Here is a 56,608-nt window from a genome sequence, read left to right as displayed (position 1 = left end):
TTGCTGATCATGGCGTGAGTGACGCCGAACCTCGTGCCGATCGCGCCATTTGTCAGGACACCTTCATCGATTAGCCGCACGATCTCCGGCAGGGCTTCCGGCGCTATTTTGCAGTTCGGGTTGTCGAACCCGCCAAACGCCTTGTTGCGATGCCTTCCGCGCTTCGACTTGTCCGCCGAGTTTTCGGCCGGCGTTCCCCAGCGCAGATGATTTGGATTGCAGCATGGCGGATTGTCGCAGCTATGCAGCGCGTGAAGATCAGACCGCTGCAGATTGCTCGCCAGCAATAGGGCGACACGCGAAGCCGCTTTCACGCCCGACTCTGTGCGCACCTGCCAGTAACCGTAGCGGTCACGATAGCCCTGCCACTCCCAGCATTCATCCGGCCCGCGCACATCAACGCGATCCCAGAACCGGGCTTGGATAGATTCGTCCTGTCGGGTAGTCAGCAAATCAGCCATATCGAACCTCGTACGTTCGTTTGTGGTCAGGGCCGGAAGTGGATTGCCGTCCGCTTCTGGCCCGATTGAGTTAGCCAAATGGTCGCAGGATGCTTGGAATTGCGTGGCCGGAAATCGGCAGGTGCGCCAAACTAAGCCCTTGCGTGGACTTGAAACATACACCCCTGCAGGGCGCGCCACATTTTTCGGCACATTCCCGCAATATTTTGCAAAAAATCAGCCCATTTGGTTACCGGGCTTCCAAACCGCTGTTAAGGTCCGGTTCGTAAGTTTTCCCTGTCGATGGGGGAAACCATGCCGCACAGGTACACCAGATATGGCCCGCAATGCCGCACTTTGGCGACAGGCTGCGCCGCGCCTTGCGCGCAGGAGCCGTGCGCGCACCGAAGCGGCCGCGTGCGGCACGCCCCCATCCGTTTACCTTATCTGCTAAGCGCAACCTCCTCGCCAGCTTTCACGGCAGCCGCCTCCGCGCGGCCGCTGCGTCCGAGTTCCCCACCGGGGCGATCCGTCATGGGTCGCCCCAACCCGGGGGCAGCCCGTACGGTCGCCGGAACCCGGCTCGAAAGGGCGGCCGGGCGCCGACCAGGGACCATCGCCAACCTCATGCGCAAAGCCCGATGGAGCTAGCCTTGATGCACCATTTCCCCGCTCACCCGCAGCGCGACGTCCGCGAACGCCGCCTTCTGCGCGGCCATATGCAGACCGAACGCCTGCCGCTGTTCGATATCCTGATCCGCAACATCTCGGAACACGGCCTGTGCGCCTCGTGCCGCGACTTGCCGCCGGTTCCCGGCGAGATGGCCGAGATCCAGCTGCCGGACAACCGCACCGTCACCGCCACGGTTCGCTGGGTGAACGAGCAGGTGTTCGGCGTTGCGTTCGATACGCCGATCAGTCTCGCGCTGATGCTCCAAACGCTGCAACGCCTGCGCGAACTGGCTGAACGCAATGCCAGCTGGGAAGTTAAGTCGAAGCACCGGGTCAACACCAATCACCGCAATCAGGGGATTCTGCGCCGGGTCTGACGATACCACCGATTTGGATCACCATCCGGCCAACAAGTACAACCAAAGTGGTTGTTTCAATTTATCTGGCACCAATTGCCCCACTCTCGCTGCCGCAATGGCACCGTTCGAGATGGCAGCAACCGGCAATGCCAAGTAGGCAAGCTGGACTAGTGAACTTCTGCACAGGTCGATAAAATGGACGATAGAACAGCAGTTTATGTCATCGAAGACAGCGTTCACTTGCGCGCGGAAATCTCGCACAATCTGAACGCCCTGGGGATCCGCAGCGTCGTGTTCAACGATGTCGGCGAACTGCCCGCAAAGATCGATCGCCCGGTCATCTTCATGGTGCGGCATGAATCGCCCTGCCGCGTTCTGATCGACAAGTACCGCGCCGATCGTGCACCGGTTTCGGCAAAGATCGAATTCTCGTGCAATGCGGGGTTTGAAAAGGCGGTCGCCGCGATCCGCGATGGCTCTTCCGATTTCGTGGTCTGGCCCTCGGAGCCGGGCTTGCTCGATCGCGCCGTGTCGCGCGCCGAGGAAGACCTGCGCCGCAACCAGCCTGCACGGGTCATGGGCGGCCGCGCCAAGGAAAAGGTGTCGATGCTGACGACGCGCGAGCGCCAGGTGCTCAGCGATGTCATCAACGGCTGCACCACGGAGCGGATTGCCGTCAAGCTGGCGATCAGCCCGCGCACGGTCGACATTCACCGCCGCAACGTTCTTGCGAAGCTCAACGTGCGCAATACCGCGCAGGCGATCGTGATCGCGCTGAGCTCGGGTGAGTTTCATCCCGCGCAGGACGAATTCTCGCCAACCCATGCCTATGCTTGATCGCGTGTCGGGCGCTGTGGGGCGCAAGGTGGGGCGGTCAGTCTGCCGCACCCTCGGTCTCCACGCGCCGGGTCCCGTGATCAAGTCCAACGGCCTGTTCTTTTATGGCCGCTGCAAATTCTGCGCACGCATCATCACCCGCACCGGCCCGGCCTCATGGCGCGCAGCACGGGCGGTGGACGAGGTTTACCTCGGTGAAATGCGTGACGTCAGCACCTGATACCTTCGGGTCGCAACCGGAAAGGTTCCGAGGGTTTGTGCGCAATCGTCCCCAAGTGTTGCGTGCCAATAACAGAAGAGCGGCGCCCGGCCATGCCAAGTGGCCGGGCAGACATGTCTCCGTGATCGATCTGACGCCGGACACTGCCCTTGCCAAAGGATATCCGGCACGGTGCCTCCGCTGCTGCGGATGGTATCCGTTCAGGTCATGACCTTGGTCCGGGACAGGCGAGTTCCCAGCCTGTCCCGGCCCTGTCAGCAAGTTTCCGTTAACACTTGCCTCAGGTTTGCGATGCAATACCGGGAGAGGTATTAGTACTTGTCCGGGGGCTGCATCGGGGGGCGTAGCGCTTCGGTCGGGGTTGATCCGGGGCCGAAAAAGGGCAGCCAGCCGCACATGCGGCAAAAGGGGCGTGGGGGATTTCGAAAATGCGCGTCGATGCGCGGGTCTGGCCATTGATAGCCGCGATCTTTGCAGCCTTGCTGGTATTGGTAGACTTGCGTGCTGCCTTCCATTGGCCGGCCCTTGGTATCAGTGCAGTCGGATTTGCCCTGCTTGTCTGGGCTGTCGGATATCTCTTGCTGGTCCGCATGACCCTGCTCGCCCATCTCGACGTCGCCCGCATTGCCGCCAATTCGATCGACCAGATCATCTGGATCGAACGCTATCCTTCGGGCGAAACCGCATTCGCCACCATGAAGTACGAGCAGATCTGGGGGCAGGACGACATCACGCTGTTCCAGGCGGCGGAAACACGGCTTGAAAAGGTCCATGCCGCCGATCGCCAGCGTGTCCGCCGGGAGATCCGCGCCGGGCAGGCCGGGCTAGAGACCTTCCGAACCGAATTCCGCATGCTCACGGCGCAAGGGGCAGAGCGGATCATGAACGTCCAGTTCTATCCGCATGATATCAAGGAAGGCCGCACCGGTTACTGGATCGGCTTTGCCACCGACGTGACCGAGGACCGGCGCAATCACCAGAGCATGCTGCGCAATCGCCGTGCGCTGCGTGCACTCGCACAAGTCAACGCCGCGATTTCGCGCGCCCAGTCGCGCTCCGACCTGCACCGGCTAGTCTGCCAGAGCCTGACCGCCGACGACAGCTATGCGGCGGCGTGGATCGGTCTGCGCGAATTCGGACCGGACGCGCGGATCCGTGTCACCGCCCATGCGGCAAACCATGCGGACTACATCACCGCGCTCGACATCCGCCCCCATCATCCCGTCTTCGGCCTTGGTCCGACAGCGCGTGCCGTGCGCGAAGGCCGGGTCTGCGTCTCGCAATCGGTGGCCGATAATCCCGATCTTGCACCATGGCGCGAGGCAGCACTCAGCCGGGGGTTCGAGGCCATCGCCGCTTTCCCGCTGCTGCGCGACGGCCGTGCGTTCGGCTCGCTCACGCTCTATTCCACCGAGTCGGGCGCCTTTGCCGACGACGAGATCCGCATCCTTGAGGAAATGAGCGTCAGCCTGGCTCAAGGCATCATCATGATCGAGGCCAAGGCCGAGCTGCTCAACAGTCGGAAGATGGAACTGATCGGGCAGATTTCGGGGGAACTTTCACACGATTTCAATAATATACTTGGTATCATCGCGAACCATGCGGAAATCGGCGGGCGCGAGGCGGAGAGCGATGCGGCGCGCGACCGCTTTGCCCTGATCGCCCAGGCCTCGCTGCGCGGGGTCGATATCACCCGCTCGCTGCTCGGCATCGCCCGCCATCCGCGCGGCATTCCCGAACATGCCGACGTCAACACCCTCACCACGCGCCTCATCGCGCTGATCCGCGCCGCCGTTGGCCCGGGGATCGACGTGCAAGTCCAGCTTGCGGACAGCGCGCTGCTGGTCGAAGTCGATCCGGCGGGCTTCAACAATGCGCTCGTCAATCTCGCCATCAATGCGCGTGATGCCATGGGTGATCAGGGCGTCCTCACCGTGCGCACCTGGTGCAGCAACGCCGACGCCGGCTGCCCATCCCGCGCCGAACTGCCTGCGGGACTGCGCAGCGGGCCCCTGGTCATCGTCGAGGTGAGCGACACCGGGTTGGGCATGACAGAGGACGTGCGCGAGCGGGCGTTCGAACCGTTCTTCTCGACCAAGGGGCCCGCACAAGGCACCGGCCTTGGCCTTGCCGCCGTGCTCGGCTTTGCCGCCCATCATGGCGGAACTGCCCGGGTGCTGAGCAGCAGCTCCGCCGGTACCACGATCCAGATCCTGTTGCCGGCCAGCCAAAGCGGGGTCGATGCAGGAAACACAAGGGTCATCGCTGCCCCGCCGCCGCCACGCCCCTCCGGTCTCAGCATTCTCGTTGTTGACAACGAGCCCGATCTGCTCAGCGGCATCCTCGAGACGCTGCGTATCGCCGGCCATGCCGGGACGGGCTGCGCCACATCCGGCGAGACGCTCGCCACTCTTGCGCGGCAAAAGTTCGACGTGCTGCTCTGCGATCTCCTTCTCGGCAATGGGGAAGACGGCGCCGTTCTTGCCCGCGAGGCAGCCCGGCGCGATCCGGACATGCGGGTGATCGTGATGTCGGGCAATGCCGCCCGCCACGCGGGGGGCGAACTCGATTGGCCGCTGCTCGAAAAGCCGTTTTCAGTCGATATGCTGATTGCACAGCTCACCAGCGCCCGGACCGAGCAGGCTGCGCACCTGAAAGTCGGCTAGTTCCGGGGAATCCCCGCCAGCCCGCCTTAGGTTGCTGCCAGTGTCTTGGAGAGAAGTCTGAGGTCGATCGGCTTGCGGAGCATGTGCCAATGCGGCTGCAGCTGGCTTTCGTCGGGCAGGTAGCCGCTCATCAGGATGATCCCCATCCCGGGATGGCGCGCCTCGACCTCGTTCGCCAGTTCGACGCCGCTGCGCTCTGGCATCACGACATCGGTCAGCAGGATGTCGAATTGATCCGCATGCAGCGCGTCCATGGCCTCTGCAGCATTGGAGGCTGGCGTTGCGGCATAGCCTTCCAGGCGCAGGATCTCGATCATGGCATCGAGTGCGTGGATCTCGTCCTCGACCACGAGCACGCGCCTGTTGGCGCCGGTGTGCGGCTCGGCCCGGCGGGGCAGCGGAGCGACGGCCAGTTCGGGTTCCTCCGAAAGGTCGCTCACCGGCAGATGGATGCAGATGTCCGTGCCCACACCCGGCAGGGGAGCGATGCGGACATCGCCGCCCGCCGAACGCGCCCAGGTCCGCACCGAGCGCAGCGGAAAGTCCGGGCCGTCGTGCTGCACCGACATGGTCGGATCGAGCATCAGCCGCACGGTGTCCTCGTCGAAACCCGGTCCGTCGTGCAGGATCCTGATCACGATCCAGCGCTCGTCGGCGCTGGCGCCCATGGTCGGCAGTTTCTCGCTCGAACAATAGGTCGAGATCGTGATGGCTCCGCCTTCAACCATTGCGGCGCGGGCCTGGACGATCACGTTGGTCAGCATGGTGATAAGCTCGGTCCGGCCCGCCCGCACAGCCGCCTGCGCAGCACCGCCGATGAAATCGAGCGTGAAGTCCGCAGGCAGCGAAGCCGCGATAAACGCGAGGTTCGACCGGATCGTCTGGTCAACCGGGATCGGGGTGACCTCCACGTCGCGGTGGCCGGTCAGGCGTTCGAGCGAGAGCACCAGATCGCCGACATGGCGGGTCGCCGCCTCGATTGCCGCCCGGCTCGTCTCGGCATTGCCGGCCGAGCGCGCGAGGTTGGCGACATTGAGCCGGATGATCGAGAGGTAATTGGTCAGATCATGCACGATATAGCGCCCGAGACGCTGGGTGCGCTCGAGCAGATCCATTGCCTGGGACTGCGCCTTGGCCAGATCGATCGCGGCCTCGCGCGCCTCGGCCAGCAACGCCCGCTGCATCCCGATGAGCGTGAGCGCAGGGACCGATGCATCGATCTGCGAGAAGTCGGAAATGGTCAGCCCCTGACCTTCGATGATGAAGTCCTCGGGCACGATGTTGAGCGCGAGGAGGAACCCGCCATCCTCGGTCGAGAAGGTGATCCCCGCCAGACGGATGTTCTTGGTCCGGCAGAAGATTTCCAGCCGCTCGGGTGTGTCCGCCATTGCCGCGATCGCCTCGCAAAGGGCGGGTGCCTGTTCGTCATCGCGATCATGGCGCAGCGTGAACAGTTCGGCCAGCGCCGCACCGGGGACGACCGCGGTCTCTCGCGAGAGGAAGAACGGACCGGCAGCCACGACAAAGAAGCACCGGTCGACCTTGATAAAGGCCCGGAAGAGCGCCCCAAGCTGCGATTCACGGAGAGTGACGGCAGCCTTCATGACCGGTCAGTTCCTGTCGAGGTGAATGGCGAAGTCGATGGTATTGCCGGCCCGCGCCATCACTTCCACCGTGCCTTTCTCGTTCATCCGGTCCAGAAGCCCTTCCAGCAGGCCGATCACGAATGCCTCGAGCCCCGTCCGATCGGACCGGTAACGTACCCGCAGGTTCTGGCGCGTCTCGTCGAGCAGCGTGAACGAAGGGACCCGCGCATCGGGCATCGCGAGCACCACCGAACGATGCATACGGTCGAGATTGTTGATGAAGGTCACGATGTCCTGCCCGGTGAAATCCATGATCGGGCCGAACGAGCTGAGCTCGGCGAATTGCACCCAGTAGCGTCCGAACACCCGTAGCGCGTCATCGAACGAAAGCCCGAGCTTGTCCGCAGACGCCGCAATCAGCGCAATGGTCTTGGAATCGTCGTAGACACACAGGCTGATCAGGTCCGCCGGTCCCGTAGCGGTCTCGCGTTCGACCTTGGCCCAGGCGGCGGGGCCGAGCCGGTCGATCATCATCTGGCGAAGCGCGCGGTGCGCCATTCCGTACATGGGTGTTCGCTCCGTATCAGGCCGGGCGCGGCGCCAGCAGGTCTTCTTGCACCAACGTCGTCATATGCTCGGCAAGGGTGCCAACGCGCGCAATCTGCTCGTCGATCCGGTCGAGCTTCGCCATGAGGTAGGCGGCCTGCTCCGCGTTCAGGCCCGGGCACAGCGCAGAGCGAAGGTTGCCGGTGGCAAGGCCGATCACGTTGAGCGGCTGGCGCAGCTCGTGCAGGCATTCCTGAACCTTCGTCGTCACGTCGTCTGCCATGTGTTCCCCGCTTGGAATAGCCCTGAACCCAACGGGCTCACCCCTCATCCAAAACTAAGCATGAGTGGTAGCTTGGCGGTAGTCCTAGGCATTTACAGTGAGCCTATCGACACGGATCGGTGCCACATTGGCACCAATGTAACGTTGATTGATGCGTTTGCATTCGACATGCGCGGCTTTGGATACAATACAGTCCAAAGCGGATGTAATTTCCAGCAAGAAGTCTAAGTCACGTGAGAACATGAACGCCAAGGTCATTGCAGAGCGGGACAACGCACAAGCCCGCATTCTCGTCGTCGACGACGACCGCGCAACGGCCGAGGAGGTCGTGGAGGCCGCGCATCTCCTTGGGTATCACTCGAGTTATGCGCTCGATGCCGCATCAGCCCTGCGTGCGATTGCCGAGGACGAAAGCATCGGAATCGTGGTCACCGACGTGCAGATGCCGGGGATGACCGGGCTCTCGCTGCTTGATGAGTTGGCCTCGCGCTTCGCCTCGCAGCGGCCGCTGGTCACGCTGGTGATCACCGGCTTCGGCAGCATCGATGTCGCGGTGGCCGCCATGCGCAACGAGGCGGGCGATTTCCTCACCAAGCCTGTCTCGCGCGAGGATCTGGCCGCCGCGCTGCGCCGCGCCATGCGCAAATGGCTGCGCCTGTGCGGCGAACGCTCGCTCGCCGCGCTCAGCGCCAGCTTGCGCGGTCCGGTTGGCGACGCCGATCAGGCTTCGGCGGCCCCTGCCCCGCCCGCCCCGGTCGACGATGCCGAACTGCTCAAGATCACCCGCAAGCTGGTGCGCATGCGCGAACAGCGCGGGCAATTCCTCAATCCGGCGCTGTTCTCGGATCCGATGTGGGATATCCTGCTCGATCTGAGCTCGGCCCGGCTCGAAGGGAAGACCGTCCCCGTCTCCAGCGTGTGCCAGGCGGCCGGTGTGCCGATGAGCACGGCGCTGCGCCAGATCCGCAGCCTTGTCGACATGGGCCTGATCCGGCGCTGGTCCGATCCGCTCGACCGCCGCCGCGATCTCCTCGCCATCAACGACGAGGCGATGGACGCCATGCGCCAGTACCTGACCTATCTGAGAGATCGCGTCGGCGTCTGAAGCCCGGGCGGTGGTCGGGAAATGGTGCGCCCGGCGGGATTCGAACCCACGGCCCCCAGATTAGGAATCTGGTGCTCTATCCGGCTGAGCTACGGGCGCCACCGCGGTGCTCCTTACGCGGGGCTGCGCCGGCTGGCAATCAGTTGACCTCACCCGGCGGGACAATCGGCACCAGCACCGGCGCCACGGGCACGCCCTCCTCGATCAGGCCCTGCACTTCGGCCGGGCTCGCCTGCCCATGGATCAGTGCTGGGTCCTTCTCGCCGTAATGCATGGCACGCGCGTCCTCGGCGAAGTTCTTGCCGACCCAGGTCGAGGCCTTGAGCATTTCGCTCTGCGCCGCCGCGACCGCCTTCAGCATCGCGACCGCTTCGGGGGGCAGCGGGGCGGAGGCCACGGGCACATCGACCGGCGGCGCGGCCGGTACCGGCATGGACGCGGGCAGCTGGTTGCTCTTGCGCGAGAGGCGCGGCGCGGAAAGCGCCTTGTCCACTTCGGGCGCGCCGCAAACCGGACAGGTCACGAGCCCGCGCGCCTGCTGGCCGGCAAAGTCTTCGGAACTGGCGAACCACCCTTCGAACCGGTGCCCGCCCGCGCGGCATTCAAGATCAAAGACAATCATGTGATGGATTTAGGAATTGCCCGGCGATTGGCAAGACTGGGCACTTGTGCCCGCACCTCGGCAATGCGGGCAAGGTCGATCTCGGCAAAACCTAGCGCGCCGTGAGGCCCGCTTTCGCTGACCATGTCGAGCACCACCTCGCCCCAGGGGTCGACCACAAGGCTGTGGCCATAGGTCTCGCGCCCGTCCTCGTGCCGGCCGACTTGTGCGGCGGAGACGATGAAGGCGCTGGCTTCGACCGCGCGCGCCCGCTGCATCAGATGCCAGTGCGCGCGCCCCGTCGGCACGGTGAACGCGGCAGGAATGGCAATCGCATCGCAGCGCCGCCGCCCCAGTTCCTCGAACAGGGCCGGAAAGCGGATGTCATAACAGATCGCCAGCCCCAGCCGTCCGAGCGGGGTGCCCTCGACCGTCACCACCGCCTCGCCGGGCTGATAGGCGGCGGACTCGCGCCAGGTCTCGCCCGTTGCCAGGTCGACGTCGAACATGTGAATCTTGTCGTAGCGCGCGGCGATCTCGCCGGCAGGCGTGATCACGAAGGCGCGGTTGGCCCAGCGCGAACCGTCCTCGGCCTTGACCGCCAGACTGCCGATGTGGACCCAGATGCCGGCCTTCGCGGCGGCATTGCGGACCTCGGACAGCACCGGGCTTTCCGTCTCCGGCACCACGTGCCGGCTGCCGCGCGCCCGGTCGCGGTCGAGCAGGCCCGACATTTCGGGTGTGAACAGCATGGCGGCACCCGCGTCCGCTGCTTCCTGCGCCGCGCGGGCCATGGCGGCGGCATTGGCCGCCGGATCGATGCCGGTGGTCATCTGCAGCAGCGCGATGCGCCGCGTGTCAGCGTTCATGCCGCGAGCATGGGGTCGAGCTTGCCGGCCGCATCGAGCGCCGCCAGATCATCCGAACCACCGACGTGCTGGCCGTTGATGAAGATCTGCGGCACCGTGCTCACGCCGGGCGCGCGCGCAAGCATCTCGGCGCGCTTGGGCCCTCCCATGGTGATGTCGTACTCGGTCACGTCCACGCCCTTGCGCCCCAGCAGCGCCAGCGCGCGGCTGCAATAGGGGCAGCCCCACTTGGTGTAGATCTCGACAGATGCGGTTGGGGCAGCAGCTTCGCTCATGAGCACCTCTTGAAAACGCAATTTCGCTAACACACATGGTTGCTCGTGTCATGCGCCGCAAGGCGGGCGTGACCACACAGAAACGGCCGGACGCCACTTCGGGTCCGGCCGCCGAATGACAACCACTGTGCAGATTGCTCAAACACGAGGATTGCAGACATGGAACGTTTCGATTTCACCCCCTATCGCCGCTCGACTGTGGGCTTTGATCGCCTGTTCGACCTGCTCGAACGCCAGGCCCGCGCCAATGCCGGCGACAACTATCCCCCCTTCAACATCGAGCGCCGCGGCGATGACGAATACCGCATCACCCTCGCGGTAGCCGGGTTCAAGCCGCACGATCTCGACATCACCGCCCAGCAGAACCTGCTGGTCGTCAAGGGCCAGCGCACCGAAGCGCAGGACGGCCACTTCCTCCACGTCGGCATCGCCAACCGCGCCTTCGAGCGCCGCTTCGAACTCGCCGATTTCGTCCGCGTCGAGAGCGCCGATCTGGCTGACGGCCTCCTCATCATCGATCTGGTGCGCGAAGTGCCCGAGGCGATGAAGCCCAAGAAGGTGCTGATCGGCGGCAGCGATGCCAAACCGCTCACCGTCGTCGAGGGCGACACCAGCGCCGCAGCCTAACCGATCCCGGTATCTCCAGCGAACAGGGCGGTCCTTCACGGGCCGCCCTGTTTCGTATCAGCGCCGCTCCGAAATCACCCAGCGCCAGGGCGCAAGGCTGCGCGGCTTGCCGGCCACTCCATAGGTCTGTGCCTCGCCGGAGATATTGACCTCAACGCGCAGGTGGTCCCGGCCTGCGATCCGGCGGAACGCGAAGACCATGGGATTGCCGGTCTCGATGATCTCCAGATTGCCCGGCACATGCTCGCTCGAAAGCGCCGGATGCGCGTGTTTCAGCGCCAGCAGCGACTGGTAGAACGCCGCGCGCGGGAGCTTGCCCCACCGAATCGGGTCCTTGTCGAAGAACTTGAGCCGCTTATCGAGGCCTTCTTCTTGCCCGCTGTAGACCAGCGGCATCCCCGGCAAGGTCGCCGCCAGCACGGCCATGGCGTCCGAGCCGTCGCCGTAAAGCTCCCGGTCGGTGCCGTTCCACGAGTTTTCGTCGTGGTTGCTGGTGAAGGTCATGCGCATCGCGCCTGCCGGATAGCGGCGCGCGGGCGCTGTATAATGCTTCGCCAGATCGCGTGCGTCCGCCTTGCCCTTCGCCACGTCGATGAGGAGGTGGTAGAGCTTCCAGTCGTAAGACATGTCGAAGGCCCGCGCCTGCATCTCGGGCGTATCGGCCTCGGCCAGCAGGAACACCGGCTTCACCGCATCGAGCTCCCGGCGCGCCTGATCCCAGAATGCCACCGGCAGGGTCCACGCGACATCGCAGCGGAACCCGTCGATCCCTGTCTCTGTCAGCCAGAACTTCATCGCCGCGATCATCCCGTCGCGCACGGCCTGCTTGCTGTAGTCGAGCCCGATCACATCGGCCCAGACTTCCTCGTGATGATCGCTGAGGTCGGTGTAATGGTAGCCTTCCAGTTCGCCCGCCGCGCTGCGCTTGTACCAGTCGGGATGCTCGCGGGTCCACACGTGGTCCCAGCCCGTGTGGTTCGCCACCCAGTCGAGGATCACCTTGAAGCCCTGCCGGTGCGCCTCGGCCACAAGGTGCTTGAAATCGGCCATGTCGCCGTACTCGGGGTTCACCGCCAGATAGTCACTCACCGCATAATAGCTGCCGAGCGAGCCCTTGCGCTCCTGCTTCGCGATCGGATTGACCGGCATGATCCACAGCACGTCGACGCCCATCCGGCGCAGGCGCGGCAGATGTTTTTCGAAGGCGCGAAAGGTGCCTTCGGGCGTGTATTGCCGGATGTTGACCTCGTAGATCGTGGCCCGCTTCGACCAGGCCGGATGGCGGACCTCGCTCACCCCCTCGGTCAGCGGCAAGGCCTCGGCCGCATGGGCCAGACCGGGAAGCGCAAGCAGCGCGGCGAGCATGAGATGGCGGATCATGCCGCCATGGTTAGCGCGCCGTGCGCAGCCGGCCAGACGGCATTCGTATACGTTTACCAGGCTTCGGCGATATCAACCAGCGCTTCGCGGTCCAGCACCGTCACGCGCCCACCTTTCAGCGCGACGATCCCGCCGTCCGCCCAGGCAGAAAGCTGGCGGTTGATCTGCTCGCGCGACATGCCGGCGAAGTTGCCGAGTTCGCCCTGGCTCAGCGCGATCTTGAGGCGGGCTTCGCCCCCGGCCTCGCTGCCCTCCCCGCCCATCATCAGCCGCAGCAGGAAACGCGCAAGGCGGGGTCCGGAGGTATAGGCGCGGTCCGCCTCGATCACCGTGTTGTTCTGTCGCAGCCGCCGCGCCATCGCCTGCAGCAGTCGCATCGCCAGCCCCTGATGCTTGCCGACGATCTCGGAAAAGGCGGCGCGCGTCAGCCCCAGCGCCTCGACCGGCTCGATCGCCTCGACGCTCGCCGTGCGCTCCCCGCCATCCAGAAACGCGATCTCGCCCAGCACGGCGCCGCGCTCGGCATAGTCCAGCACGATCTCGCGGCCATTGGCAGCCACCATGCTGACGCGGGCGAGGCCCTTAAGCATGATCCACAGCGTATCGCCGGGATCGCCCTGCAGGATGATGGCGGTGCCCGGCTTGAAGCTGCGCACCGTGCCGCGCGCGGCAATGTCGGCCAATTCCTCGGGCGCGCAGCCTGCCAGCAGGCTGGAAGCGGTCAGCGTCTCGGCGAGTGTGGCGGCATCCATTTCCAGTCCCCCTCCCCGCGCCGACCGGTCAGACCAGGCGGGCCTGCTTCACCGCAGCGGTGATGAAGCTCCTGAACAGCGGATGCGGCTCGAACGGCCGGCTCTTGAGCTCGGGGTGGAACTGCACCCCGATGAACCACGGATGGTCTGGCCGCTCGACGATTTCCGGCAGCAGCCCGTCGGGCGACATGCCGGAGAACACGAGGCCGCCGCTCTCAAGCCGCTCGCGATAGGCAACGTTGACTTCGTAGCGGTGCCGGTGGCGCTCGCTGATCGCATCCGCCTCGTAGATCTGCGCGACATGGCTGTTGCCCGAAAGCTGCGCTTCGTAGGCGCCCAGCCGCATCGTGCCGCCCAGATCGCCGCCGGCGGCGCGAGTCTCCAGCCCCTCGGGCGTCATCCATTCGGTGATGATGCCCACCACCGGCTCTTCGGACGGACCGAACTCGGTCGAGCTCGCGCCCTTGATCCCGGCCAGATTCCGCGCGCCCTCGATGCAGGCCATCTGCATGCCGAGGCAGATGCCGAAGAACGGCACGCCGCGTTCGCGCGCAAAGCGCACGCTGGCGATCTTGCCTTCCGTCCCGCGCTCGCCAAATCCGCCCGGCACCAGAATGCCGTGCATCGGTTCCAGATGCGCCGCGATCTCGGCATCGTCCTTCTCGAAGATCTCAGCGTCGATCCAACGGATATTGACCTTCACGCGGTTGGCCATGCCGCCATGGACCAGCGCCTCGTTCAAGGACTTGTAGGCGTCTTGCAGGCCCACATACTTGCCCACGACGCCGATGGTCACTTCGCCTTCCGGGTTCTGGTGGCGGTCGACAATGTCGGTCCAGCGCGCGAGGTCCGGACCCGGGCTCGAAAGCCCGAAATGGCGCAACACTTCCGAATCGAGCCCCTCGCCGTGATACTGCAGCGGCACCGAATAGATGCTGCGCGCATCGAGCGCGGGGATCACCGCTTCCTTGCGCACGTTGCAGAAGAGCGCGATCTTGGCGCGCTCGTTCTCCGGCAGCGGCTTTTCGCAGCGGCACAGCAGGATATCGGGCTGGATGCCGAGCCCGGTCAGCTCGCGCACCGAATGCTGCGTCGGCTTGGTCTTCAGCTCGCCCGCCGCCGCGATATAGGGCACCAGCGTCACGTGGACGAAACAGGTCGCCTCGCGGCCCATCTCGTTGCGCAGCTGGCGGATCGCCTCGATGAACGGCAGGCTCTCGATATCGCCCACCGTGCCGCCGATCTCGCAGAGCACGAAATCGAGATCGTCGGTCTCGTCGCGCGCGAAGGCCTTGATCGCGTCGGTCACGTGCGGGATCACCTGCACCGTCGCGCCCAGGTAATCGCCGCGTCGCTCCTTGGCGATGATGTCGCGGTAGATGCGGCCCGAGGTGATGTTGTCCGATTGCCGCGCCGAAACGCCGGTGAAGCGTTCGTAGTGGCCAAGGTCGAGGTCCGTCTCCGCGCCATCGTCGGTCACGAAGACCTCGCCGTGCTGGTAGGGGCTCATCGTGCCCGGATCGACGTTCAGATAGGGGTCGAACTTGCGGATCCGCACCCGAAAGCCGCGCGCCTGCAACAGCGCCGCGAGGCTCGCTGCCATAAGCCCTTTGCCAAGCGAGGAGACCACGCCGCCGGTGATGAAAATGAACCGCGCCATGGGAGGTGGGCCTTACCGTCAGATGCTCACAATGCGCAAGGGTGCCGACCGGATTCGGACCGGCAATCCACAAGCGAAAGAACATGGACGAAAACAAACCGGCGCGGCCAGCCGCCGCAGGGCGGCCGGATGCACCGGGAACGGGTGCCGGACGAACCGGCGCTGGTGGATTACTGCTTGGCGCCGCCGGCGAGCGGATCCGCCGCGGCACCCTTGGCCGGTGCGGCCGAAGCGGGAGCTGCGGGCTGAGCCTGCGCCGGCCCTGCGGCGGGAACGCCCTGCACCGGAGCCGTCTGTCCCGGAGCCGTCTGGGCTGGCGCGAGCGGATCGGCCGGAAGCACCGGCGCGTTGCGATCAAGTGACGTATCGATCGTGCGATTCGAGGTCGTGCTGACCGCCAGCGCCGCCAGCACGATGCTGAGGCCGACGAACGCGGTCGCCAGCACGGTCGTCGCGCGGGTAAGGAAGTCCGCCGCGCCGCGCGCCGACATGAAGCCTGCCGGGCTGCCGCCGACGCCGAGACCGCCGCCTTCCGACTTCTGGATAAGGATCACACCGACCAGCGCGGCCGCAACCAGCGCCTGGATGACAGTGAGGAAGATGAAGAGAGACATTGCGTTCCGCCTGACAAGAATGAGGCGCATCTAGGGCGTGGCCGCGCCGCGCGCAAGGGCGCAGGCACCGGCCCGCCGGGCCCGCCGGGCCCGGCGCCTGCCGCCGCCGCCGATGCTCAGCCTTCCGGCTGCGCGGCCGCCGCCACGATCGGCAGGAAGGCATCGGCGGTCAGGCTCGCGCCGCCTACCAGCGCGCCGCCGACACCCGGCGCCGCCAGCAAGCTCGCCGCGTTCTCGCCGTTCACCGAACCGCCGTAGAGAATGCGGATCTTCTCCGCCTCCTCTCCAAAGATCGCGGCCAGCCGCACGCGCACGGCGACATGCATGGCGATCACGTCTTCCACCGCGGCGACCCGCCCGGTGCCGATCGCCCACACCGGTTCGTAGGCAACCGCAAGGCGGCTGGCGGCAACCGCCGCGCTCTCGCCCGCCGGAACCGAGCCCTCGATCTGCCGCGAAACCACAGCTTCGGCCGTGCCGGCATCGCGCTCCTCAAGCGTTTCGCCAACGCAGATGATCACGCCCAGCCCGGCCGCCAGCGCGGCTTCCGCCTTGGCGCGTACCAGCGCGTCGTCCTCGCCATGATCGCGGCGGCGCTCGCTGTGGCCCAGGATCACGAAATCCGCGCCAATATCGGCGAGCATCGCGGCAGAAACGTCACCCGTATGCGCGCCCTTGGCGGCGGTGTGGCAATCCTGCCCGCCGACGCCGATCGCGGTTACCGCTTCGCGCACGGAGCCCAGAAACGGAAACGGCGGCGCGAGGGCAATTTCGACATCGGGGTAGCGCTGCGCGGCGCGGTCGACCGCGCGCGCTTCGGAAAGCATGGCGCGGCTCCCGTTCATCTTCCAGTTGCCGACGATGTAGGGACGCTGGCTCATGAGACCCTGCATTTGTGCACGAGATGATTCCTCCTCATGCCGAGGCCGCTATCAAACCGGGGGCAGGTTTGCCAAGCGCGGCATCCGCAAAGTCGGTGATTAACTTCCGGGAGGGTTGCCCCCTTGGCAAATTGAATGGTTCGCCGCAGCGCGCGCCTTGCCGGTGCAGACCATTGCGGGAAACCGCTTTGCCCCCTAATGCGCCACGAGGATATTCTCCACCGTGTTCATTGCTAACGACAGGCCCCGATGCTCGGCTTCATCCGTTCCCTGACCAAGTCCCGTATCGGCGTTGCATTTGCGCTGGTGTTCCTCGGGCTTATCGCGCTCTCGTTCGCAGGCGCTGATCTTTCCGGTGCCAAGTTCGGCGGCAGCGGCAATGCCGACCGCGCGGTAACGGTAGGCTCGGCGCATATCGCCACGGCCGAAGTGCAGAAGGCCATGAGCAACGCGCTTGAAAACGCGCGCGAGCAAAGCCCCACTGCGACGATGAAGGAGTTCATTGCACAAGGGGCAATGGAGCAGGTGATCGACAGCCTGATCGACCGCGCCGCCGTGATGGAATGGGCAAGGCAGGGTTCGGTCGGCATGGCCGTCAGCAACCGCCTCATCGACAGCGAGATTTCGAAGATGCCGGCCTTCCAGGGGCCTGACGGCAAGTTCAGCCAGTCCGTCTACAAAGCGCTGCTCGGGCAGAAGGGCGTGTCCGAAACGCTGCTGCGCGACGATGTCGCCAAGGGGCTGATGGCGCGTGAGGTGCTGATCCCCGCAGGCGTCGGCGCAGCCATGCCGGAGAGCATGGTGATGCGCTACGCCGCCGTCCTCACCGAAACGCGCGAGGGCACGGTGCAGCTGATTCCCTCCGCCGCCTTCGCGCCAAAGACGCCGCCATCCGATGCCGATGTTGCCGCCTTCTACAAGGCCAACGCCGCCCGCTACCAGCGCCCTGAGCGCCGCACGATCCGTTACGCGGTGTTCGACGAAAGCGCGATCAAGGCGGTCGCCGCGCCGAGCGAGGCCGAAGTCGCCGCACGCTACAAGCTGGGCGCGGCCACTTATGCGCCGACCGAATCGCGCGCTTTCACACAGGTGATCGTGCCAACCGAGCCCGCCGCCAAGGCGCTCGCCGCCGAAATCGCGGGCGGCAAATCGATCGAGGCCGCAGCCGCTGCCAAAGGCCTCTCGGCCAGCAAGATCCCCGCCCTCACCCGCACCAAGCTCGAGAGCGATGCTTCTCCGGCGGTTGCCGCTGCGGTGTTTGCCGCCGCCAAGGGTACGCTTGCCGCACCGGCCAAGGGTGCGCTCGGCTGGCACGTGATCCGGCTCGACAGCGTGGTGCAGAACCCGGGCAAGACGCTCGACCAGGCGCGGGCAGAGATCGTCACCGCGATCACCGCCGAAAAGCGCAAGGCCGCGCTCGCCGATCTCTCGGCGAAGTTCGACGATGCTTTCGGTAGCGGCACCGGCCTTGCCGACGTCGCCAAGAGCGCCGGCCTCACCGTGATCACCACCGATCCCCTGCAGGCTGACGGCACCGTTCCGGGCCGCACCGATATCAAGCCGGGTCCCGATGTCGTCCCGCTGATCCAGTCCGCCTTCGCCATGGAACGCGAAGGCCAGCCGCAGGTTGCCGAGCTGAAGCAGGGCGAACGCTACGTCATCTACGACGTCGGCCAGATCACCCCGGCCGCACCGCCGCCGCTCGCCGAGATCAAGGACAAGGTCATGGCCGATCTCAACATCACGCGCGGCTTCGGCGCCGCCAAGGCCGCCAGCGAGAAGGTCATGGCCGCGCTCGCGAAGAAGGTACCGCTTGCCGAGGCGATCAAGGCTCTGGGCATCCCGCTGCCCGCGCCCGAGCAGGTCAACATGCCACGTCAGCAGCTCAATGCCATGCAGCCCAAGATCCCCTCGACGCTCCAGCTGATGTTCGAGATGGCGCAGGGCACGGCCAAGAAGCTCGAAGCCCCCGCCAAGGCCGGCTTCGTCGTCGTGGCGCTGAACAAGGTCACCCCCGGAACGATCAAGCCCGGCGATCCCTTCGCCGCCCGCGCCCGCGTCGAACTCGGCCAGCTGGCCGGCCGCGAATATGTCGACCAGCTGCGCGTGGCCGTGCGCGAGGCGGTCGGCGTGAAGCGCAACGAGGCGGCTATCGCAGCGCTGCGCACGCAGCTCTCCGGCGGCCAGTAAGGCCGTGGCGACGGCGTCGGACACGGCGGAGCCCGCGATCGCCGGCCTCCTGCCCGATGGCGGCAGCGCGGCCCGCGCCGCCCTCGCCGCCGGCCGCCCCGCGCTCGTCTGGCGCAAGCTCATCGCCGATACCGAAACCCCGGTCGGCGCCGCACTCAAGCTGATGCAGCCCGGCCGCGGCGATTTCCTGCTGGAATCGGTTGAAGGCGGCGAAGTGCGCGGGCGCTACAGCCTCCTCGGCCTCGATCCCGATCTCATATTTCGCGCCGAGGGCGGCGAGGCCGTCATCAACCGCCAGTGGCAGACCGACCGCGAGGCCTTTGCCCCCCATGGCGAACCCGCCCTCGCCGCGCTGCGCGCGCTGGTCGGCGAATGCCGCATCGATGTGCCCGAAGGCCTGCCCAAGTCGCTCGCCTGCCTCGTCGGCTATTTCGGCTACGAGACCATCGGCCTTGTCGAGAAGCTCCCGCGCGCCCCCGCCAGCGCGCTCGAACTGCCCGACATGCTCTTCGTGCGCCCCAGCGTCGTCCTCGTGTTCGACCGCCTGTCGGACGAACTCATCGCCGTCGCCCCCGTCTGGCCCGGTTCCGCAGCGCCCGAACGCCTCGTCGCCGCCGCGGCGGACCGCATCGACGCCGCCCTCGCGCGCCTCGCCGATCCCGTCCCCGCCGACCCGCGCCTCGAAGCCGCCGAACCGGCCGAGCGGACTGCCGTGATGGCACCCGAAGACTACGCCCGCATGGTCCTGCGCGCGAAGGACTACATCGAGGCGGGCGACATCTTCCAGGTCGTCCTTGCCCAGCGCTTCACCGTGCCCTTCCCGCTGCCCCCTGCCGCGCTCTACCGCTCGCTGCGCCGCATCAACCCCTCGCCGTTCCTCTATTTCCTCGATCTCCCCGGCTTCGCGCTCATCGGCTCGAGCCCCGAGATCCTCGTGCGCATCCGCGACGGCGAAGTGACCATCCGCCCCATCGCCGGCACCCGCCCCCGGGGCAAGACCGAAGCCGAGGACCGCGACAACGCGCAGAGCCTCCTCGCCGATCCCAAGGAGCGCGCCGAGCACCTCATGCTGCTCGATCTTGGCCGCAACGATGTCGGCCGCGTCGCCGCCGCCGGCACGGTCAAGGTCACTGAAAGCTACACCATCGAGCGCTACAGCCACGTCATGCACATCGTCTCGAACGTGGTCGGCAAGCTCGACACCACGCGGGCCGACAGCGTCGACGCGCTCTTCGCCGGCTTCCCCGCCGGCACCGTCAGCGGCGCCCCCAAGGTCCGCGCCTGCGAAGTGATCGCCGAACTCGAACCAGAAACGCGCGGGGCCTATGCTGGCGGCGTCGGCTATTTCGCCCCCGACGGCTCGGTCGACAGCTGCATCGTCCTGCGCACCGGCGTGCTCAAGGACGGCGTGCTCCACGTGCAGGCGGGCGCGGGCATCGTCGCCGACAGCAACCCCGAATACGAACAGCGCGAATGCGAAGCCAAGTCCGGCGCCTTGTTCGCCGCGGCGCGCGAGGCCCTGCGCGTCGCGTCCGAACCCCGCTTCGGCCAGTAAGGTTCCAAACCCTATGATCCTCGTCATCGACAACTACGACAGCTTCACCTGGAACCTCGTCCACTACCTCATGGAAATGGGCGCGAAGGTCGAAGTCGTGCGCAACGATGCGATGTCTGCCGGGCAGGCCATCTCTACCGGCGCGCAGGGGTTCCTGATCTCGCCCGGTCCCTGCACGCCCAACGAGGCGGGCATCAGCCTCGATCTCGTCGGCGCGGCGGCGGATGCGGGCGTGCCGCTGCTCGGCGTGTGCCTCGGCCACCAGTCGATCGGCCAGTATTTCGGCGGCCAGGTCGTGCGCGGCGGGCTGATGCACGGCAAGACTTCGCCCGTCACGCACGATGGCACCGGCCTGTTCGAGGGCCTCCCCTCGCCCTTCACTGCCACGCGCTATCACAGCCTCGTGGTCGAGAACGTGCCCGAAAGCCTCGTCGTCAACGCCACGTCAGATGATGGCCACGCCATGGGCTTCCGCCACGTCTCGCTCCCGATCCACGGCGTGCAGTTCCACCCCGAATCGATCGCGACCGAACATGGCCACGCCCTCCTCGCGAACTTCCTGAAGATGTGCGGGATCGCCGCGAAGTTGCCCACCCACCTCGCGGCATGACCACGCTTCCCGCAGTCACCGCCAGCCCGCTCGAGGAAGCCGAAGCCGAAGCCGCCTTCGCCGCGATCCTCGACGGTACTTTGCCGGACGAGGCCATCGCGCCCTTCCTCGTCGCGCTGGCGGAACGCGGCGAGACCGCCCCGGAAATCGCCGGCGCCGCCCGCGCCATGCGCGCCCGGATGATTCCGATTTCCGCACCCCCGAACGCCATCGACGTCTGCGGCACCGGCGGCGACGGCCACCACACGCTCAATGTCTCGACCGCCGTCAGCCTTGTCGTCGCGGCTTGCGGCGTCCCCGTCGCCAAGCACGGCAACCGCGCCGCCAGCAGCAAGGCCGGCGCGGCGGATACCCTCGAGGCCCTCGGCCTCAACCTCGATCGCGCCGCCGAAACCGCCGAACTGACCCTCGGCGACCTCGGCATCTGCTTCCTCTTCGCCCAGAAGCACCACCCGGCGCTCGGCCGGATCGCCCCCATCCGCAAAGCGCTCGGCCGTCGTACGATCTTCAACCTCATGGGCCCGCTGGCGAACCCCGCAGGCGTGCGTCGCCAGCTCGTCGGCATTGCCCGGCCCGCCTATGTGCCGATCTACGCCGAGGCCATCCGCCGCCTCGGCACCGATCACAGCCTCGTCGTCTCGGGCGACGAAGGCCTTGATGAACTCAGCCTCGCGGGCGGCAACGAACTCGCGCAAGTGCGGGACGGCAACGTGCTCATGCGCCGCGTGACGGCCGCCGATGCCGGTCTCGCCAGCGCCCCCGTCGATGCCCTGCGCGGCGGCGACCCCGCCACCAACGCCAAGGCCCTGCGCGCACTCCTGCAAGGCGAGCCCGGCCCCTACCGCGACGCCGTCCTCTTCAGCGCCGCCGCCGCGCTGATGGTCGCAGGCGAAGCCGCCGATTGGCACGAAGGCGTGGAGGAAGCCGCCGAAGCCATCGACAAAGGCCTTGCCAACGCGCTCCTCAACTGCTGGATCGCGGCGCTGAAATGACCGACACGCTCACCAGAATCTGCGACACCAAGCGCGAGGAAGTCGCCGCTCGCAAGGCCTCGGCCACGCTCGCCGATCTCGCCGCACGCGCCAGCGAGCAGACCGTCCCGCGCGGCTTCGAGGCCGCTCTGCGCGCAAAGGCCGAAACCGGTTTCTCGCTGATCGCCGAAATCAAGAAGGCCAGCCCCTCCAAGGGCCTGATCCGCGCCGACTTTGATCCCCCGGCCCACGCCCGCGCCTACGAACAAGGCGGCGCGACCTGCCTCTCGATCCTTACCGATGCGCCCTATTTCCAGGGCCACGAGGACTACCTCGTCGCCGCGCGCGCTGCCTGCACCCTGCCGGTGCTGCGCAAGGACTTCATGGTCGATCCCTGGCAATGCGCCGAAGCCCGCGCCATCGGGGCGGACGCGATCCTGATCATCGTCGCCGCGCTGGAAGATGGCCAGATGGCCGAGATCGAGGCCGCCGCGCGCGAACACGACATGGACGTCCTCGTCGAGGTGCACAACGAAGCCGAGATGGAGCGCGCTGCGCGCCTCCGCTCGCGCCTGATCGGCGTCAACAACCGCGATCTCAAGCGCTTCGTCACCGATCTCGGCACCACCGCGCGCCTCGCCCCGCTCTCGCCCGAAGGCGCGTTCCTCGTGGCAGAAAGCGGCATCAACAGTCATGCAGATGTGCTCTCGCTTGCAGCGTCCGGCGCCAAGGCCTTCCTCGTCGGGGAAAGCCTGATGCGCCATGCCGACGTGACGGCGGCCACCCGCGTTCTGCTCGGTGCCTGAGCAAGCCCTCAAGCTGTTCTTCGATGGCGGCTGCCGCCCCAACCCCGGCATGATGGAAACCGCGGTCGCGGCGCGGGGCCGGGTCTGGCATCGCCCCGCCATCGGCCAGGGCACCAACGATCATGCCGAATGGCAAGCCCTGCTCGATGCACTCGCTGTCGCCCGCGAGCTCGGTGCGACCGATATCGTCCTCCTTGGCGATTCTGCTTTTGTCGTTGCACAAGCCAGCGGTACGCTGAGAGCCGGCGCCGACTTCGCACCATTTCTCGCCAGTTACCGCGAACATAGCGCCCAGTTTGCCCGTGTCCGCATCCGCCGGATCAAGCGCGCGCAGAACCTCGCCGGCATCGCGCTGGCCAAGGCCTGGCCCCGCTGAGCGCTATCAGCATTGCCATCTGTCCTACACCGTCCGGTTATGGCATCACGGCCCAATGAAACCGCGCTTTTCCCTTGTCTCCCGGCCATTTGATCCCGCCATGCCACCGGCCCCGGAGTTTTCCCTCAGGACTGTGTCAACTGTGTCAACCTTGTTGGATTTGAGGGCATGAGCGAGCTGACCCATCTCGATGCCCAGGGCCGCGCCCGCATGGTCGATGTCGGCGGCAAGGCAGAGACGCAGCGCGTCGCTGTCGCGCTCGGCCGCATCCGCATGAACGCCGCCACCCTCGCCGCCCTGCGCGATGGCACCGCGCCCAAGGGCGATGTGCTCGCCGTCGCGCGCATTGCCGGGATCATGGCGGCCAAGCGCACGGCAGAGCTGATCCCGCTGTGTCACCCGCTCGCGCTCGATGCCGTCAGCGTCGAGTTCGCCTTCGTGGGCGACGGCGTCGAAGCCCGCGCCACGGCCTCGCTCACCGGCCGCACCGGCGTGGAAATGGAAGCGCTCACCGCCGTCTCGGTCGCGCTGCTTACCGTCTACGACATGGCCAAGGCCATCGACAAAGGCATGGTCATCTCGGAGATCCGCCTCGTCGAAAAGCGCGGCGGCAAATCGGGCGATTGGCGCGCACCTTGAACAACCAGACCCCCGCACGCCCGAACCCGCCCCTCCCGCTCGAGGAAGCGCAGCGCCGCCTGATGGCGATAGCCCCCGTGCTGCCGATCGAACACCGCGCCACCGCCGATTGCCTCGGCTTCCCGCTCGCCGAACCGCTGACCGCGCTGCGCACCCAGCCCGCCGCCGATGTCTCCGCGATGGACGGCTATGCCCTGCGCGCTGCCGATCTCCCCGGCCCCTGGCGCGTGATCGGGGAAAGCGCCGCCGGCCGCCCCTTTGCCGGCGTGGTCGGCCCGGGCGAGGCCGCGCGCATCAGCACCGGTGCGCTCGTGCCCGCCGGTGCGGACATGGTCCTGATCCAGGAAGACGCCGCGCGCGAAGGCGACCGCCTGACCCTCACCGGCACGCCGCCCGAGCCGCCGCATCGTCATATCCGCCCTGCCGGCATGGATTTCCGCCGCGGCGATATGCTGATGGCCCCCGGCACACGGATCGGGCCGGCGCAGATCGCGCTCGCCCTCACTGCCGGCCATGCCCACCTGCCAGTCCGCCGCCAACTCCACCTCGCAGTGATCGACGGCGGCGACGAACTGGCCGCCCCCGGCGCGAACCTTGCCGACCACCAGCTTCCCGCCAGCAACAGCGCCATGCTCGCCGCGCTCGCCGCCCAGCCGGCGGTGCGGATCACCCGGACCGGCCCCGTGCCCGACCGGCTCGAAGCGCTCCAGGCCGCGTTCGATGCGGCACGCGACGCCGACGTCATCGTTACCAGCGGCGGCGCTTCGGTCGGCGATCACGATCTGGTGCGCCCGGCCCTTGCCGAACTCGGCGCGGAGCTTGCCTTCTGGCGCGTCGCGATCAAGCCGGGCAAGCCGCTCCTTGTCGCGCGGCGCGGCGCGCAGGTGATCCTCGGTCTGCCCGGCAACCCCGCTGCCGCCTTCGTCACCGGCTTCCTTTTCCTCCTGCCCTTGATCCGCGCCGCGCTGGGCGCGGCCGATGCCATGCCCCGCCCGATCCCCGCCGCGCTCAGCGAATCTATGCCGGCCGGCGGCAGCCGCATGGAGTTCCTGCGCGCCGTGTGGGATGCCGGCACGGTCTCGCTTGATGGCCTTCAAGACAGCGGCGCGCTGTCCTCGCTGGCCCGCGCCAATGCTCTCGTGGTCCGGCCGGCTCATGCGCCCGAGGCACCGGCGGGTCAGTTTGTTCCGGTATACCTGCTGTAAATGCGCGGAATTGCTTGACGCATAAAATTTCGTTGCTTATTCGTTCCGCATTCGTTCACCAAACGGGAGTGCGCACGAATGCTAACGCGCAAGCAGCATGAACTGCTGACCTTCATCCAGACACGTCTCGAAGATTCCGGCATCTCCCCCTCGTTCGAGGAAATGAAGGAAGCGCTCGATCTCAAGTCGAAGTCGGGCGTGCACCGTCTGATCTCGGCGCTGGAAGAACGCGGTTTCATCCGCCGCCTGCCCAACCGCGCACGCGCGCTCGAAGTGATCCGTGACAGTGACGCGGGCGGCGCCAAGCCAGCCAGCCGCGCCTCTGCCTCCGTCACTGTGGCGGGCACGTCTTCGGCCGCACTGGCTCCGCTGCGCAGTCCCGCTCCGGCGCGCCAGCCCGCGAACGACGTGATCGAGATCCCGCTCCACGGCCGCATCGCCGCCGGTGTTCCGATCGAGGCGCTCGAAGGCACCTCCACCCTTCCCGTCCCTGCCGCCCTGCTCGGCGCGGGCGAGCACTATGCGCTTGAAGTATCGGGCGACTCGATGGTGGAGGCAGGCATTCTCGATGGCGACTATGCACTCGTGCGCCGCACGGACAACGCGCGTGACGGCGAAATCGTGGTCGCGCTAGTCCGCGGCGAGGAAGCGACGCTCAAGTACCTCAGGCGCGAACGCGGCATGGTCCGGCTCGATCCGGCCAATGCGGCCTACGACCCGCAGTACTACCAGCCGGATGAAGTCCAGGTTCAGGGCAAGCTCGCGGGGCTGCTGCGCCGCTATCACTGAGATGGTGCGGGGCCTGGCGCTCCGGTAGCGACAGGCCCGGACCGCCGCGCGGCGAATGGATGAGATCCCGGCTGCCGGGGCAGTGGACGGTGGAACCAGCCATGCTCGCCCTGCGTCTCCGCCACGCTGCGCACCCGGCCTGAAACAAGATCGATGGCAAGGCCGCCCGTCTGGCCCAGCAGCGCGCGGTCGGCCTTGAGCAGGCGGGGCTTGCAGGCGCTCGGCAAGCGGCGGTCGGCCACCACGATATCGGCGCGGGCGCAAGCAGCCGCCAGCACGGGCACGGGGACGAGGTCCTTCCCCCGCGCCATCAGCATATCGAACCGCCGCCCGCCGCGCACCAGCGTGATCGCACAGAAGTCCGGATTGCACCGCGCGCCCTTCCAGTCCTCCAGCGCGACGGCATCGCCCGTCATTCCTGCATTTTCGAGCAGCGCCGTGCGGGTATAGCTTTCTTCCCGCACCGCCCGCAGCACGAGGAGATCAGGCCCCTCACCGGTAATGCCGACATGATGCCCATCGCCCGAGACAAGCACATCGGGCGTCCGCGTCAGCACCAGCGCCAACACGCCCAGCGCGATCGGCGCGAAGCCCCAGAGCCGCACCCGCCCGCTCCACAGCGCAAGCCACAGCAGCCCGGCGACAAAGAGCCCGAAGGTTGCACCGCTCATCCCAGGCATCATCGTCACCGCACCCGGCTGCGCGGCCACCAGATGCGCGAGCCACAGCAGCAGTTCGAGCGACTTGCCCACCGCCCACCATGCCGGTGCGCCAAGGCCGAAGATGTCGAGCGCGAGCGCCAGCGCGATCAGCGGCATGGTGAGCACGGTTGTCAGCGGGATCGCGATGACGTTCGCGGCCGCGCCATAGATGCCGGCACGGTGGAAGTGGAACAGGCTGATCGGCATGAGCGACAGCTCGATGACGAGGCCGGTCAGCAGCAGCATGGCGAGATGGCGCCCCATCCGCGTGACGCGCCCTTCGTGACTGTGCGCGAGGAACGCCTTGGCCGGCGCCGCCGTGCTGAACGCGACGATGGCGATCACCGAGGCGAAGCTCATCTGGAAGCTGGGCCCCAGCACCGCCTCGGGCCAGAGCAGCATGACGATCAGCGCCGCAGTGGCCAGCAGCCTGAGCGACAGCGGATCGCGCCCGAGCGCCAGCGCGGCGAGTACCAGCAAAGAGCCCGCGACCGAACGCACCGTCGGCACTTCGGCGCCGGTCAGCACGGTGTAGAACAAGCCCACACCGGCCCCGACCGCCGCAGCGAGCAACGGGAGGCGGACACGCAGCGCGATGAACGGGAACAAGGCCAGCAGCCGGATCGTCAGGAAATAAGCACCCGCAATCACGGCACTGACATGGAGACCGCTGATCGACAGCAGGTGCGTGAGGCCCGCATCGCGCATCGCCTCCTCGTCGGTTTCGGCAATCGCACCGCGGTCGCCGCTGGCAAATGCGGCTGCAATCGTGCCGGGGGAGCCTGAAAGCTGCGCGCGGACATGGTCTGCAAGCCGCTGCTGCCACTGCCGCAGCGACCAGCTCTCGTGCGCCGGCGCGATGAGGGTCACCGGCCCGATCACGTTGCCGGTGGCGGCCAGGCCCTGGAACCACGCGGCGCGCGCAAAATCGTAGGATCCTGGCAGCATCGGCGGCGCGGGCGGCATGAGCCGGGCGCGCAGGCGGACCTCGGCGCCTTCGACAAGGCCGGGCTGATCGTTCTCGTCCGGCAGGTTGAGCCGCACCTGCAGCGGTTCGGGATGGCCCTCCACCTGCGCGCGGAGCAGCAGGCGCACCCGGTCGCGCGCGCCTTCGACTTGCCGGTCCAGCACGCGGCCCTGCATCATCGCCACTTCCGGCCGCGCGATCCCGGGCTGCCCTACCAGTGCCGACTTGACCCAGATCGCGGTGCAGCCCGCAGCCAGCATCAGCGCCATGCCGATCAGCGCGCTGCGCAGATGGCCCAGATCACCCTCTGCATCGATGAGGAGGCCGGCCATCGCCGCCGCACCGCACAATGCGAGGAAGCCTGCCCACTGCCACGGCCCCGGCAGCACCGCCCAGCAAGCGATTCCAATGCCAAAGCCGACCGCCAGCCACGGTCCGCGCTCGAACGGCCGGCTGCCAAGGAACGCCTCAATGGTGCGGTGCATGCTGGACAAGGCGGCAAGTTTGTCCCAGAGGCGTGTCCGCCACGCCGCAGGTTCACCGAGAGGTAGGGCCGAGGTTGGCGGCATGGCCGGGATTAGGAAGGATTGCGCCCGCAATGGCAAGCGCCAGTGACACCGTTTCTGCAGGATCAGGCGCGCGCACGGCCGCCGAGCGGAAGGGCGTGGTCACCCGGTTCGCGCCTTCGCCCACCGGCTATCTTCACATCGGCGGTGCCCGCACCGCGCTGTTCAACTGGCTTTTCGCGCGCCATCATGGCGGCACCTATCTGCTGCGCATCGAGGATACCGACCGCGCCCGTTCGACCGAACCGGCGATCGCGGCGATCTTCGATGGCCTGAACTGGCTGGGTCTGGGCGGCGATGAGGAGCCGGTGTTCCAGTTCGCGCGGTCCGATCGCCATGCCGAAGTCGCGCACAAGCTGCTTGCGGCAGGGCACGCCTACCGCTGCTACCTCAGCCAGGAGGAGCTCGCCGCCCGCCGCGCCGCCGCGCAGGCCGAGCGCCGCCCGTTTCGCATCGAAAGCGAATGGCGGGATGCCGATCCGGCGACCTGGCCGGAAGGCCAGCCCTGGGTGGTGCGCATCAAGGCCCCCCGCGATGGGGCAACGACCATCGACGACCTCGTGCAGGGCCCGATCACCGTCCAGAATGCGGAAATCGACGACTACGTCATCCTGCGCAGCGACGGCACGCCGACCTACATGCTCGCCGTGGTGGTCGACGATCACGACATGGGTGTCACCCACGTGATCCGCGGCGATGACCACATCAACAATGCCTTCCGCCAGCTTGTGATCATCCGCGCGATGCAGGCGATCGAAGGCGAGGACGGAGAGGCGGGCTGGGAAGACCCGGCCTATGCCCACATCCCGCTGATCCATGGCGCGGACGGCGCGAAGCTCTCCAAGCGCCACGGTGCGCTGGGCGTCGATGCCTATCGCGACGAGCTGGGCCTTCTGCCCGAAGCCGTGTTCAACTACCTGCTCCGGCTTGGCTGGGGCCACGGCGATGCCGAGATCATCAGCCGCGAGCAGGCGGTGGAATGGTTCGAGATCGGCGATGTCGGCAAAGGCGCGGCGCGCTTCGACCTCAAGAAGCTGCTGAATTTCAACGGCCACTACATTCGCGAGGCGGAAGACGCCCGGCTGGCCGGACTGGTCGCCGATCGGCTGGGCGGTCTTGACGGGACGGGTCTCGCCCTCCTCGCCAAGGCCATGCCGGTGCTCAAGGTGCGCGCGGCGGATCTCCTTGAACTGGCTGCCGGTGCCCGCTTCCTCTTCGCGCAGCGCCCGCTGGCGCTCGACGAAAAGGCGGCAGGCCTCCTGACCGACGAGGCGCGCGCGCTGCTCGGTGCGATGGCGGAGCGGCTGGCCGCCGAGGAATGGGCTGCGGAAGCGCTCGAAGCCGCGCTCAAGGCCATGGCGGAAGAACGCGGGCTCGGCCTCGGCAAGCTGGCGCAGCCGCTGCGCGCCGCGCTGACCGGCACGACTACCTCACCGGGAATTTTCGACGTACTGGTCTTGCTGGGCCGAGACGAGTCGCTCGCCCGGATTGCAGACCAGGCCGCAATGGCCGCGTGATATGACTTTCCGGGCCCCGGCCCGAACCCGACAAACGACGCATAAACAGGAGGGTAGATCGTGAGCGACAACCAGGCGACCCTGAACGATGGCGACAAGACCATCTCGATGCCGATCAAGGGCGGCACGATCGGTCCCGATGTCATCGACATTCGCAAGCTCTATGCCGAGACCGGCAAGTTCACTTACGACCCGGGCTTCACCAGCACGGCGAGCTGCGACAGCGCGCTGACCTACATCGACGGCGACGAGGGCGTGCTGCTCCACCGCGGCTATCCGATCGGCCAGCTGGCCGAGCATTCGAGCTTCATGGAAGTAAGCTACCTGCTGCTCAACGGCGAGCTGCCCTCGGCCGACGAGCTGGCCCAGTTCAGCCGCACGATCACGCGCCACACCATGGTCCACGAACAGCTTTCGGTCTTCTACCGCGGCTTCCGCCGTGACGCGCATCCGATGGCGATCATGTGCGGCGTCGTTGGCGCGCTTTCGGCGTTCTACCACGATTCGACGGATATCTCGGATCCGGAACAGCGCAAGATCTCCGCGCACCGCCTGATCGCCAAGATGCCGACGATTGCGGCGATGGCCTACAAGTATTCCGTCGGCCAGCCCTTCGTCTACCCGCGCAACGACCTCTCCTACACCGGCAACTTCCTGCGCATGACCTTCGCGGTCCCGGCAGAGGAGTACGAGGTGAACCCGATCGTCGAGCGCGCGCTCGACCGCATCTTCATCCTCCATGCCGATCACGAGCAGAACGCCTCGACCTCGACCGTACGTCTCGCCGGTTCCTCGGGCGCCAATCCGTTTGCCTGCATCGCGGCGGGCATTGCCTGTCTGTGGGGCCCGGCGCATGGCGGCGCAAACGAGGCCGCGCTCAACATGCTGAAGGAAATCGGCACGCCCGATCGCATCCCGCACTACATCGCGCGCGCCAAGGACAAGAACGATCCGTTCCGCCTGATGGGCTTCGGCCACCGCGTCTACAAGAACTACGACCCGCGCGCGACGGTGATGCAGCAGACGGTGCGCGAGGTGTTCGCCTCGCTCAAGGTCACCGATCCGCTGTTCGAGACGGCGCTGCAGCTGGAGGAGATTGCGCTCAACGATCCCTACTTCATCGACAAGAAGCTGTTCCCCAACGTGGACTTCTATTCGGGCATCATCCTTTCGGCGATCGGCTTCCCGACCGCGATGTTCACCGCGCTCTTCGCGCTGGCCCGCACGGTCGGCTGGGTGGCGCAGTGGAACGAAATGATCAGCGATCCCGGCCAGAAGATCGGCCGCCCGCGCCAGCTCTACACCGGCCCGGCGCAGCGCGACTACGTTCCTGTCGACAAGCGCTGAGACCGGCGCGCCCATCCCGAGGAGAGTGAGATGACCCTGGTTCTGCGTGTTCTGGGCGTGCTCGCTCTCCTCATGGGCCTGCTCTGGATGGGCCAGGGGGCTGGCCTGATCATGTGGCCGGCGTCCAGCTTCATGCTGGAGCAGAAGATCTGGATTCTGTGGGGTGGCGTGCTGGCGCTGGCCGGGACGGGCCTGCTCGTTCTGGCGCAGCGCCGCCGATAAATCCTAGGCGCCGCGGTCCGGCGGCAGGGTGAGCTCGAAGCGCGCGCCTTCTCCGGGCGCGCTGGTTACCACGAGATCGCCGCCCATCGCCTGCGCGAGATGGCGCGAGATGTAGAGGCCAAGGCCGCTTCCACCGTCACCGCTGCGGCCCAGCCGTTCGAACTTGTTGAACACACGCTCCGCCTGCTCGGCGTCGAGCCCCTGCCCTTCGTCCTGCACCGCGATCCAGGCACCGCGCGCGTCCTCGCCGGTCTCGAGCCTGACCACCGAGCCTTCCGGGCTGTAGCGGATCGCGTTGGTGACGAGGTTGAGCAGAACCTGAAGCACGCGCCGGAACTCTCCGATCGCCGGCACATGCGCCGTTTCACCGGGCGTGCGGAGCGTGATGCCGCGCTCCTGCGCGCGAACCGAGAGAATGCCCGCGGCGCGGCGTGCGCAATCGGCCAGATCAATCCGGTCCGGCGCCGGCGCGAACCCCGGTGCCTCGACCGCTTCCAGATCGGCGAGGTCCTCGATGAGGCTCATGAGGTGGCGGCCTGCATCTGCGATGTCGCGGGCATAGCCGGCGTATTCCTCGGCCAGCGGCCCCGCCAGCCGGGTGCGGATGGTCTCTGCATTGGCGATGATACGCGTGATCGGTTGGCGCAGTGCCGGGGCCAGCTCGCGGCCCAGCAAGCGGCTCCAGCCGGGTTCGGAAGCTCCGGCGTTCGTGGCCGCGTCCGGTGCCGGGGTCGGCTTCGGGGTCGGCTCTGGCAGGGTCTCGGCCGTCTCGGGCACCGCCAGCAGGGTAAAGCCGCCCTGCACGCGCGGGATGATCCGCGCCCGCCAGCTGCGCGGCGAACCCAGGACCGAGAACGGCGCGTCATCCAGCAACCGCCAGTGCAGCGGCCCCTGCCGCGTGGTCATGAGATCGCTCACCCGTTCGATCCGCACGAACTCGGTCCAGTAGCGACCACGTCCGGCTTCGAGCGCAGCAGCCAGGCCGGCAAGATCGCCCGCACGCACATTGGCGGCGATAACGCGCTGCGCATCGTCGAGCAGGATTTCGGCCTCGGCAAGATGGCGCAGCAGGGCCTCGGACACCGGGGTTTCGGCGGCGGCTTCCTCGCTCTGATGCCACTGGCTGAGCTCGATGGCGGTGCCATCACCTTCGGGAGTCACGAGCGCCCAGGCCGCGACCGACCGGCCCTCGTCGACCGACTGGATGGCGCGCGATGCAGACTGTCCCGTCCGCCGCACACGGCGCACGAGCGAAAGCAGCGCAGGCATGACGATGGCGCCGGGGACTGCACCACCGGCGCGAATCTGGAAGCCGGCGAGCGGCTCGTCGGCCGCGACCAGATGGTCAGCGCCATCGGTGCGGGCGCGGATGAGGCCACTCGGCGTGGTCGGTGCCGTACCCTGTTCGCGCAGCGCGCTCACATCCGGTCTCCCGCTTGCACAAGCAGCGCGGCGGCGGCAGCGGGCGTGAGCTCTGCATGGCCTCCGGGCAGGACCGCATCCGGGTGCAGCGCCTGGGCGGTGGCGACGACGGCGGTCGACGAAAGCCCGCATGCCCTGAGTGCGAGCATCAGGCGTGGCAGCTGGCTGTCAACCGTTGCCATGATCGCCGCCTCGCGGGAGAGGCCCGAACCGCGCGCGAACGCCGTGAGGAACATGGCGAAACCAGCCTTGTCGAGGTCGAGCGCAGCGCCGGCCTCGCCGCCCATGCTGTCGAGCAGGCTGCTCATTCGCGCGAGGCGCGAACGCGTCTCGTCGATCCGCGCGCGCACGCTTCGCTCGGCGACAACCGCATAGGACTCCGACGAAGCGTCGACGCCGACATGACCCCGCAAGGTCATGAGCGCCATGTGGACGAGATCGCCTGGCAATTCCTCCAGCGGCAGCTGCATGCGCCGCTGGTTTTGGCAGAACCGGGCCTGCGCGGCGAGCAGGCCCATCGCCCCCGCAGAGACCTCGGCATCGGTATCGGCCATGCGGGACTGGAGCAGCGGCGGGAGCACGGGGTCGAGCCCACGGCTGCGCTCAAGCCGGGACGTCCATTGCCATTCCAGCGCAAGCGTGTGAAAATGTTCGAGAAAGGCGGAATTATCGGCCAACAGATGGGCGAGTTCGTCTGCCGCCTCATGAGCCCAGCCTTCCGGCTCGGCATGACCCGCCGCTTCGGCCAGCGCCACCACCAACTGGCGTGCCACATCGAGGAACATTCCCCGCACGCGCGCGATGATCTCGTCACTGAAGATCGAATTATCGTCGCTGCGCAGGAGATGACGCAGGATCGGCACGACATTGGCAATCGCCCCGCGCGCGGCGGCAATATCCTCTGCCATGCGCGAAGCGCTCGCGCCTGCCGATGTGCCGGCTGGTCTGCCGGTCTGAATGCCCGAAGGTGCGGGGATGGCCATGATTGCCAGCCTTAACCCGGCCTGGTTAATTCGGGGTTAGAAAACGGGAGGGCACCGGCAGCTCCGGGTTTCCACCGGGGCAGCACAAAATGCTGGTCCGACCCTGCGTCATGCAGATCTCCCGCCGTCCGACAGGGCGCTTGTCCGCCCATCCCCGCCGCTGGCGAGGAACAGCCCCGCAACCATGAGCGAGACTACCAGCAGCCGCAACACGAAATCGAACGGCAACAGGATGCTGGTGAGCGCAAGCAGCGCCCCGACAAGGAAGCGGTCCGCCAGCCACGAGGTCCAGATTTCGTCCGGCTGCACGCGCCGCAGCAGCCGCATCAGCAGGAACAGCACCACCGGCGGGAACCATGCGATTCCCCATGGGACTCCGGCCACCGCGGGAATCTCGCTGCGCCATGCGCAGAGCGTGATGAACATGCCATCGAGCACCCATTCGCCCAGGTGTTCAAGCGGTGCCCCGCCCGACCAGGCAATGAGCGAATCCTGTTCAACCCGGGCCAGCAGCGCCGCAACCTGATTAACCAGCCAGGCGAGCGCCAGCATCGCAAAGCCGGGGCCGCACCAGCCGAACCAGCCGGCGCCGGTGCCGAGCAGTGCGGTAATCACCGCGCCAAGCGCAATGACATAGGGCCGGGTTCCCGCATGCAGCAGCGCCGGCCCCAGCATCCGCACGATACCCGCCGCGATCCACGAGCCCGGTGAGCGGACCTGCGCGCCCGCCGTGTGCAGACGCACCCAGCCCGGTTCCGCACGGTGCGCCTCCGCCTCGTCGCGGATCAGGCGCCAGCGTCCCTGATCGAGGAGAAGCGCGGGCAATTCACGCTGCACCACACGCGCCTGCGACGCGATGCGCAGCAGTGCGGAGCCCGGATTCCAGTCTCCGGGCAGATCGCCCAGCGCCGCGATTAGCTTGCCGGGCAGGAGCATCGCGCCGGCCCCCGCGCTGTTGATATCGATTCGCTCGAACCCCAGCGGCAGGCCCGTCTCGACCGGGAGCGTCAGCACGACCGGCCCGTCACCCAGTAGGCGCAGGGCATCCTCGGGCATGGCCAGAAGCCCCTCGCCCAGCACGAGCAACTCGTCCTCCGCCGCCACGAGAGGCGCCAGCGCCCGCGCTGAAGCGATCACGTGGAACCGCGCGCCGCCCGCTTCGGCCGCATGCTGAAGCGCGACAAGATCGTTCGTCAGCGTCTCGGCCAGTACGACGATGCGCGCGCAGCCAAGCGCCATGGCAAGCCCCAGTTGATGGCGCAGGATCGAGCGGCCACCGATCGGCAGCAGGCCGCGAAGACCCGGTGGCTCGCCCTGAGCGGCGTCCATCAACGACAGTAATGCGACCCGCAAGGCGGCGACCTCCCTTTGCCCTATGCTAGGGCCGCCGGGCAGCAATGCCAAGAGTGGCGGCGTATCAACCGGTTGGTTCGAGGGAATCGAGTGCGGCTGCAATCCGCCGCAGCACGGCAGGCTCTCCGGGCGCGCCGGTGAGCGCTTCCTCGGCGAGCGCGATCAGGTCCTCGGCATGGAACGTCGCGGCCAGGCTCTTCAAACGCAGCGCGGCCATTTCCCAATTGCCGTCGCAGCGTGCGCGGCCAAGCAGGCCGAACTGGCGACGCGCGCTTTCGACGAACGCGGCGCGCAGCTCGCGAAAAAGCTCCGCATCATCGCCGGTTGCCACAGCGAGATGGGCATCGATTGCGTCACCGAGGTAAGCCATACCCAGCAAATATCCGTAACGGGTTAAGCTGGGTTTAAGCGGGGGGGCGAAGTGTGTTAATGAATAGCGATGTTCGGGGGCAGAAAGATCATCGCCATTGAAGGCGGCGCCGAAGATGGCGCGGCAAACGCTGCGGCCGTGCGCCTCGGCAAACGCCTGGCGGGCGATCCACCGGTCGAGGAGGCAGACGCCGTCCCCGCGCTTGCCGCCGCCACAGAGGATGCAGAGGGTGCCGGATGGCCGATCGCTCCCGCAGCCGAGGACAGCGCGCCTGCCTGGGATGACGAGAGCGTGGATACGCCCCGGCTGGAGCGCGAATGGCTCGGTCTTGCGATCGCTGCGGCGCTGATCGCGGGTTGGACGGCGGCATTCGTCGCGGGCAACCTCGCCATTTTCCGCCAGGTTCAGCCGCTCGCGATCTGGACAGGATTGCTCTCCGCATGGTCCGCGCCGGTGCTGGTGGTGCTGGTCACGCTGCTCCTCGTTCGTCGCAACAGCCGGCGCGAGGCCGCGCGGTTCGGGGACGCGGCACGGCTGCTCAGCTTCGAATCGCAACGGTTGGAGCGTCGGCTGACGGCGGTGAACACGGAACTCTCGCTTGCCCGCGATTTCATCGCGGCGCAGGGCCGCGATCTCGAATCACTCGGCCGTATCGCGGTCGAACGGATCAGCGGCAGCGCCGGGCAGCTTCAATCGCTGATCGTCGGAAACGGCGCGCAAGTAGACCGCATTGCCACGGTTTCGGACCACGCGCTGGAAAACATGGAGAAGCTGCGAGGGCAGCTGCCGGTAATTGCCAACTCGGCAAAGGACGTCACCAACACCATCGCCAATGCCGGCCGCACCGCACACAACCAGCTCGAAGATCTTGTCGCCGGGTTCCAGCGGCTCAACGAATTCGGCCTCGCCAGCGAACGGCAAGTCGGCACGGTGCGCGAGCGGGTATCGGCGGCGCTTGCCGAGTTCGAGGAAAGCGCCGCGCGCATCGGTGAGGTCAGCGCGGCCCACTTCGCCGCGCTCGAAGAAGGGGCCGCAAGCCATCGCCAGCGGCTCGACACCGAGGAAGTGGCGGCCCTTGCTGCCATGCGTGCCCGTGCCGAAACACTGAACGACGAGCTCGTGCGCCAGCGCGACGCGATCATCAAGGCCGAGGAAGACACCCTCGCCGCGCTTGGCGCGCGGTTTGCCGCCATGCGCGCCGAAAGCGGGGCCTTCAGCCGCTCGCTGGGCTCGGCTGAAGAGACCGCGCTGCGCCAGTTCGCCGACCGGTCCGAGACACAGCTGGCCGCCCTGCGCCACGCGCTCGAAACGCTGGGGAACGACCATGAGGCGCTTATCTCCGCCTCGCGCGAGCGGCTCGCAGCATTCGAGGCCAATGCCACCGATCTGGCCCGCCGGATTTCCGAAGACGCCAGCTTGCTGGACGAGCAGCTTGCCGCCCGCCGGGCCAATCTCGAGGTTGCTGCAGCCGAACAGCGCGCCGCGCTTACGCAAAGCCTCGCCGATCTCGATATCGCGATTCGCGAACGTCGCGGTGCGATGGCCGCTGCCGGCGCCGAGGCTGCTGAGGCTCTGGCACGCAAACTTGCCGACCTAGACACAGCGGTCGAAGCACAGCGCCAGCGCCAGCTTGAAGAAGCGCACGCGCTTGGCAACCAGTGCGATACCATCGCCGCGCAAGTGGCCGCCTTCACCGGCGTGCTCCAAGCCTCGGGCGAGACGGGCGATGCCACGGCTGCCACGATCGATCGCGCGCTCGCCACCCTCAACCAGCGGCTGGTCGACATGCGCGAGGCACTTGCCGGAACCGACGGGCATATCGGCACGCTCACCGATGCAGCGGTTCGCCTGCTCGAACTGATCCAGGCCGGCAGCGAGCACGCCGGCACGACTCTCCCTGCCGCGATCGGCAGTGCCCAAAACGGACTTGGCGAGTTTGCCGACCGGGTCGAGGGGATCCGCAGCGCCCTCGGCGAGGCCGGCGATACCGGGCGCAGCTTGTCGCAGGACGTCGAAACCACGCGCGGGGCGCTCAAGGCCGCGACAGCCGAGATGGCGCGCCTGCAGAAGAACCTTGCCGTTCAGGCCGCCGAACAGGAAGCCCGTCTTGGCGAACTGCGCAACCTGCTGGCCGCCGCGCGAGACGAAAGCACTGCCCTCGCGCAGGGCATCGAAGGCGAGCTGTCTGGTGCAGTGGCCCGCCTCAGCGATGCTGCGGGCCGCGTCGGTGAGGACTTGCGCGAGGGCGCGGCGAAGGAAATCGAGGCACTGACGGCGCGGCTTGGCGAGGAAGGCAATGCCGCCATCGTCCGCGTGCTGCAGGGCCGCGGCGCCGAACTCATCGCGCGGCTCGAGGATGCGATCGACAACGCAGCATCCGCCAGCCGCGAGACAGCGATCCAGATGCGCGACCAGCTCGCCAAGGTGGATGAACTGGCCGGCAATCTCGAAAGCCGCGTCACGCGCGCCCGCGAGCGCGCCGAGGAGCAGGTCGACAACGATTTCGCACGCCGCACCGCGCTGATCACCGAGAGCCTGAATTCCACCGCGATCGACATCACAAAGGTGCTGTCGGCCGATGTCTCGGAAACCGCCTGGGCCTCGTACCTGCGCGGCGACCGCGGCATCTTCACCCGCCGCGCGGTCAGCCTGCTCGACAGCGGCGAGGTGCGCGCGGTGCAGCAGCACTACGAAACCGACACTGAATTCCGCGGTCACGTGAACCGCTACATCCATGATTTCGAGGCGATGCTGCGCCAGCTGCTCTCGACCCGCGACGGCCATGCGCTGGGGGTAACGCTGCTCTCGTCGGACATGGGCAAGCTCTATGTCGCGCTCGCGCAGGGGATTGAGCGGCTGCGGACCTGATCAAAGGAACGGCCTACAGCCGCTTCCACATCAGCGCTTCATCCACATAGCTGCCATCCGCGCGCCGCACCGAGTCCGGTTCCTTGGCATAGAGCACGTAGCCGTGGCGCTCGTAGAGTGTCTGGGCGCGCGGGTTGTCAGCCATCAGGGTCAGTTGCAGCTGGCGCAGGCCGATCTCGCGGGCCGCGGCTTCGAGCTGCTCGAGAATGCGCGCCGCAGCGCCCGTGCCGCGCGCTGCGGGGACGGCGTACATGCCCCAGACGAGGCCCTTGTGATCGAGCTTCTGCCCGATGATACGCGTGAGGCCGCCGACCGCGAGCCATTCGCCGCCTTGCACCACGGCATAGACATGATCGCGCGCCAGTCGCTCGCGCCATGCCGCCACGCCGATGGCATCGTCGTCCGCGCCGGCGCCGCGAAAGCTCATCGCCTCGGCGTCGAACATGATCTGGCGCAGCGCAAGGAAGCGCAGCGTATCATCAGGGGTCAGTCTCACGATGTCCATGCGGCCGGCGCCTAGTCGGGCTACGCGGCGCAATTGTGGCAGGCAGGCTCAGTGAAAGTCGCGCGACTTGGGGATCACCCGCACATTGCGCGGATGGCTGCGCGCAGGCGGCGGGACGCGTCCGGGCACGGGCCGGTTGACCTCGTCGGCACGGGCCATCGCGGGCTGCAGCGCATCGTCGGACAGCCGCGACAGCCCCTCGCTTGCATCGGTCAGGTGCTGGGCGATCACGTGGATCACCTCGTCGTCGTATTCCACGCGGCCCCGCACTTCCATCAGCCGCGCGCCCATCACCACGCTGCGCTGCTTCTCCTTCAAGTCGGGCCAGATCACGAGGTTGATCACGCCCGTCTCGTCCTCCAGCGTGATGAAGCACACCCCCTTGGCGCTGCCCGGCTGCTGGCGCACCAGCACCACGCCCGCCACGCGCACCATCGAGCGCATCTTCCGGTCCCTGAGATCCGCCGCCCGCACGAACCCACGCTCGGCAAGCTCGGCGCGCAGGAAAGCCATGGGGTGCGCCTTCAGCGAAAGCCGCTGCGTCTGGTAATCGGCGACGACTTCCTCCGAGAGCGGCATGGTCGGCAGGCGGGTGCGGGCGCGCTCCTCCCCCTCCTCGCGCGCATCGGCGGCGGCGAAGAGCGGCAGCGCGCTTGCGGCCACAAGGCTGCGCGCATCCCACAGCGCCTGGCGCCGGGGCAGCCCCATCGATCCGAAGGCATCCGCCGCAGCCAGCCGCTCGATCATCGCGGGCGAGAGCCCTGCCCGCACCTTGAGCGCGGCAACATCATCAAACCGCCCCCCCGCCTCGCGTGCCGAAACCAGCGCGGCGGCGACATGTTCGGGCAGGCCGTCGATCTGGCGCAGGCCGAGGCGGAGCCCCTCCCCCTCCTGCTCCAGCGTGCAGTCCCACATCGAATGGTTCACATCCACCGGCAGCACCGGCACCCCATGCTCCGCCGCATCGCGCACGATCTGCGCCGGTGCGTAGAAGCCCATCGGCTGCGAATTGAGCAGGCCGCAGGCGAACGCCGCCGGGTAGTGGCACTTCAGCCAGCTCGAAACATAGACGAGGTGCGCAAAGCTCGCCGCATGGCTTTCAGGAAAACCGTATTCGCCGAAGCCTCGGATCTGGTTGAAGCAGCGCTGCGCGAAATCGCGGTCGTAGCCGCGCTGGGTCATGCGCTCGACCATCATGTCCTGCAATTCGTCGACCATGCCCCGGCGGCGGAAGGTCGCCATGGCCTTGCGCAGCCGGTTGGCCTCCGCGCCTGAAAACTTGGCCGCATCGAGCGCGATCTTCATCGCTTGCTCCTGAAAGATCGGCACGCCGAGCGTACGGCCGAGGATCGAGGTAAGCTCGTCCGGCGGCCCGAACGCGGGGCCCGGCGCGGGGATGCTCACCGCCTCCTCGCCCCGCCGCCGCCGGAGATAGGGGTGGACCATGTCGCCCTGGATCGGCCCGGGGCGGACGATGGCGACCTGGATGACAAGATCGTAGAATTCGCGTGGGCGCAGGCGCGGCAGCATGTTCATCTGCGCGCGGCTTTCGACCTGGAACACCCCCAGCGAATCGCCCCTGCGCAGCATGGCATAAGTCTCCGGATCCTCGCGCGGCACGGTGGCGAGTGTGAGGGTCCGGCCGTGGTGCTCGCCCAGCAGATCGAGGCACTTGCGGATGCAGGTGAGCATGCCGAGCGCCAGCACATCGACCTTGAGGATGCCGAGCGCGTCGATATCGTCCTTGTCCCATTCGATGAAGCTGCGATCCGCCATGGCGCCATTGCCGATCGGCACCGTCTCGGTCAGCGGCCCCTGCGTAAGGATGAAGCCGCCGACATGCTGCGAGAGATGGCGCGGCATGCCAATCATCTGTTCGGTCAACTTCAGAACCCGCTTGAGGTGTGGATCGGCAAGATCGAGCCCGGCCTGCGCGACGTTCCGCTCGGCTACCTCGCTGCCCCAGCCGCCCCAGACGGTGCGGGCGAGCGCGGCGGTGACGTCTTCGGTCAGGCCCATCGCCTTTCCCACCTCGCGGATCGCCATGCGCGGGCGGTAGTGGATAACCGTCGCGCAGAGCCCCGCGCGCTGGCGGCCATAGCGGCGGTAGATGTACTGGATCACTTCCTCGCGCCGCTCGTGCTCGAAATCGACGTCGATATCGGGTGGTTCGTTGCGATCCTCGGAAATGAAGCGATCAAACAGCAGGGCGTGGCGCGCCGGATCGACTGCGGTGATGCCAAGGCAATAGCACACGGCCGAATTGGCCGCCGAACCGCGCCCCTGGCACAGGATCGGCGGATCCTGATTACGCGCGAAATCAACGATATCCTTGATCGTCAGAAAGTAGGTTGCGAGGTTTAGTTTGCCGATCAGCGCCAGTTCGCGCGCCAGTGTATCGCGTACGCTCTCGGGCACGCCGGAGGGGTAGCGGCCCTCCGCGCCAGCCCAAGTCTGCTCCTCCAGCCAGTCCTGCGGTGTGCGGCCTTCGGGGCAGATTTCCTCCGGGTATTCGTAGCTGAGTTCATCGAGGCTGAAGGTGCAGGCATCGGCAAGCGCGCGCGCGGCACTGACGGCATGGGGCCAGCGCTCGAACAGGCGGAGCATTTCCGCAGGCGGTTTGAGGTGCCGTTCGGCATTGGGGTGGAGCAGGTGCCCGGCGCGTGCGACGGTGGTCTTGTGGCGGATCGCCGTCATCACGTCCTGCAAAGGTCGCCGCGCGGCTTCGTGATAGTGCACGTCGTTGGTGGCGAGGAGCGCAAGGCCGTTCTCGTGGGCCAGCGCATCGAGCGCGTTGATCCGCGCGATATCATCGCCGCTGTAGAGATAGCTGGCCGCAAGGTGGCGCATGGTAGGCAGGCTGTGGACAAGATGGGGGACAAGCGCGGGAAAAGGCAGGGATACGATGTCGATTTCTGGCCCGTGCCCTTCGCGCAAAGGCACCACATTGCTGGCGATCCGGGCCTTGAACACCTGATCCAGATCGCGCGGTGGCAGAAGGACGAGGTGGACCCCTTGCGCATGCGCGGCCAGCAGCGCGAGATCGATCTCGCACACCCCCTTGGCCTGCCATTCCCCATCGAGCCGTGCCATGCGTCCGGCGGAAATCAGGCGGCAGAGGCGGCCATAGGCGGCGCGGTCGTGCGGATAGGCGAGGAAGGCGAGCCCCTCGACAGTTTCGATCCGGCAGCCGATCACGGGCCGCAGCCCCAGAGCCTTCGCCTCGCCGTGAATGCGGACCACACCCGCCATCGAATTGGCGTCGGCCACGCCAACCGCGTCATAGCCGAGGCGATGCGCGGCGAGCACGAGGTCGACCGGATCGGACGCCCCGCGCAGGAACGAGAAGCAGGTGACAAGGCCGAGTTCGACAAAGGGCGCGCGGGCGGGTGCGCCTGAGGCTTCATCAGGCGAGACATGGCGCCGCGCCGGGGTGAGCGGGCCTTCAGGCATGTGACATCGCAGCGCGCGCCATCACGCGCAAAGCCCCTGCAGGAACCATTCGGGCGCGCCGCCACGGCCATCGCCGGCAAGGCCGTGGCGATAGATCCAGTAGCGGCGGCCCGTGCTGTCCTCGATGCGGTAGTAATCGCGCAGGCGCACGCTGGAGCGTTCGCGCCACCACTCGGGGGCGATGCGCTCGGGCCCCTCGGCGCGGGCGATCTCGTGCACGCCGCCGCGCCAGCGGAACAGGCGGGGAAGCCCGTCCGGCGCTTCGTAGATCACCGCGATGGGCTCGGGCCGGTCGAGCAGCTTGAGGGGACGTTCGTGGAAGGCAAAGTCTTCCTGAAGCCCCGGCAGCGGCTCCAGCGGCGGGGCCCAGCGCTGCGCACGTTCGGGCAAGTGGCTGGCGCGCGGCAGCGGGCGGCGCACGGCCTCCGCACCCAGCCGCACCGTCAGCCGGTCGATGCAGGCGGCAAGGCTGGTGCCGTGGCGTTCGGCTGCGGCATCGAGTTCGGCCTGCGCGAGCGCGAGCGGTTCGGTCCACGGGGCGAGAAGGCGCACCAGTTCGATCCCGAAGCCTGCATCGAGATCATCGAGCCGCGCGGCGAACAGGCGGCAGACATGCGCGGGATCGCGTGTCGCCGCCGCCATCTCGAGCCGCCGCACCACGACATCGCCGTCGACCTTCCACGCCGCCAGTTCGAGCCGGCGCGCGCCCTCCCCGCGTCCCTCCAGCGCGCGCGCCATGTCCTCGGCAAGGTCTGCCAGCACCCGGTCGAGCAGCGGGCGGTGACGGATGGGTTCCATCAGGCGGCGCTGCACCATCGGCTGCTCGGCGGCGACCACCGGGAGCAGCGGTTCGGGCACGCGGCCCAGCAGCTGGTCGAGCCGCACCAGCGGGTTTGCGCCGGGCGAGCGGCGATTGCGGAAGCGCCGCGCCAGCGCCTCACGCCCGATGCCGGCCAGATCGCCCAGCCGCTTCAGGCCCAGGCGGCGCAGGAGGAGCAGGACATCGTCATCAAGCCGCAAGGCCGCGACCGGCAGCCCCGCGAGACGGTCCATGAGGTCGTCCCCGGCTTCGAGGATCGCGCTTTCAGGCCCGAAGTGTGCCAGCGCCCAGGCCGCACCTGCCGTCGGCGCGATCGCGGCGCGTGCCACAAGGCCGCGCCGGGCAAGCTGCGCGCGTGCGTCCGCCAGCAGCATGGCCTCCCCGCCGAACAGGTGGGCGGTGCCGGTGGTATCGACAAGCAGGCCATCGGGCGGATCGAGCGCGCTCCACGGCCCCCAGCGCTGCGCCCAGAGCGCGAGGTTTTCCAGAAACGCGAGGTCTCCCGCGGGATCGGCGGAGCGCACGGCAAGCTGCGGGCACAGCGTGCGCGCGTCGGCCAGCATCGCGCCGGGGCGCACGCCTTGCTCTGCCCCTGCGGCGTTCACCGTGGCGATCCGGGGTCCGTGCGCCGTTTCGGCGATCAGCGCGAGCGGTTCGGCGTCGGCCCCTGCTCCCGCCGCGCAGCCTTCAGCCAGCCGCCAGCGATCGAGCGCCAATCCCATGCACCAGATCGCCATGATCCGGCGCGACAGGGGCTGCGGCGAGATGGGTACCGTCATCGCGCAAGGTCCAGTATCCGGGTTGAAAGGTGTGGGCGCGAAACAGCTCGGCGCGCCATGCCGGCCGGCCGGGCGCCTGCGGGTTCCAGCGCGGCGGAGGCGAGGCGGCGGCAGCCGCGCGCCAGCGCATCCGCGCCGAGCCGAGATCACTGCGTGCGTCCAGCCGCACCAGCCACAGCGCGGTGCCATGCTTTTCCGCCGCGAGGCTGAGGCGGCGCGAGGCCGTGAAATCGAGCGCGCGGGGGTTAGCCGCGATCTCCCCGATCACGAAGGCGAGGTCGCGGCAGCGCAGCCCTTCTTCCAGCGCGAAGAGCGCGTCCTCCGGGTTCGCGGCGGCAACGTGGATCAGACGGTGGCGCAGATGTTCGGGAAGGCCGGGGCGATAGGGCCGCCCGGAAAGGCGCAGCGCCGCCTTGTCCTGCACCCAGAGCCAGGGGCGCTGATCGTCTGCATCGGCACCAAGGGCATCGCGCGCCAGAGCCAACGCGAGCGCGGCGCCGGTCGCCTCCCCGCCGGCGGCGAAGACTTCGGTGTGGCGGCACGAGGCGGCGATCCCCGGCCGCCAGCGCGCGGACTTGGAGAGACTGGATACAGCACCGCGCCGCAATCCCGCAGGCAGCGGCGGCGAAAGAACATGGACTTTGGAACAGGCTTCGATTCGGTTCATGTTCCTATTATGTTCTTATCCTTCCATCATGCAAGCATCTCCCCGTCTGCCCTACCCCTTCATGCAAAAGGGCCGCCTCCCTCCTGGGGAAGCGGCCCTCTTGGCATGGCGCGGATCCGGCGATCAGACGACCGGCGGCACCGACTGTGGCGGAATATCGGCGTCCGTCTCGTGCACTTCGACGGTACCCCGGCCCAGATGGCTGCGGCTGCGGCTGTAAGTGTAGTAGATCACCAGCCCGACCAGCGCCCAGCCGAAGAACAGCAGGATCGTCTCGCGCGAGAGGCTGAAGAACAGGTAGACGCAGCCCGCGATCGAGATCGGCGCGACGAGCGCCACGGCAGGCGTGCGGAACGGACGGTGCCGATTGGCATCGGTCCGGCGCAGCACCAGCACCGCAATCGAAACCGCGGCAAAGGCGAACAGCGTACCCGAGTTGGAGACGTCAGCCAGCAGGCCCACCGGGAAGAACGCGGCGAACAGCGCCACGAACACGCCGGTGAGGATCGTGATCACGTGCGGGGTGCGGAACTTGGGGTGAATGCGCGAGAAGAACTCGGGCAGCAGGCCATCGCGGCTCATCACGAAGAAGATGCGGGTCTGGCCGAACATCATCATGAGGATCACCGAGGGCAGCGCCAGAATGGCGGCGGCACCGACCAGCCAGCCGACGAAGGGATAGCCGACCGACCGAAGGGTCCAGGCAAGCGCTTCCTTCGAGCAGACCACCGCATTGTCCTGAACGGCGGCGCAGGCGGCGGAAAGTGCGGGCGTGCCGGGCGACAGCACTTCGCCTGCCGGACCGAACATGGGCTGCGCGCCCACGGTGCCGATCACGCCGGCGGCGACCAGCATGTAGAATACGGTGCAGATGCCAAGGCTGCCAATGAGGCCGATCGGCATGTTGCGCTGCGGGTTCTTGGTCTCCTCCGCTGCGGTGGAGACCGCATCGAAGCCCACATAGGCAAAGAAGATCGAGGCCGCCGCGCCCGAAATGCCGGTGAAACCAAGCGGAGCGAAGGGCACGAACTTGCCCGTCTGGATCACCGGCAAGGTCAGTACCACGAACATCGAAAGCGCCGCGATCTTGATTGCCACCAGCACCGCGTTGACCGTGGCGCTTTCCTTGGTGCCAAGCACAAGCAGCCACGTGATCACCGCCGCGATTCCCATCGCCGGCAGGTTGATCAACCCGCCATCGAACGGCCCGCGCACGAATTCGAGTGGAACAGTAATATGGAAACTGTGCTGGATGAACCCGATCATGTAGCCCGACCAACCGACCGAGACCGCGCCGGCCGCGATCGCGTATTCAAGGATCAGCGCCCAGCCGACCATCCACGCGACCAGTTCGCCCATCACGGCGTAGCTGTAGGTATAGGCCGAGCCCGAGACCGGCACCATCGCGGCCATTTCGGCGTAGCACAGGGCGGCCACCGCACAGACGAAGCCGGCGATGACGAAGCTGATCATCATGCCGGGGCCCGCCTTCTGCGCCGCCTCGGCCGTCAGCACGAAGATGCCGGTACCGATGACGGCGCCGACGCCGAGCATGGTCAGTTGGAACGCGCCGAGCGAGCGATGCAGCGATTTCTTCTCGGCAGTTGCAAGAATGGCGTCGAGAGGTTTGACGCGACCGAACATTGATTTCTCCCGCCTTGGTCCGTCAGCCGATTGCGCCCATCCAACCATTGCGCGGGCGCAGCTGCCGTCACCAGGTTTGCTACTTTTATTGCTAGCGCCGAGGGCCGCCGCCGCAAAGCGCTTTTTCCCCAGACACGTGCGTTGCAGCGGGACAGCAACAGACCGAAACGGACCCGGCCTTGCGGCTTTCTGGCATTGTTCTAAAAGCACGGGCCCAGCGACAGGGAACCTCGCCATGTCCACGACTTACGTTCTCGACACCGCCACGAGCCGCGCGCACCCGACCCCGGCGCCGATGAAGCGGCTCAACATCCCCGGCATCCGCCAGCGCAAGGTGGACGGGGTGACGGAGCAACCGGTTGTCATGCTGACAGCCTACACCGCGCGCCAGGCGCAACTGCTCGATGCACACTGCGACCTGCTGCTCGTCGGCGATTCACTCGGCCAAGTGATCTATGGCCTGCCCTCAAGCGTTCCCGTCACGCTCGACATGATGAGCGCGCACGGCGCGGCCGTGGTGCGCGGCTCGTATCACGCGGCGGTCGTTGTCGACATGCCCTTCGGGGCCTACGAACAGTCGCCGCAGCAGGCCTTCGAGAGCGCATCGCGCCTGCTCAAGGAAACCGGCTGCGATGCGGTGAAGCTCGAAGGCGGGACGGCGATGGCAGAGACCGTGGCGTTTCTGACCCAGCGCGGCATCCCGGTGATGGGCCACGTCGGCCTCACCCCGCAGGCGGTCAATGTGCTCGGCGGCTACAACGCGCGCGGGCGCAGCGCGGCGGAAGCGGAGAAGATCGTGGGCGACGCGCGCGCGATTGCCGATGCGGGCGCCTTTGCCATCGTCGTCGAAGGCGTGGTCGAGCCGCTGGCGATCGCGATCACGAAGGCCATCCCCTGCCCCACCATCGGCATCGGTGCTTCGGCGCAGTGCGATGGGCAAGTGCTGGTGACCGACGACATGCTCGGCATGTTCGAGCGCACGCCGCGCTTCGTGAAGATCTACGAGCACCTGGCCGAGACGATTTCAGCCGCTGCCGCCACCTATGCCGCCGAAGTGCGCGCCCGCACCTTTCCGGGGGTGGAACAGACCTACCAACCGAAGTAAGGCCGTCGGCAACCGCTATCCTGCGGTCAGGACGGGACCAACGCTTGCTCAGGAATTTCGGCGGCTCGATCGCCTTCACCCTTGTCTGCCTTGCGCTGGCGGCCGCCTATGGCTGGTTCCAGACTGCATCCGTGCCCGCCACACTCGCGATGCTGTGGATCGTGGTGATGCTCTCGGTGCTCGAGATCTCGCTCTCGTTCGACAATGCCGTGGTCAACGCGGCGGTGCTGGGCGAGATGGACGCGGTGTGGCAGCGCCGCTTCCTCACCTGGGGCATGGTGATCGCGGTCTTCGGCATGCGGATCGTGTTCCCGCTGGCCATTGTCGCCATTGCGGCCGGCATGGGCCCGATGGAGGCGCTGCGAATCTCGCTGACCGAGCCCGCGCGCTATGAAGCGATCGTCTCCAGCGCCCATGTCGGCATCGCCGGGTTTGGCGGCGCCTTCCTCGCGATGGTCGGCCTCTCGTTCTTCTTTGACGGCGAGAAGGACGTGCACTGGATCACCTGGCTCGAGAGCCGCCTCGCGCGCTTTGCCGATATCAAGGCCGCCGAAATCGCAATCCTGCTCATGGCGGTCTACGGCGTTTCGCTGCTGCTGCCTTCCGCCGAGGCCCTGACCTTCCTCGGCGCCAGCGCGCTCGGCATCGTGACCTTCATCGTGGTCGAGGCGATCGGCACCCTGCTCGAAATGCGCGAAGCAGCACAGCAGGCGGCAGGGCAAGTCGTACGCTCGGGCCTCGCCGGCTTCCTCTATCTCAATGTGCTTGATGCATCGTTCAGTTTCGACGGGGTGATCGGAGCCTTCGCGCTGTCCAACAACATGGTCGTGATCGCGCTTGGCCTGTCGATCGGCGCGATGTTCGTGCGTTCCCTGACCCTGCTGCTGGTGCGGACCGGGACCCTCGCGGAATACCGCTATCTCGAGCACGGTGCGTTCTGGGCGATCATCGCACTCGCCGCGATCATGCTGATCTCGGCGCATATCGCGATTCCGGAAACCGTGACGGGCCTGATCGGCGCGGTGCTGATCGGCCTATCGCTGTGGTGGTCCGTCCGCCACAACCGCCGCTTCCCCGACGGCGAGATCGAGGACGCGCTGCGGGCGGACTGAGGGCCGGCTAGTCCAGCGGCTCAGAGGCGAGCTTCGGCGCAGGCGCCGGCGTGCCCGTGAAGCGCGGCGCGGGTGCCGGCATCGTCATCCCGCCATCCTCGACGAAAGTGCCGCGTGCCGCGTTGTGCGGGTGGTGCGGCGCTTCCTTGAGGCTGAGCACCGGCGCGAAGCAGATGTCCGTGCCGTCCATGATCGCTTCCCATTCGGCGCGCGTCCTGGTCTGGATCAGCGCGGCCACCTTGGTCTTCAATGCGGGCCACTGCGACCGGTCGTGCTGCGCGGCGAAAGCCGGATCAGCGCCGAGGCCGCTCTTTTCCATGAGCAGCGCGTAGAACTGGGGCTCGATCGAGCCCAGCGCGATCCACTTGCCGTCGCTGGTCTCGTAGGTATCGTAGAAATGCGCGCCGCCATCGAGCAGGTTGGTGCCGCGCTCGTCCTTCCACTGGCCGTTGCCGAAGAAGGTCCAGGTCATCGCCGAAAGGATCGCCGCACCATCGACCATCGCGCAGTCGATGACCTGCCCCTTGCCGGTGCGCTGTGCCGATAGCACGCCCGCCAGCACGCCGAACGCCATGACCATGCCGCCGCCGCCGAAATCACCGACCGCATTCACCGGAAACTGCGGCTTGCCACCGGCCTCGCCATAGGTGTGGAGTGCGCCCGCGAGTGCGATGTAGTTGATATCGTGGCCCGCCAGCGGCGCCATCGGCCCCTCCTGCCCCCAGCCAGTCATGCGGCCATAGACCAGGCGCGGATTGTCGGCGAGCAGCACGTCCGGCCCCAGCCCCAGCCGCTCCATCACGCCGGGGCGATAGCCCTCGACGATCGCGTCAGCGGTCTTCACCAGTTCACGGATGCGCGCGATCGCGGCGGGATCCTTCAGATCGAGCTCGACCCGGACGCGGTTGCGGTTGAGGATGTCGCGGTTGCCGGCATCGCCCGTGCGGCCGCCGCCGCCAGGACGATCGATCCGGATGACTTTGGCGCCATGGTCGGCCAGCATCATGCACGCGAAAGGCCCGGGCCCGATCCCGGCGAATTCAAGAACCGTCAAACCGTCCAGCGCGCCAGCCATCACTCACCCCGCATTTTTAACCGATCAATTGAAATGCCGGTTTGCCGCGCGATGGCCTTTCTGTCGAGACTTAATGTCGAGACCTAGCGTGCCGAGACCGGTTGCCCGCGCGCGGCCAGCGCCCGGGAAACCGCCGTCCAGGCGTCGCGGCGCGGCCCGCTCGCCCAGGCCGCCGCGAGGAGCTGCATGGCAACAAGGCTCTGCGGATTCTGCGCGAGATAGCGCGAGGTCATGCTATCGGCGTCGCGCACGCGCCCCAGCGCGCGCAGCGCCGCATCCATGCGCCGTAGCACCGGTTCGTTGAAGCGGATCGCGGCGCCGTTCTGGTAATCGGCCAGCGCCCCGGCCACGTCCCCACGCATGATGCGCACGTCACCGGCGAGCAGATGGGCCTCCGCGGCGCCGGGATTGGCATCGCGCAGTCGGTCGGCCGCGGTCTGCGCCTCGTCCTTGCGGCCTTCCTTCAGCAGCGCACGGATAAAGGGCACCGCCGTCTGGGCGCGATTGGGCCCATCGGTATAGGTCGCTCCCAGCACAGCGGAACCGAATTCGGTCAGCAGCGGCGCGGGGCCATGCGCGTGCGGCTTCGCCGCCAGAGCCAGCAGTGCACCGGCCCGCTGCTTCTGCCCCAGCCGCTGCCAGCTCTGCCCGACCAGTTTCTGCGTATAAGGTGTGGCCCAGGGTTGCTGCGCATCGCCGTCGAAGCGGCTCACAAGCGGTTGGTCACTGCCCTGCCGGGCCAGGGCGCGCAGCAGCATTTGCCGCGCCTCGAGGTTGTCGGGCTGCATCCGCACCAGCCGGTCGAACTGCTCCACCGCCACGTTGATGTTGCCGGCGCGGTATTCGAGCACACCCGCCAGCAGGATCGCGGCCGGCATGTCGCGAAAGGCCGCGCCGGTGCGCTGGAGGATCGTGCGGGCAAGGTCGGTCTCTCCGGCCCGCGCGGCGAGAACGGCTTGGAGGAACGCCGGGCGCGGGTTCTTCGGATCGACCTGCGCCAGCTTGCGGCAGACAATCAGCATGGCGCGATACTGGCCCATGTCACCCAGCGTGGCGGCATATTCGCCCAGCAGCGCAGGATCGTCCGGCTGCACCTTGAGGCCTTCCTCGAACCACGGCAGGGCCGCGGCAAGGCCATATTGTTCGCGGATCAGCAGGCCGCGGAACGCCAGCGCCCGCGCGTTGCGGGGATTGAGCTGCACCGCGCGGTCCGCCGCCTCGATCGACTGGAGCTGCTCGCCGCCCGAAAAGCGCAGCGCGGCAATCGCGACCCACAAGTCGGAATCGCCGGGATTCGACCGCAGCGCCATATCGAATGCGTTCGCGGCGGCCTGCAGATTGCCTTCCGCCAGCGCGATCTGGCCCCTGACGCGCCATCCGAGCGACTCGGTACCGGGCGCGAAAGCGCCGGCTTCCAGCACCTTGCGCGCCTCAATCCGGTCGCCCTGGGCGAGCAGAGCCTCCCCCAGGTGCGCGCGAAGGGCGTCTTCGCTGGTGCCGCTGCGCACGGCCGCGCGCAGCATGACCTCTGCCGAGACCGGATCGCGCCGCTCGATCGCGGCCTGCGCCTTGGCACGCAAGGTATCCAGCCGCGAAGCTCCCGCCGCCGGTCCCGCCAGCGCCAGCAAGACAAGCGATACCGAGAGCGTCAGGGCGAGCGGGCGCCTAATGCTGAAGGTCGTACTGCTTGAGGAGATCATAGAGCGTGGGCCGGCTGATCCCCAGGAGGCGCGCGGTATTGGAGATGTTCCCTTCGCTGCGGGCGAGCGCATGGCGGATCATCTTGCGGTCGGTCACCTCGCGCGCGGACTTGAGGTTGAGCGGATTGGCCTCGTCCTCGCCCGGTTCGGCAAGATCGAGGTCGGAGGCCGTCACCAGCTTGCCATCGGCCATGATAACCGCGCGCTTCACCCGGTTTTCGAGCTCGCGCACGTTGCCCGGCCAGGTCCAGCCATCGATGGCAGCCAGCGCATCGGGTGCAAAGCCCTTGACCGAGGGGTTCATCTCCGCGGCAAAGCGCGTGAGGAACACCTTGGCGAGGAGCGCCGCATCGCCCGGCCGTTCGGCCAGGCTCGGGATGCGCACGACGATCTCGGCAAGCCGGTAGAACAGGTCCTCGCGGAACCGCCCGTCGGTGATCATCGCCTCGAGGTTCTGATGCGTGGCACAGACAATCCGCGTGTCCACCTCGATCGAGCGCCGCCCGCCGATGCGCTCGATCGTGCGCTCCTGCAGGAAGCGCAGCAGCTTGACCTGCAGCGGAAAGGGAATGTCGCCCACTTCGTCGAGGAACAGCGTGCCGCCACTCGCCTGCTCGATCTTGCCCTCGGTGGTCTTCACCGCACCGGTGAACGCGCCCTTTTCGTGGCCGAACAGCTCGCTTTCGAGGAGGTTTTCCGGGATCGCCGCGCAGTTGATGGCCACGAAGGCGCCCTGTCGGCGGGGGCTCGCCTCATGGAGCCCGCGCGCCAGCAGTTCCTTGCCGGTGCCGCTCGCGCCCAGCAGCATGACCGAGACATTGGTCCCCGCCACCCGCTCGATCGTGCGCGCCACTTTCACCATCTCCGGCGCGCCGGTGATCATGCGGCCCAGCACCCGGTTGTCTTCCGGCGCCCGCTCGGCAAGCTGGCGGTTCTCCGCCTCGATCCGGTGGAGATGGAGCGCACGGCGCACGATCAGGCCGAGCGCGTCGATATCGACGGGCTTGGCGTAGAAATCATAGGCGCCCTGGCTGATCGCCCGCAGCGCGCTCTCGCGGGCGCCATGGCCGCTCGCGACGATCACCTTGGTATCGGGCTTCAGCGCCATGATCGCGTCGAGCACGGCAAAGCCCTCGCTCGTCCCGTCGGGATCGGGCGGCAGGCCAAGGTCGAGCGTGACCACCGCCGGTTCCTCTGCGCGCAGCAGCGCAAGCGCGCTCTGGCGGTCGCCCGCGATAAACACCTCGAAGTCCTCGTAGGCCCACTTCAGCTGCGCCTGCAGGCCCGGATCATCCTCGACGATGAGGAGCTTGGGGAGCGCCTTTACAGGGCTCGGGGGCCGTTCCTGGATCATCACGCCACCTTCTTGTCGCCTGACTGCGCGTCAGGAATTGTTTCGCCCTTGGCGGTCACCACCAGCGGCAGGCGCACCGCAAAGCGGCTGCCGAGGCCCTCGCGGCTCTCCACTTCCAGCCGTCCGTTCATTGCCCGCACCAGTTCGCGCGCCTCGAACGCGCCGATCCCGAAGCCCCCCGCCTTGGTCGAGACAAACGGCTTGAACAGGCGGTTGCGCACGAAGTCCGCGCTCATCCCGCAGCCGGTATCGGCAACCTCGATCACCCCGGACACGCCGTCGTGCCGGGTCTGGAGAAACACCGCCATGCCGGGTTGGCTGGCATCGACGGCGTTCTGGACGAGATGGGCCAGCACTTGTTCCAGCGTCTCTCGGCTTGCCATCACATGGCAGGACTGGCTCTGCGTCACATAGACCGGGCAATCGCCCCCTGCCCCGCCATAGCGCGCCGCCACGGCAGCCGCGATCTCGGTCGCATCGATGGCCTCAATCCGCTGCACACCGCCCGCGCCATAGCGGGAAAGCCGCGCCAGCAGGGCGTTGAGCTTGTCGGCCGCATTGGTCAGCGTGACCAGCATGTCCTTGCGGAACGCGGGGTTGTCGGCATGGCGCTCGGCATTGCGGGCCAGCAGCGCGAGCTGGCTGGCGAGGTTCTTGATATCGTGCATGACGAAGGCGATGCGGCGATTGAATTCGTCGAAGCGGCTCGCCTCGAGGAGCGCGATCTGTCCGTTGTGCTCGGCAATATAACTGGCGAGCTGCTGGCCGACCACGCGCAGCAGATCGAAGTCCTCCCAGTCGAGCTTGCGCGCCAGCGGCGGGCGGCCGAGCACGACGAGCCCGACCAGCCGGTCGTAGTGCAGCAGCGGCACGAGGGCCCAGGCACCATGTTCCTCCACCAGCCAGCGCGGCATCAGGGCGGCCTCGCCCTCGTGGTCGGTTCCGGCGCGCACCTCGTCGAGATCGACGATGAAGCCGCGCCGTTCGAAGAATTGCACTGTGGCCGCGGGCATGGCCTCGGCGGGAACCTCGATCGTAGGCCATTGCCAGCGCGCGGCCAGCACGAGATCGCCGCCTTCGCCCGGAATCAGCATGACCCCGCTGGCACTGTCGGTAATGTCGGCCAGCGCCTGAACAACGCGGGCATGCAGCGGCAGGGCGTTGGGTCCGGCGCGGCCGATGGTGCGGGTAAAGCGCTGCCACTCGGCGCGGTAGTCATAGCGGTGCTGGAAGAAGTGTTTGGCCAGCATCACGTTGAGCCAGCCGCGCAGCCGCCCCGAAGGCACGAGCGCGAGGATCACCACCGTCGTCGCAAAGGCAAAGCCCAGCTGCGCAAGCTGGCTGACATCGCCGCCCAGCCAGGCGACCGACTGCGCTGCGGCGACCATCAGGATCAGGTAGCCGCCTATCACCAGCAGCGAGAGCGACTGGAACGCGACCGACCGGCTCGGCGAAAAGCGAAGCGGCGATCCGCCGCGCATCGCGCCGACGGCGACGAGCAGTATGGCGCCAATCTGGATCAGCCCGCGCAGCGCCACCATTTCCTGCGGGATCATCCGCCCGAGGTAGGCGATCGTGTAGAAATTGAGGTCGTAGCCCCACATCAGCGCAAGCGCGAGCGCGGTCCACCGCACCGCATCGCGCTGCCCGCTGATCGCACCGACATAAAGATTGTGGACCAGCACCAGTGCGCCCGTCGTCAGCAACAGGCGGAACATCACCGACAGCTGGAAGATCATGGCAACGGCGGGCTGGACCGCAGCGAAGCGGACAGCGAGCACCAGCAGCATGAGCTGGAAGAGTTCGACCATGGCCAGCACGGCCAGCACCGGGCGCACCTGCACCACGCTGGTATGCCGGTTGTCGCGCGCGAACAGCGAATAGACCACCGCAAGCCAGCCGAGGTTGCGCAGCAGTTCGAAGACTTGGGTGACCGCCGCAAAGGGCCCCATCGCGGACCCCAGCAGCGTCCACGCCGTGGTCAGTGTCAGCGCCCCGATCAGCGCACGGCTGGTTTCCCTGCCGCGCCGACGCCGGTCCGCCATCCACACCGTGAGCAGCATCGCCGCAAACGCTGCAACGAGGGTGCTCCACTGGCCGAGGCCCGTCCATCCAAGCGGACTGTGCATCGCGGCGCTCCCGGCTGCAGCTCAGCGCGCGCCCTCGTTCCAGAGCACCACGCGCAGCGTCTGGAGGAGGATCAGCAGGTCGAGGAACGGACTATAGTTCTTGGCATAGTAGAGATCGTATTCGAGCTTGTGGCGCGAATCCTCGATCGAGGCACCATAGGGATAGTTGATCTGCGCCCAGCCGGTGATGCCCGGCTTCACCATGTGGCGTTCGGCATAATAGGGCAGCTTGTCCTCGAGGTCGGAGACGAATTCGGGCCGCTCCGGACGGGGGCCCACGAAGCTCATCTCGCCCTTGAGAACGGTCCAGGCCTGCGGCAGTTCGTCGATGCGCAGCTTGCGGATCAGCTTGCCGACACGGGTCACGCGCGGATCGTCCTTGGCCGCCCACTGCGCGCCGGCCTTCTCGGCATCGGTGCGCATCGAGCGCAGCTTGATGAGGCTGAAGTTCTGGCCGTAGAGCCCGACACGGGTCTGGCGGAAGAAGGCCGGCCCGCGGCTGTCGAGCTTCACGATGATCGCGAAGAGCGCGATGACGGGGGCTGTCAGCAGGAGCAGCACCAGGCTCGCGCAAATGTCGAAGATCCGCTTGAAGGCGCTCGAGATCATCCGGCCCGAAGAAAACCCGTCCGAGAAGATGAGCCAGCTGGGGTTCACCGTGTCGAGATCGACGCGGCCCGTCTCGCGCTCCATGAAGGTCGAGAAGTCGTTGACGTGGACGCCGGTGGTCTTGATCCGCAGCAGGTCCTTCAGCGGCAGGGCATTGCGCCGCTCTTCCAGCGCCAGCACCACTTCGCTGACCCCGAGGTTTTCGACATAGCGGGTGAGATTGTGGATCGCGGTGCGGTTGATGGCTTCCTTGATCACCGGCGCACTGTCGCTCATGCCGACGAAGCCGACGATGACAAAGCCCGCTTCAAGCCGCTCGCCCAGCTGGCGCAGGCGTTCCGCCCGCTCGCCGGCGCCCAGCACCAGCACGCGCCGCCGGAACACGGCCGTGCCCAGCAGGCCGCCCAGGAGGATGCGGATGAACACCAGCAGCGCCATCGCGATGAACATCGCGTAGAAGAGGTTCGACCGCCACAGCGTGCGTCCCGGCAGCATGAAATAGACCACTGAAAGTGCAATGATGCCGAGGCTGATCGCCACCAGCAGCCGCGCGGTGGCATAGCGCATCGAACGCAGCGCGTCCGAGCCGTAGACGCCGACCGAGATCATCGCGGTCTGCACCAGCCCTGCGAAAATCAGCAGCGGCACCCACCTGTCCGCCACGATCCCGTTATCGATGCCGATCTGGTGTGCGCGGACCATCCAGCCCAGCTCGCCCGAGGCGATCAGCAGCACGAAATCCAGCAGCGCCAGCAGGAACACCGCGTTGGGGATATAGAGTTTGAACAGGCGGATCATGCTACCCCGGTCATCCGGCTTGTCGGCCCGGTACGGGCCTTCTCGGCGTCTTCTAGGCTCCGAGGGGTAAAGCGTCGGTAAATCTGACACCCTGTTTCTCGGCGTTAACCGGCAAAAGCCGCGAAATTGCGTGGCTGATTGTTACGCCATGCCGGAATTGTCGGCGCGGTTTACAGCATCGACTTATGCAGCGCCTGCACTGGCGAAACGGACAAATCGCTGTCATGGTGCGTGCCATGCGGGAGAAGGAACTGCGGCTCGCGCTGGTCTGCTACGGCGGCATCAGCCTTGCGGTCTACATGCACGGTGTCACCAAGGAGATCTGGTACGCCACGCGCGCCAGCCGCGCGTTTCACGACGAGAGCCCGCCGGCCACGGGGCCCGAAGCGGTCTATCGTCGGCTGCTTGAAACCCTCGTGCAGATCCGCGAACTCAAACTGCGAATCCTGCCCGACATCATTTCGGGCGCGAGCGCGGGCGGCATCAATGGCGTGTTCCTGGCGCAGGCGCTAGCGAGCGGACAGAGCCTCGAGCCGCTTTCCCGGCTCTGGTTGGAGCGCGCCGATGTCGAAGTGCTGCTCGACCCCGATGCCCGCCCCTGGAGCCGCTTTGCCAAGTTCTGGGCACAGCCGCTGGTGTGGTTCCTCCTGAAGCGCCCCGGTAATGTCGTCAGCCGCACGGTGGCCTCGGCCAGCACGCGCCGCGAAGTGCGCCTCAAGCTCTCGCACCTCATTCGTGCGCGCTGGTTCGCCCCGCCGTTCAGCGGGATCGGATTCTCGCACCTGCTCGCCGAAGCGCTTGACGCCATGGGCGAAACCGGCGGCAAAACCGCGCCGCTGCTGCCGGCCGGACACCCGCTCGATCTCCTCGTTACCGTCACCGACTTCAACGGCCACCTCGAGGACCTCAGGCTCAACAGCCCGCCGGTGGTCGAGGAAAGCGAGCACCGCCTGGCCATCGGCTTTCGCCGCAATGCCGCCGCGGGCACAGGCGAGGACATTGCCGAACGCGCCGAACTCGTGTTCGCC

Annotated in this window: 49 protein-coding genes and 1 tRNA gene (2 of these 50 only partly in view); 22 read left to right on the top strand and 28 right to left on the bottom strand. The window is 67.2% G+C overall.

All coding sequences use genetic code 11. The annotated features are described in order from the left end of the window. Positions 1-461, bottom strand: partial view of a hypothetical protein gene (locus AQZ52_RS10795; RefSeq protein ID WP_156424901.1) — the 5' portion only. 82 nt of this gene lie to the left of the window's left edge; 461 of the gene's 543 nt are visible here — the first part of the coding sequence; the start codon lies at positions 459-461; its stop codon lies off the left edge, out of view. A 635-nt stretch (positions 462-1,096) separates the two neighbouring features. Here AQZ52_RS10795 and AQZ52_RS18750 point away from each other — a divergent pair. From AQZ52_RS18750 to AQZ52_RS10775, 4 genes are all read left to right on the top strand, one after another. Next, entirely contained in the window at positions 1,097-1,489 is a 393-nt protein-coding gene (locus AQZ52_RS18750) for a PilZ domain-containing protein (RefSeq protein ID WP_169793737.1), read from the top strand. 177 nt (positions 1,490-1,666) lie between these two features. Further along, a complete protein-coding gene (locus AQZ52_RS10785; protein WP_067910317.1) occupies positions 1,667-2,308 on the top strand; it encodes a response regulator transcription factor in 642 nt (213 codons plus the stop codon). A 76-nt stretch (positions 2,309-2,384) separates the two neighbouring features. Further along, positions 2,385-2,528: a hypothetical protein gene (locus AQZ52_RS18505; protein ID WP_156424900.1), complete on the top strand. Its 144-nt coding sequence runs from the start codon at positions 2,385-2,387 to the stop codon at positions 2,526-2,528. A 428-nt stretch (positions 2,529-2,956) separates the two neighbouring features. Further along, positions 2,957-5,194 carry a GAF domain-containing protein gene (locus AQZ52_RS10775; RefSeq protein WP_067910311.1) on the top strand — a complete coding sequence of 746 codons (2,238 nt, stop codon included), beginning with the start codon at positions 2,957-2,959 and terminating at the stop codon, positions 5,192-5,194. 26 nt (positions 5,195-5,220) lie between these two features. On the opposite strand, the gene AQZ52_RS10770 is transcribed toward AQZ52_RS10775, so the two are convergent. The 3 genes from AQZ52_RS10770 to AQZ52_RS10760 are packed head-to-tail and all read right to left on the bottom strand — an operon-like array spanning position 5,221 to position 7,609. Continuing rightward, positions 5,221-6,798, bottom strand: a complete 1,578-nt coding sequence (locus AQZ52_RS10770) for a response regulator (protein ID WP_067910307.1) — start codon at positions 6,796-6,798, stop codon at positions 5,221-5,223. A 6-nt stretch (positions 6,799-6,804) separates the two neighbouring features. After that, positions 6,805-7,347 (bottom strand): heme NO-binding domain-containing protein, encoded by a 543-nt coding sequence (locus AQZ52_RS10765; RefSeq protein ID WP_082697791.1) that lies wholly within the window; start codon positions 7,345-7,347, stop codon positions 6,805-6,807. Positions 7,348-7,363: 16 nt separating this feature from the next. After that, entirely contained in the window at positions 7,364-7,609 is a 246-nt protein-coding gene (locus AQZ52_RS10760) for a hypothetical protein (RefSeq protein WP_067910301.1), read from the bottom strand. A gap of 241 nt (positions 7,610-7,850) precedes the next feature. On the opposite strand from AQZ52_RS10760, the gene AQZ52_RS10755 reads away from it, so the two are divergent. After that, on the top strand, positions 7,851-8,714 hold the full coding sequence (locus AQZ52_RS10755) for a response regulator (RefSeq protein WP_067910298.1): 864 nt from the start codon (positions 7,851-7,853) through the stop codon (positions 8,712-8,714). Positions 8,715-8,736: 22 nt separating this feature from the next. Here AQZ52_RS10755 and AQZ52_RS10750 read toward each other — a convergent pair. From AQZ52_RS10750 to grxC, 4 genes are all read right to left on the bottom strand, one after another. Further along, positions 8,737-8,813 (bottom strand) — tRNA-Arg (locus AQZ52_RS10750). Between the two features lie 40 nt (positions 8,814-8,853). Next, positions 8,854-9,336: a DUF1178 family protein gene (locus AQZ52_RS10745; RefSeq protein WP_067910295.1), complete on the bottom strand. Its 483-nt coding sequence runs from the start codon at positions 9,334-9,336 to the stop codon at positions 8,854-8,856. After that, positions 9,333-10,184 carry a carbon-nitrogen hydrolase family protein gene (locus tag AQZ52_RS10740; protein ID WP_067910293.1) on the bottom strand — a complete coding sequence of 284 codons (852 nt, stop codon included), beginning with the start codon at positions 10,182-10,184 and terminating at the stop codon, positions 9,333-9,335. Before AQZ52_RS10740 ends, AQZ52_RS10745 begins: the two co-directional genes overlap by 4 nt. Further along, a complete protein-coding gene (gene grxC / locus AQZ52_RS10735; protein WP_067910290.1) occupies positions 10,181-10,459 on the bottom strand; it encodes a glutaredoxin 3 in 279 nt (92 codons plus the stop codon). The genes AQZ52_RS10740 and grxC overlap by 4 nt, the downstream gene beginning before the upstream one ends. Before the next feature lie 159 nt (positions 10,460-10,618). On the opposite strand from grxC, the gene AQZ52_RS10730 reads away from it, so the two are divergent. Continuing rightward, the gene (locus AQZ52_RS10730) at positions 10,619-11,086 is read left to right on the top strand and encodes an Hsp20 family protein (protein WP_067910287.1); all 468 of its coding nucleotides are present in this window, start codon (positions 10,619-10,621) and stop codon (positions 11,084-11,086) included. Positions 11,087-11,143: 57 nt separating this feature from the next. Here the strand turns inward: AQZ52_RS10730 and AQZ52_RS10725 are convergent, their stop codons facing one another. From AQZ52_RS10725 to tpiA, 5 genes are all read right to left on the bottom strand, one after another. Next, a complete protein-coding gene (locus AQZ52_RS10725; RefSeq protein ID WP_067910284.1) occupies positions 11,144-12,466 on the bottom strand; it encodes an alpha-amylase family glycosyl hydrolase in 1,323 nt (440 codons plus the stop codon). Between the two features lie 53 nt (positions 12,467-12,519). Next, complete coding sequence (locus AQZ52_RS10720; RefSeq protein ID WP_067910281.1) at positions 12,520-13,218, bottom strand: Crp/Fnr family transcriptional regulator; 699 nt, start codon at positions 13,216-13,218, stop codon at positions 12,520-12,522. Positions 13,219-13,246: 28 nt separating this feature from the next. Beyond that, the gene (locus AQZ52_RS10715) at positions 13,247-14,878 is read right to left on the bottom strand and encodes a CTP synthase (RefSeq protein WP_067910278.1); all 1,632 of its coding nucleotides are present in this window, start codon (positions 14,876-14,878) and stop codon (positions 13,247-13,249) included. Between the two features lie 170 nt (positions 14,879-15,048). Next, positions 15,049-15,492, bottom strand: a complete 444-nt coding sequence (secG, locus tag AQZ52_RS10710; RefSeq protein WP_067910275.1) for a preprotein translocase subunit SecG — start codon at positions 15,490-15,492, stop codon at positions 15,049-15,051. Positions 15,493-15,608: 116 nt separating this feature from the next. Continuing rightward, entirely contained in the window at positions 15,609-16,373 is a 765-nt protein-coding gene (tpiA, locus tag AQZ52_RS10705; RefSeq protein WP_067912034.1) for a triose-phosphate isomerase, read from the bottom strand. Positions 16,374-16,622: 249 nt separating this feature from the next. On the opposite strand from tpiA, the gene AQZ52_RS10700 reads away from it, so the two are divergent. From AQZ52_RS10700 to lexA, 9 genes are all read left to right on the top strand, one after another. Beyond that, positions 16,623-18,563 (top strand): SurA N-terminal domain-containing protein, encoded by a 1,941-nt coding sequence (locus AQZ52_RS10700; RefSeq protein ID WP_067910271.1) that lies wholly within the window; start codon positions 16,623-16,625, stop codon positions 18,561-18,563. 37 nt (positions 18,564-18,600) lie between these two features. Then, positions 18,601-20,118: an anthranilate synthase component I family protein gene (locus AQZ52_RS10695; protein WP_205626484.1), complete on the top strand. Its 1,518-nt coding sequence runs from the start codon at positions 18,601-18,603 to the stop codon at positions 20,116-20,118. Between the two features lie 13 nt (positions 20,119-20,131). After that, entirely contained in the window at positions 20,132-20,728 is a 597-nt protein-coding gene (locus tag AQZ52_RS10690; RefSeq protein WP_067910268.1) for an anthranilate synthase component II, read from the top strand. Beyond that, positions 20,725-21,720 carry an anthranilate phosphoribosyltransferase gene (gene trpD / locus AQZ52_RS10685; protein WP_067910265.1) on the top strand — a complete coding sequence of 332 codons (996 nt, stop codon included), beginning with the start codon at positions 20,725-20,727 and terminating at the stop codon, positions 21,718-21,720. The genes AQZ52_RS10690 and trpD overlap by 4 nt, the downstream gene beginning before the upstream one ends. Further along, the gene (gene trpC, locus AQZ52_RS10680; RefSeq protein WP_067910261.1) at positions 21,717-22,505 is read left to right on the top strand and encodes an indole-3-glycerol phosphate synthase TrpC; all 789 of its coding nucleotides are present in this window, start codon (positions 21,717-21,719) and stop codon (positions 22,503-22,505) included. The genes trpD and trpC overlap by 4 nt, the downstream gene beginning before the upstream one ends. Beyond that, complete coding sequence (locus AQZ52_RS10675; protein WP_082697788.1) at positions 22,498-22,881, top strand: reverse transcriptase-like protein; 384 nt, start codon at positions 22,498-22,500, stop codon at positions 22,879-22,881. The genes trpC and AQZ52_RS10675 overlap by 8 nt, the downstream gene beginning before the upstream one ends. A gap of 168 nt (positions 22,882-23,049) precedes the next feature. Beyond that, positions 23,050-23,520, top strand: a complete 471-nt coding sequence (moaC, locus tag AQZ52_RS10670) for a cyclic pyranopterin monophosphate synthase MoaC (protein WP_067910259.1) — start codon at positions 23,050-23,052, stop codon at positions 23,518-23,520. Next, the gene (locus AQZ52_RS10665; protein WP_276203271.1) at positions 23,517-24,725 is read left to right on the top strand and encodes a molybdopterin molybdotransferase MoeA; all 1,209 of its coding nucleotides are present in this window, start codon (positions 23,517-23,519) and stop codon (positions 24,723-24,725) included. The genes moaC and AQZ52_RS10665 overlap by 4 nt, the downstream gene beginning before the upstream one ends. A gap of 78 nt (positions 24,726-24,803) precedes the next feature. Continuing rightward, positions 24,804-25,514: a transcriptional repressor LexA gene (gene lexA, locus AQZ52_RS10660; RefSeq protein WP_067910256.1), complete on the top strand. Its 711-nt coding sequence runs from the start codon at positions 24,804-24,806 to the stop codon at positions 25,512-25,514. Here lexA and AQZ52_RS10655 read toward each other — a convergent pair. Then, positions 25,508-27,667 carry a ComEC/Rec2 family competence protein gene (locus tag AQZ52_RS10655; protein ID WP_082697786.1) on the bottom strand — a complete coding sequence of 720 codons (2,160 nt, stop codon included), beginning with the start codon at positions 27,665-27,667 and terminating at the stop codon, positions 25,508-25,510. The two genes, lexA and AQZ52_RS10655, sit on opposite strands and share 7 nt — an antisense overlap. Positions 27,668-27,780: 113 nt before the next feature. On the opposite strand from AQZ52_RS10655, the gene gltX reads away from it, so the two are divergent. The 3 genes from gltX to AQZ52_RS10640 are packed head-to-tail and all read left to right on the top strand — an operon-like array spanning position 27,781 to position 30,834. Beyond that, the gene (gene gltX, locus AQZ52_RS10650; RefSeq protein ID WP_067910251.1) at positions 27,781-29,265 is read left to right on the top strand and encodes a glutamate--tRNA ligase; all 1,485 of its coding nucleotides are present in this window, start codon (positions 27,781-27,783) and stop codon (positions 29,263-29,265) included. Positions 29,266-29,325: 60 nt separating this feature from the next. Beyond that, positions 29,326-30,612, top strand: a complete 1,287-nt coding sequence (locus tag AQZ52_RS10645; protein ID WP_067910248.1) for a citrate synthase — start codon at positions 29,326-29,328, stop codon at positions 30,610-30,612. A 30-nt stretch (positions 30,613-30,642) separates the two neighbouring features. Beyond that, complete coding sequence (locus tag AQZ52_RS10640) at positions 30,643-30,834, top strand: hypothetical protein (RefSeq protein WP_067910245.1); 192 nt, start codon at positions 30,643-30,645, stop codon at positions 30,832-30,834. Positions 30,835-30,837: 3 nt separating this feature from the next. Here the strand turns inward: AQZ52_RS10640 and AQZ52_RS10635 are convergent, their stop codons facing one another. The 4 genes from AQZ52_RS10635 to AQZ52_RS10620 all read right to left on the bottom strand — a co-directional run bounded on the left by AQZ52_RS10635 (position 30,838) and on the right by AQZ52_RS10620 (position 34,962). Further along, positions 30,838-32,256: a sensor histidine kinase gene (locus AQZ52_RS10635; protein ID WP_240481592.1), complete on the bottom strand. Its 1,419-nt coding sequence runs from the start codon at positions 32,254-32,256 to the stop codon at positions 30,838-30,840. Next, a complete protein-coding gene (locus tag AQZ52_RS19090) occupies positions 32,253-33,239 on the bottom strand; it encodes a hypothetical protein (protein WP_067910242.1) in 987 nt (328 codons plus the stop codon). Before AQZ52_RS19090 ends, AQZ52_RS10635 begins: the two co-directional genes overlap by 4 nt. A 108-nt stretch (positions 33,240-33,347) precedes the next feature. Beyond that, on the bottom strand, positions 33,348-34,568 hold the full coding sequence (locus AQZ52_RS10625; RefSeq protein ID WP_067910240.1) for a hypothetical protein: 1,221 nt from the start codon (positions 34,566-34,568) through the stop codon (positions 33,348-33,350). A gap of 88 nt (positions 34,569-34,656) precedes the next feature. Further along, a complete protein-coding gene (locus AQZ52_RS10620; RefSeq protein WP_067910236.1) occupies positions 34,657-34,962 on the bottom strand; it encodes a hypothetical protein in 306 nt (101 codons plus the stop codon). 69 nt (positions 34,963-35,031) lie between these two features. On the opposite strand from AQZ52_RS10620, the gene AQZ52_RS10615 reads away from it, so the two are divergent. Next, the gene (locus tag AQZ52_RS10615) at positions 35,032-37,830 is read left to right on the top strand and encodes a coiled-coil domain-containing protein (protein WP_156424898.1); all 2,799 of its coding nucleotides are present in this window, start codon (positions 35,032-35,034) and stop codon (positions 37,828-37,830) included. Positions 37,831-37,843: 13 nt separating this feature from the next. On the opposite strand, the gene AQZ52_RS10610 is transcribed toward AQZ52_RS10615, so the two are convergent. The 5 genes from AQZ52_RS10610 to AQZ52_RS10590 all read right to left on the bottom strand — a co-directional run bounded on the left by AQZ52_RS10610 (position 37,844) and on the right by AQZ52_RS10590 (position 45,698). Next, a complete protein-coding gene (locus AQZ52_RS10610; protein ID WP_067910233.1) occupies positions 37,844-38,335 on the bottom strand; it encodes a GNAT family N-acetyltransferase in 492 nt (163 codons plus the stop codon). 48 nt (positions 38,336-38,383) lie between these two features. Further along, positions 38,384-41,788 carry an error-prone DNA polymerase gene (locus tag AQZ52_RS10605; RefSeq protein WP_067910230.1) on the bottom strand — a complete coding sequence of 1,135 codons (3,405 nt, stop codon included), beginning with the start codon at positions 41,786-41,788 and terminating at the stop codon, positions 38,384-38,386. A gap of 21 nt (positions 41,789-41,809) precedes the next feature. Continuing rightward, the gene (locus tag AQZ52_RS10600) at positions 41,810-43,387 is read right to left on the bottom strand and encodes a DUF6504 family protein (RefSeq protein WP_067910227.1); all 1,578 of its coding nucleotides are present in this window, start codon (positions 43,385-43,387) and stop codon (positions 41,810-41,812) included. Further along, complete coding sequence (locus tag AQZ52_RS10595; protein ID WP_240481589.1) at positions 43,296-44,054, bottom strand: hypothetical protein; 759 nt, start codon at positions 44,052-44,054, stop codon at positions 43,296-43,298. The genes AQZ52_RS10600 and AQZ52_RS10595 overlap by 92 nt, the downstream gene beginning before the upstream one ends. A gap of 123 nt (positions 44,055-44,177) precedes the next feature. Further along, the gene (locus AQZ52_RS10590) at positions 44,178-45,698 is read right to left on the bottom strand and encodes an amino acid permease (protein WP_067910224.1); all 1,521 of its coding nucleotides are present in this window, start codon (positions 45,696-45,698) and stop codon (positions 44,178-44,180) included. A 235-nt stretch (positions 45,699-45,933) separates the two neighbouring features. On the opposite strand from AQZ52_RS10590, the gene panB reads away from it, so the two are divergent. Together panB and AQZ52_RS10580 are read left to right on the top strand one after the other, a co-directional pair. After that, a complete protein-coding gene (gene panB, locus AQZ52_RS10585; protein ID WP_067910221.1) occupies positions 45,934-46,803 on the top strand; it encodes a 3-methyl-2-oxobutanoate hydroxymethyltransferase in 870 nt (289 codons plus the stop codon). Positions 46,804-46,847: 44 nt separating this feature from the next. Further along, on the top strand, positions 46,848-47,915 hold the full coding sequence (locus tag AQZ52_RS10580; protein ID WP_067910218.1) for a DUF475 domain-containing protein: 1,068 nt from the start codon (positions 46,848-46,850) through the stop codon (positions 47,913-47,915). Between the two features lie 7 nt (positions 47,916-47,922). Here the strand turns inward: AQZ52_RS10580 and AQZ52_RS10575 are convergent, their stop codons facing one another. From AQZ52_RS10575 to AQZ52_RS10555, 5 genes are all read right to left on the bottom strand, one after another. Then, positions 47,923-48,990 (bottom strand): CaiB/BaiF CoA transferase family protein, encoded by a 1,068-nt coding sequence (locus AQZ52_RS10575; RefSeq protein WP_067910215.1) that lies wholly within the window; start codon positions 48,988-48,990, stop codon positions 47,923-47,925. Between the two features lie 83 nt (positions 48,991-49,073). Continuing rightward, complete coding sequence (locus tag AQZ52_RS10570; protein WP_082697780.1) at positions 49,074-50,690, bottom strand: tetratricopeptide repeat protein; 1,617 nt, start codon at positions 50,688-50,690, stop codon at positions 49,074-49,076. Further along, complete coding sequence (gene prsR / locus AQZ52_RS10565; protein WP_067910212.1) at positions 50,656-52,044, bottom strand: PEP-CTERM-box response regulator transcription factor; 1,389 nt, start codon at positions 52,042-52,044, stop codon at positions 50,656-50,658. The genes AQZ52_RS10570 and prsR overlap by 35 nt, the downstream gene beginning before the upstream one ends. Continuing rightward, positions 52,044-54,173 carry an XrtA/PEP-CTERM system histidine kinase PrsK gene (gene prsK / locus AQZ52_RS10560; RefSeq protein ID WP_067910209.1) on the bottom strand — a complete coding sequence of 710 codons (2,130 nt, stop codon included), beginning with the start codon at positions 54,171-54,173 and terminating at the stop codon, positions 52,044-52,046. Before prsK ends, prsR begins: the two co-directional genes overlap by 1 nt. 21 nt (positions 54,174-54,194) lie before the next feature. Further along, on the bottom strand, positions 54,195-55,580 hold the full coding sequence (locus AQZ52_RS10555) for a TIGR03013 family XrtA/PEP-CTERM system glycosyltransferase (RefSeq protein WP_067910206.1): 1,386 nt from the start codon (positions 55,578-55,580) through the stop codon (positions 54,195-54,197). 224 nt (positions 55,581-55,804) lie between these two features. On the opposite strand from AQZ52_RS10555, the gene AQZ52_RS10550 reads away from it, so the two are divergent. Beyond that, on the top strand, positions 55,805-56,608 hold the beginning of the coding sequence (locus AQZ52_RS10550; protein ID WP_240481588.1) for a patatin-like protein. 1,524 nt of this gene lie beyond the right edge of the window; only the first 804 of its 2,328 coding nucleotides appear in the window; it begins with the start codon at positions 55,805-55,807; its stop codon lies beyond the right edge, outside the window.

The organism is Novosphingobium fuchskuhlense (assembly GCF_001519075.1).
GTDB classification, from domain to species: Bacteria; Pseudomonadota; Alphaproteobacteria; order Sphingomonadales; family Sphingomonadaceae; genus Novosphingobium; species Novosphingobium fuchskuhlense.
The sequence above is the reverse complement of the archived record's forward strand: the minus strand, read 5'-3'. Positions and strand labels throughout refer to the sequence as shown.

Excerpts from the sequence above, each read along its gene's own strand:
- AQZ52_RS18750 (WP_169793737.1), top strand. The coding sequence starts at position 1,097 with ATGCACCATTTCCCCGCTCACCCGCAGCGCGACGTCCGCGAACGCCGC.
- AQZ52_RS10785 (WP_067910317.1), top strand. The coding sequence starts at position 1,667 with ATGGACGATAGAACAGCAGTTTATGTCATCGAAGACAGCGTTCACTTG.
- AQZ52_RS10775 (WP_067910311.1), top strand. The coding sequence starts at position 2,957 with ATGCGCGTCGATGCGCGGGTCTGGCCATTGATAGCCGCGATCTTTGCA.
- AQZ52_RS10770 (WP_067910307.1), bottom strand. The coding sequence starts at position 6,798 with ATGAAGGCTGCCGTCACTCTCCGTGAATCGCAGCTTGGGGCGCTCTTC.
- AQZ52_RS10765 (WP_082697791.1), bottom strand. The coding sequence starts at position 7,347 with ATGTACGGAATGGCGCACCGCGCGCTTCGCCAGATGATGATCGACCGG.
- AQZ52_RS10760 (WP_067910301.1), bottom strand. The coding sequence starts at position 7,609 with ATGGCAGACGACGTGACGACGAAGGTTCAGGAATGCCTGCACGAGCTG.
- AQZ52_RS10755 (WP_067910298.1), top strand. The coding sequence starts at position 7,851 with ATGAACGCCAAGGTCATTGCAGAGCGGGACAACGCACAAGCCCGCATT.
- AQZ52_RS10745 (WP_067910295.1), bottom strand. The coding sequence starts at position 9,336 with ATGATTGTCTTTGATCTTGAATGCCGCGCGGGCGGGCACCGGTTCGAA.
- AQZ52_RS10740 (WP_067910293.1), bottom strand. The coding sequence starts at position 10,184 with ATGAACGCTGACACGCGGCGCATCGCGCTGCTGCAGATGACCACCGGC.
- grxC (WP_067910290.1), bottom strand. The coding sequence starts at position 10,459 with ATGAGCGAAGCTGCTGCCCCAACCGCATCTGTCGAGATCTACACCAAG.
- AQZ52_RS10730 (WP_067910287.1), top strand. The coding sequence starts at position 10,619 with ATGGAACGTTTCGATTTCACCCCCTATCGCCGCTCGACTGTGGGCTTT.
- AQZ52_RS10725 (WP_067910284.1), bottom strand. The coding sequence starts at position 12,466 with ATGATCCGCCATCTCATGCTCGCCGCGCTGCTTGCGCTTCCCGGTCTG.
- AQZ52_RS10720 (WP_067910281.1), bottom strand. The coding sequence starts at position 13,218 with ATGGATGCCGCCACACTCGCCGAGACGCTGACCGCTTCCAGCCTGCTG.
- AQZ52_RS10715 (WP_067910278.1), bottom strand. The coding sequence starts at position 14,878 with ATGGCGCGGTTCATTTTCATCACCGGCGGCGTGGTCTCCTCGCTTGGC.
- secG (WP_067910275.1), bottom strand. The coding sequence starts at position 15,492 with ATGTCTCTCTTCATCTTCCTCACTGTCATCCAGGCGCTGGTTGCGGCC.
- tpiA (WP_067912034.1), bottom strand. The coding sequence starts at position 16,373 with ATGAGCCAGCGTCCCTACATCGTCGGCAACTGGAAGATGAACGGGAGC.
- AQZ52_RS10700 (WP_067910271.1), top strand. The coding sequence starts at position 16,623 with ATGCTCGGCTTCATCCGTTCCCTGACCAAGTCCCGTATCGGCGTTGCA.
- AQZ52_RS10690 (WP_067910268.1), top strand. The coding sequence starts at position 20,132 with ATGATCCTCGTCATCGACAACTACGACAGCTTCACCTGGAACCTCGTC.
- trpD (WP_067910265.1), top strand. The coding sequence starts at position 20,725 with ATGACCACGCTTCCCGCAGTCACCGCCAGCCCGCTCGAGGAAGCCGAA.
- trpC (WP_067910261.1), top strand. The coding sequence starts at position 21,717 with ATGACCGACACGCTCACCAGAATCTGCGACACCAAGCGCGAGGAAGTC.
- moaC (WP_067910259.1), top strand. The coding sequence starts at position 23,050 with ATGAGCGAGCTGACCCATCTCGATGCCCAGGGCCGCGCCCGCATGGTC.
- lexA (WP_067910256.1), top strand. The coding sequence starts at position 24,804 with ATGCTAACGCGCAAGCAGCATGAACTGCTGACCTTCATCCAGACACGT.
- AQZ52_RS10655 (WP_082697786.1), bottom strand. The coding sequence starts at position 27,667 with ATGCACCGCACCATTGAGGCGTTCCTTGGCAGCCGGCCGTTCGAGCGC.
- gltX (WP_067910251.1), top strand. The coding sequence starts at position 27,781 with ATGGCAAGCGCCAGTGACACCGTTTCTGCAGGATCAGGCGCGCGCACG.
- AQZ52_RS10640 (WP_067910245.1), top strand. The coding sequence starts at position 30,643 with ATGACCCTGGTTCTGCGTGTTCTGGGCGTGCTCGCTCTCCTCATGGGC.
- AQZ52_RS19090 (WP_067910242.1), bottom strand. The coding sequence starts at position 33,239 with ATGGCCATCCCCGCACCTTCGGGCATTCAGACCGGCAGACCAGCCGGC.
- AQZ52_RS10625 (WP_067910240.1), bottom strand. The coding sequence starts at position 34,568 with ATGGACGCCGCTCAGGGCGAGCCACCGGGTCTTCGCGGCCTGCTGCCG.
- AQZ52_RS10620 (WP_067910236.1), bottom strand. The coding sequence starts at position 34,962 with ATGGCTTACCTCGGTGACGCAATCGATGCCCATCTCGCTGTGGCAACC.
- AQZ52_RS10615 (WP_156424898.1), top strand. The coding sequence starts at position 35,032 with ATGTTCGGGGGCAGAAAGATCATCGCCATTGAAGGCGGCGCCGAAGAT.
- AQZ52_RS10610 (WP_067910233.1), bottom strand. The coding sequence starts at position 38,335 with ATGGACATCGTGAGACTGACCCCTGATGATACGCTGCGCTTCCTTGCG.
- AQZ52_RS10605 (WP_067910230.1), bottom strand. The coding sequence starts at position 41,788 with ATGCCTGAAGGCCCGCTCACCCCGGCGCGGCGCCATGTCTCGCCTGAT.
- AQZ52_RS10600 (WP_067910227.1), bottom strand. The coding sequence starts at position 43,387 with ATGACGGTACCCATCTCGCCGCAGCCCCTGTCGCGCCGGATCATGGCG.
- AQZ52_RS10595 (WP_240481589.1), bottom strand. The coding sequence starts at position 44,054 with ATGAACCGAATCGAAGCCTGTTCCAAAGTCCATGTTCTTTCGCCGCCG.
- AQZ52_RS10590 (WP_067910224.1), bottom strand. The coding sequence starts at position 45,698 with ATGTTCGGTCGCGTCAAACCTCTCGACGCCATTCTTGCAACTGCCGAG.
- panB (WP_067910221.1), top strand. The coding sequence starts at position 45,934 with ATGTCCACGACTTACGTTCTCGACACCGCCACGAGCCGCGCGCACCCG.
- AQZ52_RS10575 (WP_067910215.1), bottom strand. The coding sequence starts at position 48,990 with ATGGCTGGCGCGCTGGACGGTTTGACGGTTCTTGAATTCGCCGGGATC.
- AQZ52_RS10570 (WP_082697780.1), bottom strand. The coding sequence starts at position 50,690 with ATGATCTCCTCAAGCAGTACGACCTTCAGCATTAGGCGCCCGCTCGCC.
- prsR (WP_067910212.1), bottom strand. The coding sequence starts at position 52,044 with ATGATCCAGGAACGGCCCCCGAGCCCTGTAAAGGCGCTCCCCAAGCTC.
- prsK (WP_067910209.1), bottom strand. The coding sequence starts at position 54,173 with ATGCACAGTCCGCTTGGATGGACGGGCCTCGGCCAGTGGAGCACCCTC.
- AQZ52_RS10555 (WP_067910206.1), bottom strand. The coding sequence starts at position 55,580 with ATGATCCGCCTGTTCAAACTCTATATCCCCAACGCGGTGTTCCTGCTG.